54 protein-coding genes are annotated in these 55,522 nt (G+C 40.2%); 47 read left to right on the plus strand and 7 right to left on the minus strand.

Annotated elements, in window-relative coordinates:
• The 8 genes from G396_RS10715 to ndk all read left to right on the plus strand — a co-directional run.
• A partial coding sequence (locus tag G396_RS10715; protein ID WP_034908020.1) for a Rib/alpha-like domain-containing protein occupies positions 1 to 401 on the plus strand: 401 nt, incomplete at its 5' end.
• Positions 402 to 474: 73 nt separating this feature from the next.
• A complete protein-coding gene (locus tag G396_RS12180) occupies positions 475 to 711 on the plus strand; it encodes a TipAS antibiotic-recognition domain-containing protein (RefSeq protein ID WP_428829646.1) in 237 nt (78 codons plus the stop codon).
• A gap of 701 nt (positions 712 to 1,412) precedes the next feature.
• The gene (locus G396_RS11640) at positions 1,413 to 1,844 is read left to right on the plus strand and encodes a hypothetical protein (RefSeq protein ID WP_028125807.1); all 432 of its coding nucleotides are present in this window, start codon (positions 1,413 to 1,415) and stop codon (positions 1,842 to 1,844) included.
• Between the two features lie 131 nt (positions 1,845 to 1,975).
• A complete protein-coding gene (locus tag G396_RS0109200) occupies positions 1,976 to 2,776 on the plus strand; it encodes a DUF4097 family beta strand repeat-containing protein (RefSeq protein ID WP_028125808.1) in 801 nt (266 codons plus the stop codon).
• Positions 2,777 to 2,992: 216 nt separating this feature from the next.
• A complete protein-coding gene (locus G396_RS0109205) occupies positions 2,993 to 3,343 on the plus strand; it encodes a hypothetical protein (RefSeq protein WP_162139979.1) in 351 nt (116 codons plus the stop codon).
• Positions 3,344 to 3,384: 41 nt separating this feature from the next.
• Positions 3,385 to 4,107, plus strand: coding sequence for a hypothetical protein (locus tag G396_RS0109210; protein ID WP_345917265.1), 723 nt, complete (start codon positions 3,385 to 3,387; stop codon positions 4,105 to 4,107).
• A gap of 247 nt (positions 4,108 to 4,354) precedes the next feature.
• Positions 4,355 to 4,540: a hypothetical protein gene (locus G396_RS0109215; RefSeq protein WP_006418657.1), complete on the plus strand. Its 186-nt coding sequence runs from the start codon at positions 4,355 to 4,357 to the stop codon at positions 4,538 to 4,540.
• Positions 4,541 to 4,620: 80 nt separating this feature from the next.
• Complete coding sequence (ndk, locus tag G396_RS0109220) at positions 4,621 to 5,040, plus strand: nucleoside-diphosphate kinase (RefSeq protein WP_006418695.1); 420 nt, start codon at positions 4,621 to 4,623, stop codon at positions 5,038 to 5,040.
• A gap of 128 nt (positions 5,041 to 5,168) precedes the next feature.
• Here the strand turns inward: ndk and yaaA are convergent, their stop codons facing one another.
• Positions 5,169 to 5,894 (minus strand): peroxide stress protein YaaA, encoded by a 726-nt coding sequence (gene yaaA / locus G396_RS0109225; protein WP_028125811.1) that lies wholly within the window; start codon positions 5,892 to 5,894, stop codon positions 5,169 to 5,171.
• Positions 5,895 to 6,053: 159 nt separating this feature from the next.
• Here yaaA and G396_RS0109230 point away from each other — a divergent pair, with 159 nt between their 5' ends.
• The 4 genes from G396_RS0109230 (at position 6,054) to G396_RS0109245 (ending at position 10,375) form a co-directional block, all read left to right on the plus strand.
• Positions 6,054 to 6,539 (plus strand): acyl-CoA thioesterase, encoded by a 486-nt coding sequence (locus G396_RS0109230; RefSeq protein ID WP_028125812.1) that lies wholly within the window; start codon positions 6,054 to 6,056, stop codon positions 6,537 to 6,539.
• A gap of 23 nt (positions 6,540 to 6,562) precedes the next feature.
• Entirely contained in the window at positions 6,563 to 7,312 is a 750-nt protein-coding gene (locus tag G396_RS0109235; RefSeq protein WP_028125813.1) for a class I SAM-dependent methyltransferase, read from the plus strand.
• Positions 7,313 to 7,658: 346 nt separating this feature from the next.
• Complete coding sequence (locus G396_RS10720; RefSeq protein ID WP_051221276.1) at positions 7,659 to 8,243, plus strand: MgtC/SapB family protein; 585 nt, start codon at positions 7,659 to 7,661, stop codon at positions 8,241 to 8,243.
• 293 nt (positions 8,244 to 8,536) lie between these two features.
• Complete coding sequence (locus tag G396_RS0109245; protein ID WP_028125814.1) at positions 8,537 to 10,375, plus strand: heavy metal translocating P-type ATPase; 1,839 nt, start codon at positions 8,537 to 8,539, stop codon at positions 10,373 to 10,375.
• Positions 10,376 to 10,481: 106 nt separating this feature from the next.
• Here G396_RS0109245 and G396_RS0109250 read toward each other — a convergent pair whose 3' ends face one another.
• Positions 10,482 to 12,338, minus strand: a complete 1,857-nt coding sequence (locus G396_RS0109250) for a fructose-bisphosphatase class III (RefSeq protein WP_028125815.1) — start codon at positions 12,336 to 12,338, stop codon at positions 10,482 to 10,484.
• Between the two features lie 130 nt (positions 12,339 to 12,468).
• Between G396_RS0109250 and G396_RS0109255 the strand changes: the two genes are divergently transcribed.
• Both G396_RS0109255 and G396_RS10725 read left to right on the plus strand, forming a co-directional pair.
• Positions 12,469 to 12,906, plus strand: a complete 438-nt coding sequence (locus G396_RS0109255) for a hypothetical protein (RefSeq protein ID WP_006418688.1) — start codon at positions 12,469 to 12,471, stop codon at positions 12,904 to 12,906.
• 12 nt (positions 12,907 to 12,918) lie between these two features.
• On the plus strand, positions 12,919 to 13,857 hold the full coding sequence (locus tag G396_RS10725; protein ID WP_006418692.1) for a YitT family protein: 939 nt from the start codon (positions 12,919 to 12,921) through the stop codon (positions 13,855 to 13,857).
• 300 nt (positions 13,858 to 14,157) lie between these two features.
• Here the strand turns inward: G396_RS10725 and G396_RS0109265 are convergent, their stop codons facing one another.
• Positions 14,158 to 14,970, minus strand: coding sequence for a Cof-type HAD-IIB family hydrolase (locus G396_RS0109265; RefSeq protein WP_028125816.1), 813 nt, complete (start codon positions 14,968 to 14,970; stop codon positions 14,158 to 14,160).
• A 102-nt stretch (positions 14,971 to 15,072) separates the two neighbouring features.
• Here G396_RS0109265 and G396_RS10730 point away from each other — a divergent pair, with 102 nt between their 5' ends.
• From G396_RS10730 to G396_RS0109300, 7 genes are all read left to right on the plus strand, one after another.
• Positions 15,073 to 15,948, plus strand: coding sequence for an alpha/beta fold hydrolase (locus G396_RS10730; RefSeq protein WP_006418679.1), 876 nt, complete (start codon positions 15,073 to 15,075; stop codon positions 15,946 to 15,948).
• Between the two features lies 1 nt (position 15,949).
• Positions 15,950 to 16,351, plus strand: coding sequence for a hypothetical protein (locus G396_RS0109275; protein WP_006418670.1), 402 nt, complete (start codon positions 15,950 to 15,952; stop codon positions 16,349 to 16,351).
• 125 nt (positions 16,352 to 16,476) lie between these two features.
• Positions 16,477 to 19,086, plus strand: a complete 2,610-nt coding sequence (gene clpB / locus G396_RS0109280; protein WP_028125817.1) for an ATP-dependent chaperone ClpB — start codon at positions 16,477 to 16,479, stop codon at positions 19,084 to 19,086.
• A 165-nt stretch (positions 19,087 to 19,251) separates the two neighbouring features.
• Positions 19,252 to 20,385 carry an AI-2E family transporter gene (locus G396_RS0109285; protein ID WP_028125818.1) on the plus strand — a complete coding sequence of 378 codons (1,134 nt, stop codon included), beginning with the start codon at positions 19,252 to 19,254 and terminating at the stop codon, positions 20,383 to 20,385.
• Between the two features lie 31 nt (positions 20,386 to 20,416).
• Positions 20,417 to 21,022 (plus strand): NfeD family protein, encoded by a 606-nt coding sequence (locus G396_RS0109290; RefSeq protein ID WP_028125819.1) that lies wholly within the window; start codon positions 20,417 to 20,419, stop codon positions 21,020 to 21,022.
• Positions 21,012 to 22,013: a flotillin-like protein FloA gene (gene floA, locus G396_RS0109295; RefSeq protein WP_006418684.1), complete on the plus strand. Its 1,002-nt coding sequence runs from the start codon at positions 21,012 to 21,014 to the stop codon at positions 22,011 to 22,013. The genes G396_RS0109290 and floA overlap by 11 nt, the downstream gene beginning before the upstream one ends.
• Before the next feature lie 9 nt (positions 22,014 to 22,022).
• The gene (locus G396_RS0109300; protein ID WP_028125820.1) at positions 22,023 to 22,517 is read left to right on the plus strand and encodes a hypothetical protein; all 495 of its coding nucleotides are present in this window, start codon (positions 22,023 to 22,025) and stop codon (positions 22,515 to 22,517) included.
• 74 nt (positions 22,518 to 22,591) lie between these two features.
• On the opposite strand, the gene G396_RS0109305 is transcribed toward G396_RS0109300, so the two are convergent.
• Positions 22,592 to 23,788, minus strand: a complete 1,197-nt coding sequence (locus tag G396_RS0109305) for an Mbeg1-like protein (protein ID WP_028125821.1) — start codon at positions 23,786 to 23,788, stop codon at positions 22,592 to 22,594.
• A 190-nt stretch (positions 23,789 to 23,978) separates the two neighbouring features.
• Here G396_RS0109305 and rpsB point away from each other — a divergent pair, with 190 nt between their 5' ends.
• The 25 genes from rpsB (at position 23,979) to G396_RS0109430 (ending at position 51,918) form a co-directional block, all read left to right on the plus strand.
• Complete coding sequence (rpsB, locus tag G396_RS0109310; protein WP_006418637.1) at positions 23,979 to 24,749, plus strand: 30S ribosomal protein S2; 771 nt, start codon at positions 23,979 to 23,981, stop codon at positions 24,747 to 24,749.
• A 148-nt stretch (positions 24,750 to 24,897) separates the two neighbouring features.
• Positions 24,898 to 25,782: a translation elongation factor Ts gene (tsf, locus tag G396_RS0109315; protein ID WP_006418648.1), complete on the plus strand. Its 885-nt coding sequence runs from the start codon at positions 24,898 to 24,900 to the stop codon at positions 25,780 to 25,782.
• Positions 25,783 to 26,021: 239 nt separating this feature from the next.
• Entirely contained in the window at positions 26,022 to 26,750 is a 729-nt protein-coding gene (gene pyrH / locus G396_RS0109320) for a UMP kinase (protein ID WP_006418645.1), read from the plus strand.
• Between the two features lie 214 nt (positions 26,751 to 26,964).
• On the plus strand, positions 26,965 to 27,522 hold the full coding sequence (gene frr, locus G396_RS0109325) for a ribosome recycling factor (RefSeq protein ID WP_006418631.1): 558 nt from the start codon (positions 26,965 to 26,967) through the stop codon (positions 27,520 to 27,522).
• Between the two features lie 219 nt (positions 27,523 to 27,741).
• Positions 27,742 to 28,467 (plus strand): undecaprenyl pyrophosphate synthase, encoded by a 726-nt coding sequence (gene uppS, locus G396_RS0109330; protein ID WP_006418613.1) that lies wholly within the window; start codon positions 27,742 to 27,744, stop codon positions 28,465 to 28,467.
• Between the two features lie 18 nt (positions 28,468 to 28,485).
• Complete coding sequence (locus G396_RS0109335) at positions 28,486 to 29,283, plus strand: phosphatidate cytidylyltransferase (RefSeq protein WP_028125823.1); 798 nt, start codon at positions 28,486 to 28,488, stop codon at positions 29,281 to 29,283.
• A 100-nt stretch (positions 29,284 to 29,383) separates the two neighbouring features.
• Entirely contained in the window at positions 29,384 to 30,682 is a 1,299-nt protein-coding gene (rseP, locus tag G396_RS0109340) for an RIP metalloprotease RseP (protein WP_006418646.1), read from the plus strand.
• 82 nt (positions 30,683 to 30,764) lie between these two features.
• Positions 30,765 to 35,072, plus strand: a complete 4,308-nt coding sequence (locus G396_RS0109345) for a PolC-type DNA polymerase III (protein ID WP_028125824.1) — start codon at positions 30,765 to 30,767, stop codon at positions 35,070 to 35,072.
• A gap of 143 nt (positions 35,073 to 35,215) precedes the next feature.
• Positions 35,216 to 35,689: a ribosome maturation factor RimP gene (gene rimP / locus G396_RS0109350; RefSeq protein ID WP_006418632.1), complete on the plus strand. Its 474-nt coding sequence runs from the start codon at positions 35,216 to 35,218 to the stop codon at positions 35,687 to 35,689.
• 18 nt (positions 35,690 to 35,707) lie between these two features.
• On the plus strand, positions 35,708 to 36,955 hold the full coding sequence (gene nusA / locus G396_RS0109355) for a transcription termination factor NusA (protein ID WP_028125825.1): 1,248 nt from the start codon (positions 35,708 to 35,710) through the stop codon (positions 36,953 to 36,955).
• 22 nt (positions 36,956 to 36,977) lie between these two features.
• Positions 36,978 to 37,277, plus strand: coding sequence for an RNase P modulator RnpM (rnpM, locus tag G396_RS0109360; protein WP_028125826.1), 300 nt, complete (start codon positions 36,978 to 36,980; stop codon positions 37,275 to 37,277).
• Positions 37,274 to 37,594: a L7Ae/L30e/S12e/Gadd45 family ribosomal protein gene (locus tag G396_RS0109365; protein ID WP_006418627.1), complete on the plus strand. Its 321-nt coding sequence runs from the start codon at positions 37,274 to 37,276 to the stop codon at positions 37,592 to 37,594. Before rnpM ends, G396_RS0109365 begins: the two co-directional genes overlap by 4 nt.
• A 26-nt stretch (positions 37,595 to 37,620) precedes the next feature.
• Positions 37,621 to 39,966, plus strand: a complete 2,346-nt coding sequence (gene infB / locus G396_RS0109370; protein ID WP_028125827.1) for a translation initiation factor IF-2 — start codon at positions 37,621 to 37,623, stop codon at positions 39,964 to 39,966.
• Positions 39,967 to 39,985: 19 nt separating this feature from the next.
• Entirely contained in the window at positions 39,986 to 40,336 is a 351-nt protein-coding gene (rbfA, locus tag G396_RS0109375) for a 30S ribosome-binding factor RbfA (RefSeq protein ID WP_006418638.1), read from the plus strand.
• 741 nt (positions 40,337 to 41,077) lie between these two features.
• Entirely contained in the window at positions 41,078 to 41,995 is a 918-nt protein-coding gene (gene truB, locus G396_RS0109380; RefSeq protein WP_028125828.1) for a tRNA pseudouridine(55) synthase TruB, read from the plus strand.
• A gap of 24 nt (positions 41,996 to 42,019) precedes the next feature.
• Positions 42,020 to 43,009: a riboflavin biosynthesis protein RibF gene (ribF, locus tag G396_RS0109385; RefSeq protein ID WP_006418623.1), complete on the plus strand. Its 990-nt coding sequence runs from the start codon at positions 42,020 to 42,022 to the stop codon at positions 43,007 to 43,009.
• On the plus strand, positions 42,990 to 43,838 hold the full coding sequence (locus tag G396_RS0109390) for a YitT family protein (RefSeq protein WP_006418686.1): 849 nt from the start codon (positions 42,990 to 42,992) through the stop codon (positions 43,836 to 43,838). Before ribF ends, G396_RS0109390 begins: the two co-directional genes overlap by 20 nt.
• Positions 43,839 to 43,986: 148 nt before the next feature.
• Positions 43,987 to 45,003, plus strand: coding sequence for a heat-inducible transcriptional repressor HrcA (gene hrcA / locus G396_RS0109395; protein WP_028125829.1), 1,017 nt, complete (start codon positions 43,987 to 43,989; stop codon positions 45,001 to 45,003).
• Between the two features lie 16 nt (positions 45,004 to 45,019).
• Positions 45,020 to 45,643: a nucleotide exchange factor GrpE gene (gene grpE, locus G396_RS0109400; protein WP_006418694.1), complete on the plus strand. Its 624-nt coding sequence runs from the start codon at positions 45,020 to 45,022 to the stop codon at positions 45,641 to 45,643.
• 20 nt (positions 45,644 to 45,663) lie between these two features.
• A complete protein-coding gene (dnaK, locus tag G396_RS0109405) occupies positions 45,664 to 47,505 on the plus strand; it encodes a molecular chaperone DnaK (protein ID WP_006418707.1) in 1,842 nt (613 codons plus the stop codon).
• A 118-nt stretch (positions 47,506 to 47,623) separates the two neighbouring features.
• Entirely contained in the window at positions 47,624 to 48,772 is a 1,149-nt protein-coding gene (dnaJ, locus tag G396_RS0109410; protein ID WP_028125830.1) for a molecular chaperone DnaJ, read from the plus strand.
• Positions 48,773 to 49,017: 245 nt separating this feature from the next.
• On the plus strand, positions 49,018 to 49,938 hold the full coding sequence (locus tag G396_RS0109415) for a peptidase U32 family protein (RefSeq protein WP_028125831.1): 921 nt from the start codon (positions 49,018 to 49,020) through the stop codon (positions 49,936 to 49,938).
• Positions 49,939 to 49,947: 9 nt separating this feature from the next.
• On the plus strand, positions 49,948 to 51,237 hold the full coding sequence (locus tag G396_RS10735; RefSeq protein WP_034908028.1) for a peptidase U32 family protein: 1,290 nt from the start codon (positions 49,948 to 49,950) through the stop codon (positions 51,235 to 51,237).
• The gene (locus G396_RS0109425) at positions 51,234 to 51,533 is read left to right on the plus strand and encodes a hypothetical protein (RefSeq protein ID WP_028125832.1); all 300 of its coding nucleotides are present in this window, start codon (positions 51,234 to 51,236) and stop codon (positions 51,531 to 51,533) included. The genes G396_RS10735 and G396_RS0109425 overlap by 4 nt, the downstream gene beginning before the upstream one ends.
• A gap of 112 nt (positions 51,534 to 51,645) precedes the next feature.
• Complete coding sequence (locus G396_RS0109430; protein WP_028125833.1) at positions 51,646 to 51,918, plus strand: chorismate mutase; 273 nt, start codon at positions 51,646 to 51,648, stop codon at positions 51,916 to 51,918.
• Positions 51,919 to 51,991: 73 nt separating this feature from the next.
• On the opposite strand, the gene G396_RS0109435 is transcribed toward G396_RS0109430, so the two are convergent.
• Both G396_RS0109435 and G396_RS0109440 read right to left on the minus strand, forming a co-directional pair.
• Positions 51,992 to 52,966 carry an L-threonine 3-dehydrogenase gene (locus G396_RS0109435; protein ID WP_028125834.1) on the minus strand — a complete coding sequence of 325 codons (975 nt, stop codon included), beginning with the start codon at positions 52,964 to 52,966 and terminating at the stop codon, positions 51,992 to 51,994.
• A gap of 10 nt (positions 52,967 to 52,976) precedes the next feature.
• The gene (locus tag G396_RS0109440) at positions 52,977 to 54,164 is read right to left on the minus strand and encodes a glycine C-acetyltransferase (RefSeq protein WP_028125835.1); all 1,188 of its coding nucleotides are present in this window, start codon (positions 54,162 to 54,164) and stop codon (positions 52,977 to 52,979) included.
• A gap of 242 nt (positions 54,165 to 54,406) precedes the next feature.
• Between G396_RS0109440 and G396_RS0109445 the strand changes: the two genes are divergently transcribed.
• Positions 54,407 to 55,201, plus strand: coding sequence for a hypothetical protein (locus G396_RS0109445; protein WP_051221278.1), 795 nt, complete (start codon positions 54,407 to 54,409; stop codon positions 55,199 to 55,201).
• Here G396_RS0109445 and G396_RS12185 read toward each other — a convergent pair.
• Positions 55,181 to 55,522 (minus strand): transposase (locus G396_RS12185; protein ID WP_155857459.1); only part of this gene is annotated, 342 nt, incomplete at its 5' end. The two genes, G396_RS0109445 and G396_RS12185, sit on opposite strands and share 21 nt — an antisense overlap.

The raw sequence follows: 55,522 nt of genomic DNA on the forward strand, positions 1-55,522 counted from the left end.
TCAAAGATGTCACTCCAGAAGGCACAATCGATACAAATACCCCAGGAGATTACACAGGAAAAGTTGAAATAACTTATCCAGATGGATCAAGTGAAATCGTAGACGTACCAGTCACAGTTAAGGATACAACCCCAGGTGGGGAAGATCCAAAAGATCCAGAAACCCCAGGTGAGGAAGATCCAAAAGATCCAACTAAACCAGGTGCTGATCAACCAGGTTCAAATAACTCAACAGAAAACTCAAACACTTCAAACGCTGATTCAGCAACTCAAGCGGATAAAGCTGGTATGCTACCTGAAACAGGTGAAGAAATGTCAGCTCATATCTTTGGTGCTGCAGCACTTTCAATCCTATCAGGATTAGGACTAGTTGCTACTAAATGTCGCAAAGAAGAAGAGTAAGAGTAATTGAGCAAGTATTAACGAGTTATTCGGGATACACAAAAAAGCTAAGCAACATCGTTGCTTAGCTTTTTTGATTTTTCAATTTGAGGAAATTCGAATTATTAAGGCTCTATGTCAAGTGATGTTGGTAAATAGTAATAGTTGCACTTGTAAATATGCCTTTGATTGTAGCTTAGAGGTCTTTGATAAAATTGGACAAGGCTACGTGAAGGATAACCGCTTTAAAGAGAATATTGATCAATTCGATCAAGGAACCGCTCAATATGCTTGGGATGCGATGAGTGAATATTGTAGAGTGAATAAATAAGAATATGCCCCAGGTTAAGCCACCTGGGCTACTTTGATTTTTGTTAACATCACAAGGCTTTAGATATACATTTATTTAATGATTTGTGATATATTATCATTAAATTATGAGAAAAATCATTTGATCTTTTTAGGCGCAATTGTGATTGGATTAAACTGATTGATTCAAGCCTTTTACCAAGGGAGTGACTTGTTACAGTAACTTATTTATGAATGAAGTTATGATGTGTGCTTTGATTATTTGACATCCTATTATATGATTCTACATTGTATCGATCATAGAAAGTGAGGGCATTACATGTCGAAAAATAATACCCCCAGTTTGTATTATATAGGTTTCCTATTAATTTTCTTATTAGTTTTTTCACTCGTGTGTATCTACTTTCCCTTGGATGCTACCTTTCTTACGGGGAACTTATTCCATTTGTATATTTTAGGAATTAACCTTTTACTTTTATTTGACTACAAGTTGCCCAATAAAAAAGCCATCGGTAATGCTATGTTATTGACCTATTTAGTGGCTTTGACTGAAATAGATCGGCACCTGATTTGGGAATTCTATCGGTTTAATTGGTGGTCGCTTATGCCCATTTTATTAACCTTTCTGGCAAGTCTTAATTTTTTCCGTTTAAAAGAGGTTTATCCTGAGTCTGACCTCGTTTTTATTTCTCATGGAAAAATAAGGCTTGGTTAATCAGTGTATTGATTGGGATCCTCTGTGGTCTACTTGGAGCTGGGATAAACTTTATTATAAAAATCAATTATCTAGCCCCAACCCCTAATTGGTCCATCCATGCTTTGATACTTTCTTTAGATAGTGCAATTTTTGAAGAAATTGCGTTACGAACAAGTTTTTATACCTTAGCTCTCCATCTTTTTAAAGGAAATTTGACGAATAAATATGCCAATTACTTAACTTGGATTGGCATGATCTTACCTTTTGCAATCGTTAGGCAAACAAACGTGTTTATGAATGAGGGCCTGGTTGCAGGTGTGATTTCTAGCTTGATTCTTTCACTTGTTTTTTATTTCATTTTTGCCTTTCTCCAACGAAGACGAGATATTCTATCGGCTATGGTGGCCCATGGGCTTGTTTCTGCAATTTATTATATGTTTTCTCAGGTGAATTTCTAGGAGAATTATCAGTGGTTTTTGACAAATAGAATGTAAAAAAGTAACTATCCGACTTAGGTCTAATTAATAAATCAAGACAAGTTCATATAATAAAGACAGTTAAGCAGTACTCAAAGAAAGGTGGTAAAATCATGGGAGTCATCATAAAAACCTTGAAAGCGCTATTACTATTTATCCTTGCTGGTATTTGTATTTTCTATTTAACAGGAGGTCGCTTTGTTTTGGGATCGAATGTAAAAGAGATGGATACCCAAAACTTTGATAATTATAAAGATATCAAAGCGTTAGATATTGACTTGAATTTGAACGAAGTTATGATTGAGCCCAGTGATGAACCTATGATTGAAGTGGAGTATCCAGTGTATTCCAATCAAGCAGTGCAAATAAAGGTCAACCAAGAAGGCGATACCCTTCGAATAACAGATAGTGGTAAAAAATTTGCGCATGTAGACTTTCCCTTCTTCCATAACTCTCTCGCTCTAACTACGGTGCGAATCCCCAAGGATTATATCCTAGATCAAATGACCTTTAAACTGGATATGGGGTCACTATCTGTATCAGAGGTTAAATCTCGACAGACTCTTCTTGACCTTCAAATGGGGTCTTTAACTGCAGAGTATGCTAATTTAGGTGCTTTAACCGCAGACTTAAATATGGGATCAATTGCATTTGATGAGGTCGAACTTGCTGGAGATTCTGACTTAGATTTAGATATGGGAAGTTTCGATGGTTCGATGAAGGCTAGTAAGGGTACTGTTAAAATGAAAGTATCCATGGGATCAGTTGATCTTGAGATGTATGATGGTAATTATAAGTATTTAACTGATGCAGATATGGGAGATATCTCTGTCAATAACGATGGCAACTCTAGTCAAGAATATGATGCCGTGATTGATATTAAGGCCTCAATGGGTAACGTGGATATTCAATAATTAAATAATAGGGAGTCCAGACTAATGACAGTTTGGACTTTTTTTATATAAGTGGCTGCATTTATCCTTTGATTTGCAATCTTAAAATTTTGAAATGAAAAGTTAGATGATTATTTATAGCAAAATTAAACTGAGAGCAACTATAACAATTTTATTAGTTTATTATTATAATAGGAATTAGGTTGACTTTAGCTTCTTAAACTTTGTATTATTAATATGATTAATAAATTATTGGAAGATTTGTTGATGTATTATTTATTCTTGCTCTTAGCTATCCTAGCGCTGATCGGCTTCTTTGTCTTTCTCTTTCGTAAGATTAGACCTCTTTGGAAGAAATTATTGGGGCTTTTGGGCTCTTTAATTATGGTATTTGTGGCTTTGTTCTTTTTTGTATTTCCACCCTTTGGACAAATTGATTCTGGCGTGGCTGATGAGGTTGAGAGTCAGATAATTTATCTTAAGCATGAAACGGCCTATAAGGAATATGAAACGGAAAAAGGTCAGCGGGAAATTCCCGTACGAGTTTGGTGTCCTAAGAATAATTCAAAAAAAATTTACCAGTCTTAATTTTCTCCCATGGGTCTTTCGGGATTGACCAGTCTAATGAAATTCTTTTCCAACAATTAGCTGCTAAGGGTTATCTAGTCATGTCTTTATCTCATCCTTACCACAGCTTCTTTACGACCCTATCCGATGGCAAAATTATCAATGTGGATATGGCTTATATGCAAGAAGTTCTGGCTCAAAACCAAGGGCTAAATTATCAAGAATGCTTAGATAATTTTAGAAAATGGGTGGGTTTACAGGTAGAAGATATGGCATATCTAGTTGACCAGTTAGAAGATAATCAACTCGAATCAATGATTAATCAACCCATTGATAAGGATACAATTTTCTTAGCCGGACATTCCTTAGGTGGGGCGGCGGCTTTAGAAATTGGACGCCAAGAGCCTCAATTATTTAAGGGAATTGTATCGTTAGAAGCTCCTTTCTTTGGGGATATTATCAGTGCGGATGAAAATCAATTTAATTTCATTGAGGAAGAGTATCCCTTGCCAGTCTTGCAAATTTATTCCGATGCCCTTTGGGATAAACTACCAGAGCTAGGGGATAGTGAGTATCATACGAATGTGAAGTTACTCGACGCCAATCAGGATAAATTTATTAATTATCATGTAACGGATGTGGGCCACTTAGGTTTAACTGATCTAAGAGTTTCCTCACCATTCTTAACCAACTTAATTGATGGGAATATCAATAGCAAAGACTATGAGGATGTCTTAGATGAAATTAATAATCAAATCTTTAAGTTTTTAGAGGATAAAAGTTAAAAACATATTTATTAGCCCCCTAAAATTGAGTTTTTATTCAATTTTAAGGGGGCTATATTTTATTGAAGTTTTATAGTCAATGATTCATTTTGCATACTTCTTTATTTATATTAAACATTCAAAAAAACTTAATTCTTTGGTCGGATGTAAGCTGAAATTTATTAGATGATGGTTAAATTAGATAAAGTACTTAGGTGCGATTACACTATCAATCAGTAGTTTTCTATCAGGAGAAAATGCCCAACAAATGGCTGGTTGTGCCGATAAATTGTGGGCAGCATCCTGCTTTGTGTCTGCGATCGGCCTGGTAATATCCTTGATTATTTTACGATTTTATAAATTAAATAATCATGATGTCCAATTAATGGCATGGTGTAATGCTGGGGAAATTAGTCGTCAAGAAGCAGAATGTCAAATGATTAATCAATACTAAGAGTAATAAAAGCTATGATAACGCTTTATTCCATTGACATATTTATGCTACAATAAAATAAAAAATAGTGAGGGATGCTTATGCAAGAAACATTATTTATTGTGAAACCAGATGGAGTTAAGCGTGGACTTGTCGGTGAGGTATTACGGCGAATTGAACGACGAGGCTTTAAATTAACGCGGCTAGAAATGCGTCAGGCTGACAAAGCAATTTTAGCTCGCCATTATGAAGATTTACTAGAGAAGCCTTTTTACCATCAAATTGAAAGATATATGATGGAAGGGCCACTAGTCGTTGGAACTTTCTATGGTCCGGATGCGGTGAAAACTTGGCGCAAGACTATGGGGGTTACAAATCCCGCCGAAGCTGATATGGGAACTATTCGGGCAGATTTTGCCATGGGCCCTGATGAAAATGGAGATATGCGGAATGTGGTTCATGGTTCCGACTCAGTTGAATCCGCTGAACGTGAAATTAATATTTGGTTTGGTGAAGGATAAATTTATCCTTAGAAAATTAAAATAACCTTGCTAATATGGTCCCCCTAAGTGGAAGTTTTAGGTCCAACTTTAAGGGGGACTATTTAATATTATTCGGGTTATTTTTTATTTACTCTCATTGGCAAAAATCAATTGTCAGCCAGACGTTCAAAGACAAATAGGTCCGGTTTGGATAGGTCAGCCTTATAGTAGTAGCCGTCTTCGCTAAAGTCTTTAATTTTTGCTAGATCAACAATTTGATGCTGGGCGAGAAATTTAACCATGCGACCGCGTCCTTTTTTGGAAATGGTTGAGTGCTTTTTGACCTTACCCTCTTTTAATTCTTGAAATTCAAAATCAATCCACTGGTAATCTGTTTGCTTGAATAGGCTAGAAAACTCATCAGAGGCTAGGTTTAGGATAGTCTCTCCTTTTGTAAAAGTTTTATTATAGACCGGTTTCCAATAAGCCTTTAAACTTTTTTTACCTAGCTTTAGCGAAGTAGTGAAATCTAAACGGTAGGGCTTTATGGCCTGATTAGCGGGAACCGGGCCATAAAGGGCAGATAGGATGGTTAAATGGTCATCAAGATAGGTTAGGGCGGACTGATCCAAAGCGTCAAGGTCCATCCAGCGGTAGGCCAAACCATGGTACATATCGATAGCCTTATATGTTATGGTTTTATCAAAGGCCCGGATATAGGCTAAATTTTCAGTCAAAAGCGAATCATTGATTTTTAACGTCTTTTTTAATTCACTGGGACTTAAATTCTTTAAGTGAGTCACAATTTCTTGGCTTTCAGCACTTAGCTGCCAGTCTTGAGCAAGTGGGTGAACTAAGTTCATTTCTTTGGCAGGGGAGATGATAATTTGCATACAAGACCTCCTTAGGGTGTTTAACTTATTATACAGGAATATAACGGAATTTGATATTTTTCATAACATTCAACAAAAAATAAAACGCTCCCATTGCCTTAATGATAGGATAATGATAAAATTAATATATAAATTTTGATTAAAAAGGAGCTTAGAAAAATGACTGAACATGCCCATAAAATTGCCATTCAAGATACCTACGGTGAACGTTTCCAACATTGTTGGGGTTGTGGCCCTAAAAATCCAGACGGCTTACATCTCCATACCTATCCAAGCGAGGATGGTGAAACGACTATTTGCCAAATTAAATCTGATCCACAATATACCGGTGGTGTTCCAGCAAACCTATACGGTGGTATGATTGCTATGATTTTTGACTGTCATGGGACTGCATCAGCCGCATGGTTTAACCACCATCAAAAGGGCTTGGAATTAACAGAAGATACCGTGATTGGTCGTTATATCACAGCAAGACTCGAAGTGGACTTTAAGAAGCCTATCCCAATTGATGCCCTGATTACCGTTAGGGCACGGCCAGAAGAGATTGGTGAACGCAAGATAATCGTCAATATGGAAATGGAAGCCGAAGGAGTAATCCGTGCCAAAGCTCGAATGGTAGCCGTTGGCGTTAAGGATGATATGTAATAAAATTTGTTAGTGGTGGATTAATGAACACAAATGAGACATTTTATAAAGGTACCCAAGCTGCTTTGAAAGACTTCTACAGTCAAATGACCTTAGAAAACTATCAAGAACAAACAGATTTGATGATTAAAAGATTAGGAAATATCCCCTATACTTCCCTAGAATTGGGGGCTGGTGTAGGATTAGTAGCTATTGACTTAAATCTACGTGGAGCTACTGTAACGGCGCTCGATTTTGATGAGACGGTTCATCAAATTGCTCAAGTCAATCAAGAAAAGTATGGCAGTCAGGTAGAGTTTATCCAGGCTGATTTTTATCAATTTCAACCATCTAAAAAGTTTGATTTAGTGTATTATTTAGATGGTTTTGGCCTAGGCAGTGATGACGATCAATTGAAGCTCTTAAAACAGATTCATACTTGGTTGAAACCTGAGGGTAGAGCGTATATTGAGGTTTACCAGCCTGACTACTGGCGAAAAGCAGCGGGTCAGCAGATGGCTCTGGGTTCTGATTTTAAGCGAGTCTATGCTTTTGATGAGAAAGACCAGGCCATGGTAGATACTTGGACTCAAATATCAAGCAAGCAATCATTTGTCCAAAAATTAAGGTGTTACAAGCCGGACCGAATGAGCGCTTTGGCTAGTCAGGCAAATTTAAAGGTAGATGCAGTCTTTCCAAATGGTAAAATGGATTACAAGACCATGCAGTATTATTCAGAAGCCAATATTGATGAATGTATGTCCTATGCTTTAATTTTAAGTAAATCAATTTAATATATGATAATTATGGATTAAAAAATTTGATTAATTGTCCAATTAGAAGCAGGTTAGTAATGGAAAATTCACAATTTTCTATTATCTATCTGCTTTTTCCTTGCCTATATTAATAGCTTATTTCTGAAGAAATGATAAAATATAGCTATAGTTATTTAGTAACAAAGGTGAGCCAATTCAATGATTTATATTAATAATTAACTATTTAAGTGAGGAAAAGGAGGGAGATTATGAATTTTCAAGAATTAGTTGATTTAGATTTTCAAGCGCTTAATTTTATTACCATTTCAGTCAGAGTGCTTATGGCGATAGTCGTAGGTGCCATTCTTGGTTATGAACGGGAAAAGTGAACCGGTCAGCGGGTTTGCGGACCCATACCTTGGTTTGTTTGACGGCATGTACGGTGATGATGACCAATGTTTATGCTTATGATTTTTATGAAGCCTCGTCCGTGACCCGGATGGCAGCCCAGGTCATTTCTGGAATCGGTTTTTTAGGGGCGGGGACGATTTTGGTCACCCGAGGGAATCAAATTAGGGGCCTTACCACGGCTGCTTCACTTTGGTCGGCTGCTTGTATAGGTTTGACGATTGGTATTGGCTTCTATGAAGCGGCTATTGTTGTGACAATTGCTATCGTCATCATTTTGGTTTCTTTTAGTCCTATTAAAGACCGGATTCAAAGTCGGTCAGATTATATTGAAGCGCTTGTGGACTTATCAGGCGAGAATGCCCTCATGAATTTATTCAATTTCTGTCATAAAAAAGATATTCATATTTCCAGTCTCCACCCCCATGAATTACAGGGGCAGGCTAAGTCTTTATATTATTTATCGGCTAGTTTGAATGGGTCAGATAGAGCTAAGTTTTTGGAAGAATTTAAATCAGAAACCGGCATTGAAATTACTTTGATTAGTAGCCAAATGGAATAAAGTGTGTCCAAGCTAAGGTCGCAAGATAACGTGGCGGTCAAGGTTAATCTGTAGTAATTACTATTTAGAATCTTTACAATTAAGACTTGTATTTGAATAATAATTAACCTATAATACAAGTATAGAAAAACAACTTAATAAATGAACAAGCGGTGGAAACCCATGCAGCCGGATGATTGGCTAGTCGCCAATCATAGCAGTTCGCTCAAGAGCGCAATTGTGAGACGTATTACTATGTCTTATTTTTGCGATATTTTTTATTAAGGGTAAAAGATTATTTAGGAGGGATTACTATGGTAAAGTACTTTTTATCAACGCAATCTGGTCGTTTACTCGTCGCTGGAACACTTTTGTTTATTGTCGCTTATTTCTTGACCCAACCCCTACAAGCCTATGTCACATATCTTGCAATGATCTTTTTAGGTTATGAATCGACTCATCATGCTGTCATCGATACCTTTGAAAAAAGAAAACCGAATGTTGATTTATTGATGGTCCTAGCTGCGGTCGGAGCGGCTTTGATCCATTATGAAATGGAAGGGGCCATGTTACTCTTTATTTTTAACTTAGCCGAAAACTTAGAACACTATGCCAACCAAAAATCTACCAAGGAAATTAAAGCCTTGATGAATCAAGTGCCTCAAAAAGCTAAGAAAATCCAAGCTTCTGGTGAAGTTTTAGAGGTTGAAACGGAGAGCCTCCAAGTAGGCGACCGCGTTTTAGTCTCTAAAGGCGACCAAGTTCCGATTGATGGTTATGCAGACCAAGTGGTCCAAGTAAATGAAGCAGCCTTGACGGGTGAATCTGTGCCGGTAGCCAAGGAAGCGGGAGCTGAAGTTTTTGCCGGAACAGTCAATGAAGGAAATGCCTTTAATCTGGAAGTTTCTAAAGCGGCCGACCAGACCATCTTCTCTAATATTATCCGAATGGTTAAAACAGCTCAAGAACGTCCTTCCCGGGTCTCTAAACGTATTGATAAAATAGAACCTTATTATGTGACCGCCGTTTTATTATTAGTGCCACTTTTCATTTTTCTATTGATGCAATGGCAAGGCCTACCATTTAGAGAGGCCTTTTACCGGGGGATGGTCTTCCTAACGGTGGCCAGTCCATGTGCCTTGGTGGCTTCTGTGACGCCGGCGACCCTGTCTGCTATCTCTAATGGGGCTCGTCATGGCATTCTTTTCAAGGGGGGTGCTGCCCTAGAAGCTTTAGCTTCAATGTCTGTTTTATTAAGTGATAAGACTGGGACTTTAACGGTGGGGGACTTTGCCGTGGTAGATTCTCAAATGGCTGATCCTGCTTATTTAGCTCAAGTGATAACCATGGAACAAGAATCTAACCATCCGATTGCTAAAGCTTTAGTCACTTATTTGGACAAAATGGATATTCATCCTTTAAGTAAATCAGCTAAGGTTGAAGAAGTTGCGGGTAAAGGACTTAAAATGGGGGACCTAATGATTGGTAAACCGGCCAATTTTACCGAATTTGCTGACCCCCACAATTACCGCCAAGCTTATCAAGCCAACCATTCAGTCGTTTTAGTTACTGATAAGGATCAAATTGTCGGTTACTTTGCCTTATCTGACCAAATACGTCCCCAAGCTAAAGCAGCAGTGAATGACTTTAAAGCGGCCGGGGTGGATGTTCATTTGTTAACAGGCGACAATCTTCAAGTAGCTCAAGCTGTTGCTCATGAAGTTGGGATTGACCATGTTGAAGCTGGGATGATGCCGGAAGATAAATACAATCAAGTTCTTGATCTTCAAAAGACGCAAGCGATTGTAGGTATGATTGGGGATGGCATCAATGATGCGCCGGCCCTAGCTGCTGCAGATATTGGAATTGGTATGGGGGCCGGTTCAGCCGTTGCTTTAGAATCATCCGATGTGATAATTGCTAAGAACAACTTGCAAGAATTGCTCTATGCTTATCAAGTGAGTCACCATTTAAATCATATTATTAATCAAAATATGATTTTTGCGGTGGGGGTTATCATCTTTTTAATTAGCTTAAATCTATTTGGCGTTTTACCTCTACCTTTAGCGGTAGCTTGTCATGAAGGGTCAACGATTTTAGTCATTTTAAATGGCCTTCGCTTATTAGCAGGCAAACCTCAAGAAAAGAAATAGTAAAGTTAAAATAAAAAGTCCTCAAAGTAGGAGACTGGGTCAAAGGGTCCAGTTTCCATTACTTTGAGGATTTTTTAAATGGAGCAAGGTAAAAATCGAGTCCCGCTTATTTTTCTAAGAGGTCATTGATTTGTTGACTGAGTTGGTGGCCAATATCTGTTTGGCCCACCATTTTCCGGGTTGCCCGTTTAAAAACAATTTCTTGTTGTGGAAGTTCTTCTTGGAGATTTTTGATTGCGTTTGCCCGGCTTGTAAATGGGTGGTGAGCCACTAAATAAACTTCATTTGAGTTATCAATCAGGGTGTAGCCAGCTAAGCCAGTCTTTTTTTGGTAGGCCCGGGATAAGCCCCCATCGATAACTAAACACTTGCCATGGGCTTTAATTGGACGCTCACCTTTTAAGGCTTTAACGGGGGTATGACCATTAACAATGTAACCTGATTCATCTAAACCAAATTCTTGCAAGAGTTTAACACAGAAGTCTTCATGATTACGGAATTCATAATAAGGATTTTGAGGTTCTTTATGGGTAGTCTTATCTGGAATGAAGTATCGTTCAAAGGTTTTCATCGTTTTCTTGCCAAAAAGAGTTGACCCTTCACCACACCAGATATACCATACCAGATCGGTGGCATGATCGTCGGTAATTTCAGGGTGGTTATAAGCTTCATGAATGGCTTGATCATAGAAATCCATTAAAGATCGACCTCTATAGGATTTGCCTTGGAATGTCACTGGCATAAAATCGCCATTCGGTAGACAAGGCATGCAACCGTGGAAAAGTAGGTTCCCATTATTCAAAGTATAAAGTTGGCCCAGACTCATTAAGAAGTCAATATGTTTTTTGAACCGTTTAGAGTGTTGGAGTTGATTGGCAAGGTCCAAAATTAATAGTTCTTCACCTAGGGTTAATTCGTACGGTTTTTCTGGATCTACTAATTGGAAACACCCATTTTCAATGGGGTAGGTTTGACCATCAATTGTAATCTGACTATAGTCTTCATTCATAATATGTAATTGTTTGCGGTCATCCATCTTAAAGTCGGGACGGCGATCGATGATTTGACCTTCTAGTTTAAATTGGATGATTGAGATAGCCTGGTGCATTTTGGTAATCGATAGGAATTTATCGGGACGAATCGAATTTTTATCAATGCCTCTTGGATGGAAGGCGGGGTTATCTTCATAGTATTTATCCGCAAATTTAGCAAGACGCGATAAATCAATACCATAACCTTCTTCTAACAAACGAATATGACCATAGCGTAAGGAAATCCGTAAGGCGATAGCTAAAAGAGCGAGGGAACCGGAATAAGCTCCAATCCAGATGATATCATGGTTACCTAATTGTAAGTCCATGCTAGGCACTTCCATCAGGGCATCAATAATGGAATCTGGATGAGACCCCCGGTCGTAGATATCACCTAAGATATGCAGGTGATCTACTACAAATTGCTGAATAACCCGAGCTAGACTGACCGCAAAGTGGGAGGCTAGGTCCAAATCAATGATCGACTGGAAGATAGCGTCATAATAGGCTTGTTTATTTGAATCTTGGTCGTATTGATAAAGGAGTTCTTCCATAATGTAGGCATATTCTTCTGGTAAGGCTTTACGTACCTTGGACCGGGTATATTTACTTGAAACATGGCGGGTGACCTTAACCAGTCGGTTCAGTAAGACCTTCCATTGGTCTGAAGAATACGTTTTATTCTCAATAAATTCTTCGGGATAATAAATAGTAAAACAGAGAATATTTTGTTCTTTCTGGGTTAATTCTCCCGAGAATAATTCAGCTATTTTGATAGAAATGATACCCGAACATGATCGTTTAAGATGGTCAAAGGCTTCAAATTCACCATGAATATCAGAAATAAAGTGTTCTGTTGCTTTAGGTAAGGCTTGAATGGCTTTAAGGTTAATAATTTCTGTTAAATCAGCCGAAGTTTTACAACTTGTCATAGATAGGATCCAACTCCTTTTTATTTGTTTAAACAGATTATAACAGAAAAATTTTATTTGGGATATATTTTCTGTGACTTTAAGCCTGATATGTTATACTGACTTATATAAGCTGAAATGGAGTGATAGAATGTCTGTGATTAATGATAATTTTGTTCAACTTTTAAATAGTAAAAAGGTGCCACTTAAAAGCCAAGAAATTGAAAATGGACATATGTTACATCGTATGAATTTCCAAATTCAAAAAAATCGTGCCTCAGCCATTGAAGTAATTATTCAGGGTGGTCAAGATGACTATGCTGATGCCCAAGTAATCTATCGTAATATCTATAATATGAAAGATCGGGCGCAAGAAGGTCAAGCTTTAGAATTAATTAACCAGCTTAATGAAATGCGGACCGGTTATTATAATCTATTCTTAGCTGGCGATGGCGAAATCTTTTTAAGGACCTTGATGCGGGTGGGTCAAGATCCAGAACCTCTTTATCAAACCATGATTATGGGATCTGGCATTGCTCGAAACTTAGTTAAAGAATTTGAGACCAGCCTCGATGGCAAAAAAGCGTAGGTAGTTCTTGTGATGAATCGTCTACTAGTAAAATATCCAGCCTTAAATTATGTTTTTACGGTTCTTTTGATTTTATTTTCATCCCTTTGTTTTGGGGTGTCCTTGAATTTATTCTTAATTCCGGGTCATATTTATTCTGGTGGTTTAATTGGTTTCGCCCAGTTAGTAACCTATGCCTTGGAAAATCTCCTCCCCCAACCTATCATGGTGCAAACTGGTACAATTTACTTCTTAATGAATATTCCAGTTATCATCTTATCCTGGGTGCAATTAGGGCGTAAATTCACCCTCCTAACCCTAGTTGTGGTTGCCGTATCATCTTTAGCGTCAAATATAATCCCGATTACTCAAATTTCATCCGAACCCTTGTTGAATGCCATTGTCGGCGGGGTGATTGCCGGTGTGGGGATTGGACCCTTAATTCGTTATGGGATGTCCTCAGGTGGTCTAGATATTGTTTCAATGGTTATTCACCGTAAGACTGGGATGAATGTGGGCTCTTTGAACTTTATGATGAATATGATTATTATTGGCTTTTCAGCGGCCATTTATTCGCTAGAGTTAGCCCTATTTACTCTAATTTCTATGTTCGTTACTTCTTATATGATTAATATCATCCATACGAATGAAGAACGTTTAACTGTTTTTATCGTTACCAGTGAGGTTAATCCAGTGGTTCAGTCAATTTATGCCAATCTTCATCGGGGAATTACTATTTTGGATGCCTACGGGGGTTATTCTAATTCGACACGAAAGGTTTTAATGGTTGTGATTAACCGGTATGAACTCTTCGACTTAGAAATGGCCGTGGAAGAAGTCGATCCCAAGGCCTTCGTCAATATTATTAAATCAATCCGGGTTAATGGTCATTTCTTAACCCGGCAGCAACAAGAAAGAATGGATAAAATGAAAGCCGGTATGACAGACAGCCGGAAATTTTACGAATCCTAATTTATAACAATTCGGGGAGCGGGCAAAAAGCCCAGCTCCCTTCATTTTTTATTCGTGCTTTTTGATATATTTAGTTTTTGGGGTGGGAATAATCTAGAGTTTCTGGCAAAATCGGTGAACGCATGATCTCAAGTCCATCGCTGGATTCACCGAATACAATCCACCCATTCTAGCGAAAACCATAGAATATTCTTAACCTTCCGCTCAAATTTCCTTCATCTTTGAGACGATTTTTATAAGTCGATAATAAAAAAGCTTGGCCTACAATTAGCCAAGCTTTAATTATTTTCTATTAAATGATTATTTCAGATTAAAATATTCTTCCAAGAATAAGGCTAAGCCATCTTGGTCATTGGTATAATCGGTCACGGCATCTGCCACAGCTAAAACTTCTGGCACAGCATTCTTCATGGCTACCCCTAAACCGGCATATTGGAGCATTTCTAAATCATTATTTTCGTCTCCAAAAGCCAAGATATTTTGGAGAGGAATATGATAAAAATCGGCAATGGCTTGGACGCCGCGGTTCTTATAGATTCCTGCATGAATGACTTCTAGTAAAGGTAAAACTCCACCCCAAGTTCTAACGGAAACACTATCCCCATAATGAGCAATAATTCTGTCTTCAATGACCTTCATATTACTTTCAGCACAAAGAATAGTAAGGGCAGTCGGATTATCTAAAAGGGATTTACGGTTCAGGCTAGCAATAAGATTGGAATCCTTTGGGAAAAAGGGACTGTCTGGAATATTTAGGTTGGAAGAATAAAGTTGTTCTTTTCCTTCAGCCAAGATCATGTCAATTCCTAACTCATCCTGTTTGGTTAGCAAATCAAAGGCAATTTCTTTATCCAATTCATAATGATATCCGCCTAGCCAAGCTGGTCGACTAGGATAATGGCAATAAGCACCGTTAAAATTTACAATGGGATTATCTAAGCCGATTTGGCGGTATATATCACGACTATTCCGGTAAGGTCGACCGGTTACAATACAAACTAAATGACCTAATTGGTCCAATTTGCGTAGGGTTTCAATCGTTTTTTCACTTAATTGGGCTTGGTCGTTTAAGGTGGTGCCATCTAAATCGATGGCAATTAGGTGTTGTTGCATGCAGCTACCCCTTTCTACTACACTTTATTATAGCGAATTGTTGGACTTTGTAAAATTTTTTTACTATATTAAAGTAAATCTGTGAATAGGGAGAAGTCGACCATGTCAGTTGAAATTATTGAAAAAAAAGTTGCATCGATACCCCTCTTAGAGTTTGTTGCCCAAGAGGGGATAGACCAAGCGCGACCCTTAGTGGTCTTCTATCATGGTTGGACTTCCTGCCGTGAAGAGTGTGCGGCTGCTGGTTTTGAGTTAGCCAAACAAGGCTACCGGGTGCTAATACCAGATTGTCTTCATCATGGCCTGCGCCGTCAAGAAGACCTTCCCTTTGATAACCAAGAATTTATTGAAACCATTTTGGCGAATGTCAAAGAATTTCCGTTATTAGTCGCAGCCTACCGTGACCAGAACTTAATTAAGGATGACTATGTGGCGGTTGCAGGGATTTCAATGGGAGGGATTACTTCTTGTATGCTCCTTAGCCAAAATTTTGGAATAAAATCGGCTGCAGTCTTAATGGGTTCACCCCAACTCTTAAAATTAGCCCGTCATTTAATCCGGATGAATCAAGATGATAGTCAGTTGAATGCCGAAACCTTATTACACGACGAAAATAGACTCTTGAAAGCCTTGGGTCTTTACCAAGAATTTTTTGCCTTAGACTTGTCATTGCATAAAGACAATCTAAAAGATATGCCACTTTATTTCTGGCACGGCTGCAAGGATCATTTTGTTGAATATAATCTAACCGAGGAATTCATTAAAATGAATGTCAAAAAACCTTTTGCAAATTACTTATATTTTGACCCTCAAGTTGGCAAGGCCCATCAAGTAGACTATAAAGAAGTATATAAAGCAGCAATCTTTTTAGGTCAGGCTTACCTTTATAAAGATGATAAAAAAGAAATTTGGACCCACACGGTTGACTTAATTCGCCAACGTTATCAATTTATAGATTTTCAAAGTGAGGAGGGGTGAGGTGTCTCGCGCTCAATTACTAACCCATACCATTAATTTAAACCATCTGAGCCCGGCGCCAGTCGGACATTGCCAATTATTGTTACTTATCGAAGTAGCCCAAAGTCATATTGCGACGGATATTCGAACTGGCTTTCCCCAACTGATGTTAGCAGACCGTCGCCGACTCCTAGAGTATGTAGAGGATATCTATTTAACTCGTACGTCGCAGATAAAGATAGATTTATCCAGTCTCTTAAGCTTTATAGAAGAAATAAAACAAGAGTTACCTAGCTTTGTTAATCAGCTAGAAGGAATTAAATTACAATCCTTATCCTTTGATTTCTTCTTAGACTTATATGATGACCAGGCCTCTCAATTAACTGATGGAGAAAAGTTTGACCAAAACCATAAAAATATTTGACCTTTTTTGACTAAAGGTATATACTAAGAATTGTTAAAAGTTATAAATAAGCTTTTAGCAATTTTTTTAGAAGAAAAAGTTTGACTTTATTTGACCAATATCAAAGTTACGAGAAAGGTTGTGACATGATGATTGATAAAATGACTACGACCATGCAACAAGCCATTGGCGAAGCCCAACAAATTGCGATGCGTCGTCATCACCAAGAAATTGATTTACCGCATTTATGGTTGGTTTTCTTACAAGCAGACCATTTTGCGAAACACTTATATGATGAATTAAATATTGATACCGAAGCCTTTAAGCGTCTGGTTGAGAATGAAATTGATAAAATTGCGGAAGTTTCCGGATCCAATGTGAATTATGGCCAAGCCATTAGTCCACGGATGAATCAATTAATCGCGGATGCGGGTCAATTAGCTGAGGACAATGGGGATAAGTTTATTGCCACAGAAATGGTCCTCTTAGCTTTAATGAAACAAAAGCATAATCCGCTCACTGAGTTTTTGACCCAACAAGGCTTAAAGGAAGCTGACTTAAAGGCTAAGATTGATGAAATTAGAGGAGGCGATCACGTGACTCAACAAAATGCTGAAGAAACTTATGAAGCTTTGTCACAATATGCCGTAAATCTTAATGAAGCGGTTAAAAATAATAAAATGGACCCAATCATTGGGCGCGAGGAAGAAATTCGTGATGTCATCCGGATTTTAACCCGCAAAACCAAAAATAACCCAGTCCTCATCGGGGAACCTGGGGTGGGTAAAACGGCCATTGTTGAAGGTCTAGCCCAACGGATTGTCCGTAAGGATGTCCCTGATAACTTAAAAGATAAAGAGATTTACTCCCTAGATATGGGGGCCTTGATTGCCGGGGCTAAATACCGGGGTGAATTTGAAGAACGTTTGAAAGCAGTTCTTAAAGAAGTTCAAAAATCAGAAGGCCAAATCTTGCTCTTTATTGATGAAATCCATACCATTGTCGGGGCAGGTAAAACGGAAGGATCTATGGATGCGGGCAACTTATTAAAACCAATGCTTGCCCGGGGTGAACTCCACTGTATTGGGGCGACGACCTTGGATGAATATCGGCAAAACTTTGAAAAAGACAAAGCCTTGGAACGTCGTTTCCAAAAAGTTTTGGTTAAAGAACCCGATGTGGAAGCGACCATTACGATTTTGCGGGGCTTAAAAGAACGGTTTGAAATCCACCATGGGGTAAATATCCATGATGGGGCTCTAGTGGCAGCCGCAACTTTGTCTAATCGTTATATTACCGACCGGTTTTTACCTGATAAGGCTATTGACTTGGTTGATGAAGCTTGTGCCACTATCCGGATGGAATTAAATTCTGTACCTTTAGAAATGGACCAAGTTAATCGACGCTTGATGACCTTAGAAATTGAAGAAGCAGCCCTCAAAAAAGAAGAGGATGATGCTTCAAAACGGCGTTTGGAAATTCTTCAAGAAGAATTAGCTGACTTAAGAGAACAAGCCAATCAATTGAAGATGCGTTGGGAAACTGAAAAGGAATCCATCAATGCTCTCCGCAATAAACGTCAAGAATTAGACCAAGCTCGCCATGATTTAGAAGAAGCTGAATCAAATTACGATTTAGAAAAAGCAGCTCAACTCCGTCATGGTATGATTCCGCAATTGGAAAAAGAACTTAAAGCCTTAAATGAAGCAGAACAAGAAAGTGACCATAAGTTAACCCAAGAATCTGTGACTGATGAAGAAATTGCTAAAGTGATCGGTCGTTTGACGGGTATTCCGGTTTCTAAATTAGTCGAAGGTGAACGGACTAAGTTATTGAACTTAGATAAGGTGTTAGCTCAACGCGTGATTGGCCAAGACCAAGCCATCGAACGGGTCACTGAAGCTGTCTTACGGTCACGGGCTGGTATCCAGGATCCTTCTAAACCAATTGGTTCCTTCTTATTCTTAGGTCCAACTGGGGTCGGTAAAACTGAATTGGCTAAAGCCTTAGCCCAACAACTCTTTGACTCTGAAGACCATATGATTCGGATTGATATGTCCGAATACATGGAAAAACACACCGTGTCTCGTTTAGTCGGAGCCCCTCCAGGATACATTGGTCACGAAGAGGGGGGGCAATTAACTGAAGCGGTCCGTCGTAATCCATATACCATTGTTTTGTTAGATGAAATTGAAAAAGCCCATCCAGATGTCTTCAATATTCTCTTGCAAGTCTTGGATGATGGTCGTTTGACCGATTCAATGGGGCGGACAGTTGATTTCAAGAATACCGTCGTGATTATGACGTCTAATGTTGGGTCTCATCTCCTCTTAGAAGGGGTGGATGACCAAGGTCATATCGAAGACCAAACTACCCAACAAGTAAAACAAATCTTACGACAACAATTTAAGCCAGAATTCTTGAACCGGATTGACGACATTGTTATGTTCTCACCATTAACCCTGACTAATATGTCTAAGATTGTCTTGAAAATGGTGGCTTTACTCCAAAGCCGTCTTCAAGCACAAGATATTCACTTAGATTTGACTGACCAAGCAGTTGAATGGTTGGCGGATTCTGGTTACGATCCTTTGTATGGTGCACGGCCACTCCAACGCTTTATCACCAAACAGTTGGAAACGCCTTTGGCCAAAGAAATTATTGCTGGTAAAGTGATGCCGAACTCAACCATTCAGGTTGACTATGTGGATGATCACTTGACCTTTGACACCCAAGTCTTAAATCCGACCCTTTAATCGGTCTAATTGAATTAGCAGAGCTAAGCCTAGTTTTTTCTCTAAGAAAATCTAGAAGATGGGCTCTGCTTTTTTGTTTAAAGGGAAAAATAAATGAAAAATTGATGTTCTTGCTGGAGCTTATGATAACTTTGATGTTATAATATTTTTGAAGGGAGTTGCCTTATGAAAAAAGATGATCGGCTCGACCGACTATTAATTAAATATATTATTTTTATTGCTTTTATTATCTTAATTTTACTTAACCATCAAGTCATTCTTGCTTTTTTCCGTACTGCTTTGAATGTCCTCAAACCCATTTTTATTGGTGGGGTCCTGGCCTTTATTTTTAATATTATTATGAAGCAAATTGAGAAAATTTATTTTACAAAATCGGATGCAAAATGGGTTAAAAAGACCCGGCGTCCGGTCTCCTTACTCTTGGCGATTATTACCGTGCTGCTTGTTTTGGTTTTTGTCCTAAATCTGGTGATTCCGCAATTAGTGTCGGTCGTCTTAGAAATTGTCAATGCGATTCCTAAGTTGGTCGACCAAGTTCAACGTTTTATTGTCGACCATGAGGATTTCTTCCCACCCTTGGCTCAAGCCGCCGAAAACTTTGACATTCAAAATATTACGGGTCGTTTGGTAGAATTCTTAAATAATCTCTCACAAAATCTCATTGGTAGGACTGTAGCGACGATTACTACGACTTTAAGTGGAATCGTGAATGGAATCTTAGCTCTCATGTTAGCTATTTATATTCTCCTTTCTAAAGAGAAGTTGGCTGAACAATTTAACCGCTTAGGCCAAGCCTACCTACCAGCAATCTGGTGTCGTCGTCTCCATTATGTCTTAGACGTAGCCAACCGGTCTTTTACAGGTTTTATCGGAGGACAATTAATTGAAGCCCTCATTATTGGGTCGCTAGTATCAATTGGGATGATGATTTTCCGTTTTCCCTATCCAAGTATGATTGGAGCCTTAACGGGTGTGACAGCGGTGATTCCTGTTCTAGGTGCCTATATTTCTGGGGTAGTCGGTTTTCTCTTAATCTCAGTTCAGTCTCCTTTACAGGGCTTAGCCTTTCTGGTTTTCATTATAGTGTTACAACAAATCGAGGGTAATATTATTTATCCAAAAGTAGTTGGCGGTAAACTAGGTCTACCAGCCTTATGGATATTAGCGGCTGTCACAGTTGGCGGTGGTTTATTTGGAATTATGGGAATGCTTTTCGCCGTACCAATTACTTCTACCTTGTATACCTTGATTAAAAATGATGTGGCTTATCGTGAAGCGCAAATGCAACCGATAAAATAAATTGTCTAAAAGTACTTGAGAGGAGAGACCTATGTTATTTTTTTTCTTTCTCGGAATATTACTTGTGGTAACCGCAATTTTTATTCGCCCCTCATGGCTTTTTGGTATTTTATCCCTAGTTAGTTTTGCCGTATTTTTTGAAGTTTGGCAGAATGGCTGGAGTGATTATTTATTTTTTGTCGCTGGGATTTTTGTCCTTGTCTTAGAATTATTCACACCTACAGCCGGTCTCCTCGGCTTTGCAGGCTTAATTTTAGCTGGCTTTGGATTATACCAATCGATGTTGACCCTTGAATACTTTTTGACCCTAATGGTGCTTGCTTTAATCTTTGCTGGTTTTCTTACCTACGCTTACTTAAGGGGTGGTAAAGAACCAGTCATGGCGGGCAGCTTAGTTTTAAACCTGAGCTTGAACCAAAAATCTGGTTATTCCAGTCACGATGATTTAAGTAATTTGATAGGAGCTCGTGGTCGGGTTCTTAATGATCTTCGTCCCGTCGGGCGGGTAGATTTCTCTGGGGATTTTCGTCAGGCCATTAGTCAAGAAGATTTAATTCGCGCAGGCGAGTGGGTTCGAGTGGTCAAAGTTTCTGGTGCGCAGATTTATGTAAGGAAGGAAGTAGAAGATGGATATTAATATTGGGTTAGCTGTCGTTTTAGTCCTGATTTTATTTTTATTGATTTTATTTTTCCACTTTGTGCCTGTAGGCTTGTGGATTACCGCCTTTTTCTCTGGTGTAAAGATAGGAATTGGTGATTTGATTGGGATGCGGATCCGGCGTGTTTCACCAGCCATCATTGTTCAACCCTTGATTAAAGCCACCAAGGCAGGCTTGAGTCTAAATACCAACCAGTTAGAAGCTCATTACCTAGCCGGTGGGAACATTAACCAAGTTGTCGATTCATTAATTGCGGCGCAACGTGCAAATATTGACCTAGAATTTGAACAAGCAGCAGCCATTGATTTGGCAGGACGGAATGTTTTTGAGGCCGTTCAAGTATCGGTAAACCCTAAGGTGATTGAAACCCCAATTATTGCTGGGGTGGCTCGTAATGGGATCGAAGTAAAGGCCAAGGCTAAAGTAACGGTTCGTGCTAACATCGAACGATTAGTCGGTGGGGCAGGTGAAGAAACAATTATTGCCCGAGTTGGTGAAGGTATTGTTACCACGGTTGGTTCGGCCGAAACTCATTCGGTTGTTTTAGAAAATCCCGATTCAATTTCCCAAACTATCTTGCGTAAAGGGTTAGACTCTGGTACAGCCTTTGAAATCCTATCCATCGATATTGCGGATGTTGATGTCGGCCGGAATATTGGGGCTAAATTACAAGCAGACCAAGCGGTGGCTGATAAGAATGTAGCTCAAGCTAAAGCAGAAGAACGTCGGGCTTTTGCAGTGGCTGAAGAACAAGAAATGATTGCCGAAGTCCAACGGATGCGGGCTAGGGTCGTTGAAGCCGAATCTGAAGTGCCGCTTGCCTTAGCAGAGGCTTTCCGGGCAGGAAACTTAGGTGTGATGGATTATTATAACCTTAAGAATATTCAATCTGATACAAAGATGCGGGAAGCAATTGCTGAAAATGGAACGGATACTGATTCTGACAGTACCCAACAAATCCAAGAGTAGGTGAGAGGAATGCTTTTTGACAGATTTAAAGACTTGATCGATCAAGCAAATGTCCAGTTAGATGCTTTACAAGAGGAGTATAAACGTCAAGTGGCTGCGTCACGTTCACCCAAACATACGTTAAGACAAGAGTTAATTAATCTTAGTCAAAAAAAAGCCAAAACAAATCTAGTCCCTGCTTTAAATGATATTAAGGCAAAACATCGGGATCCACTTTTTAAAGAGGTTGATCAGTTATTAGATTTGGATTTAGCGGAATCCAAGGATTTAATGGCTCAAGTGGATGACCTCCTAGACCAAGACCTCAAGATAAAGGTGTCACAAAAGGTTCATAAGGCCAAGCGTGAGCTTAAGCAGTTGAAAAAAAAGCCTCAGCTGAGTGCAAAAGGTCCGGTTAAGCCGGTGACGGTTAAACGGAAAAAACAGGTTCCTAATATCCAACAGGCAGTCATTTGGTCTGAAATTTTAAATCCACCGCTTGCAAAGCGGTCTAAACGGTTTTAAGTGGATTAAATATAAAAAGCCAAATCAAACAGGAAAGGACTGAACGAAAAAAGTTCAGTCCTTTCCTGTTTGGCTTATTTTTGCAGAAAATTAAATTGGGCAAAGAACACTTCTAAATTAGATTTTGAGAAGTCCCAAGCTAGATTACTTTTCCAGGTTTGGTAGGAAGCAAGATTCCATTGGTGACTACTTTGGTGCCAAGCTTTGAGGAGTTGCCCCGTGATACCTTCTAATTTGCGGCGGGTTTCTGGGTCAGATTTACCAAAAACGCCTCTTAATTTATGGAGAAAATCACGGACAGACTTTTCTTTTTCCAGATCATTGAGGGTGGTATATTTCATTTGGTCGAGTAGTTGGAAGAGGTGTTCAACAAAAAAATCTAGATCTTCATTCGGAACTTGATCAACCCAAATTTTTAAGGCTTGGTCCATTATCTGACTTAACCGTGAATTTTTTGGACAAGGGATAAAGGCTTGGTCTTGAACCCGCCAAAGTTTACAATCGTGTTGGGAAAAACCTCGTTGATGACTTTTTATAATGGTGGGATGACAGTCATGAAAAAGCATATAACCAACTAAGGAGTCTTCTGGGACAATGCGTTTGATTTTTCGGCGTACCCGCTTATAAGCTTGGCTCTTTAAAATGATAGCTTGTAAACCGGGACTATCTAAACAATAAATGGATTGGATACGGTCTTGATAATATTGTTTGGAGAAGACCGCTGCAAAGAGGGCAAGATTGCCACCTTTTGAGTGACCAACTAAGATATATTTTCCATGACTGTGGCTTTGGGCAAAATTTTCAAAATAATCCCGGGCCGCCAGTTGCGCTGGGACAGTTTCCTGGTAGGCCATTTTTAAATCTTCTTTCCAACCAATCAGGGTATCGTCAGTGCCACGGTAGGAAATGAGACTTAAATCTTCTTTTAATTGGAAGGTCATGGCACAAAACTGCATTTCTCTGTCTGGGTCAATGACTTCGGTGAAATTTTGACAAATTATGTTGGCAAAGCGAGGGCTATTAGCTAGTGTATAAAACAGCTTGAGCCGGTCCGGCGTGGTTAAGAAAGGATTATCTACAATATGGACACTTTCGTTTAGATTGAAGGCATGGCAAAGATCGATTAGAGTCCAACGATCTTTTTGTTGGAAGTAGAGATTGAAGGGGAGATAGACTAATTCATTGAGTGCAACGATATCCAGGTCATTCAAGGGTCTTTGCCAGAAGGTATCTGTACCCCAGTCTTTGAGATAATGATTAATGATGTCCATAAGCAACTCCTTTAAGGTAATATAATAAATCGGGTGAAAGACTTGATATCTGGTTAGGACTATTGTACAATAAAAAGCGGTCTTATGGCCAATACACACGCTTATGGTTAAGTTCTAGGGTGCTTCTTACGGGAGTCTAGGTCTTTTATGCGATAAGCGGAGGAAAATAACCAAATGGAGGAATGAAAAAATGGCAGTAATTTCTATGAAACAATTGCTTGAAGCTGGTGTTCACTTTGGACATCAAACACGTCGTTGGAACCCTAAAATGAAAAAGTATATCTTTACTGAACGTAACGGTATCTATATCATTGACTTACAAAAAACAGTGAAGTTAGTGGATCAAGCTTATAACTTTATGCGTGACAACTCAGCTGATGGTGGTGTGGTACTTTTTGTTGGGACTAAGAAACAAGCTCAACAAGCTATCCAAGAAGCCGCTGAACGCTCAGGTCAATACTACATTAACCATCGTTGGTTAGGTGGTTTATTAACTAACTGGGAAACTATCCAACAATCAATTCGTCGTCTTAAATCAATCGAAAAGATGGAAGAAGATGGCACGTTTGATTTACTTCCTAAGAAAGAAGTGCTTCAATTACGTAAAGAATTAGCTCGTCTTGAACAAAACTTAGGTGGTATCAAAGATATGCCACGGATTCCAGATGTAATCTTTGTGGTTGACCCTCGTAAAGAACAAATTGCGGTTAAAGAAGCTCATACCTTAAATATCCCAGTGGTAGCTATGGTTGATACTAACTGTGATCCAGATGAAATCGATGCTGTTATCCCATCAAACGATGACGCAATCCGCGCAATCAAATTGATTGCTAACACTATGGCTGAAGCCGTAATCGAATCTAACCAAGGTCAAGCTGAAGAAAGTACTGAAGAAGAAGCTTCTGATAAAGAATTCTTCGACAACTTATTCGAAAAAGAAGAAACAGCAGATGCTGAATAATTAATTAATCAAACTATCTTAATACAGGGTTGATCACGGGTTCTGCCTACGCCTGTGTTAAGATAGCTTTTTTATTGTAAAAGAATGGTCACTGACTATTGTCTTTGTTATAATATGCTACAGAAGGATATAAGGAGGAAGTATTTTAATGTCAAAAATTTCTGCAAAACAAGTTAAAGAATTACGTGATATGACCGGTGTAGGTATGATGGATGCTAAGAATGCCTTAGTTGAAACTGATGGCGATATGGATGCAGCCGTAGATTTCCTACGGACTAAAGGTCTAGCTAAAGCTGCAAAGAAAGCTGACCGTATTGCAGCTGAAGGTTTAACTGCTACTTATGTTGACGGCAATACTGCTGCAATCGTTGAAGTTAACTCAGAAACAGACTTCGTATCTAAGAATGAAAAATTCCAAGACCTAGTAGCTACCATTGTTAAAGCAGTCGCTGAAAATAAACCTGCTGACATTGAAGCAGCTAAAGCAATTGAAATTGATGGTAAAACCATTGATACTATTGTGACTGAAGCTACGACAGTTATCGGTGAAAAATTAGACTTCCGTCGTTTCGCAGTTTTAACTAAAGAAGATGCTGATGTTTTTGGTGAATACGTTCATGCGGGTGGTTCAATTTCTGCTATCGTTAAAATCACTGGCGCTAGCAATGAAGCGGTTGCTAAAGATGTCGCAATGCACGTGGCTGCCATCAACCCTCGTTATGTAAATCCTGATCAAGTAGATGCTGAAGTATATGAACATGAAAAACAAGTTCAAACTGAAAAATCTTTAGCTGAAGGGAAACCAGCCAATATCGTTGAAAAAATGGTTCAAGGTCGGATGCATAAATTCTTAGCCGAAATCTCATTAACTGAACAAGATTTCATTAAAGAACCAGACTTATCTGTTTCTAAATATGTAACAGCTAATGGTGGCGGTCAAATTGATTCATTCGTTCGTTTCCAAGTGGGCGAAGGCATTGAAAAACGTCAAGACAACTTCGCAGATGAAGTTGCAGCTCAAATGAAAAAATAATTTTTAACTTTGGCCCCTACGGGGGCCTTTTTGGGAGCGGGCCAAAGTTGAAATTATCAGATTTTCAATTTGTCTGCCCGCCCCCGCACAGCCGATTAGGACGAAACAAGGGCAGAGCACCGAAGTTTCATCCAATCGGCTACTGCGTTTAAGTAGATGTTTTTATAAATAACTGTAGCAACCGATGCTTTTTGCACAGTCTTCTTTTATAAAAGCATGACCTTAAGAAAGGAAAACTTATGACAAACGAAGCGATTAAATATAAACGCATCGTCCTAAAATTGAGTGGCGAAGCCATTGCTGGAGAAAAAGGCTTTGGGATTGACCCTGCTACAATTAAGACGATGGTAGCTGAATTAAAAAAAGTATATGAATTAGGTACGGAAATTTGTATCGTTGTGGGTGGCGGTAATATCTGGCGGGGCAATATTGGCCAAGAAATGGGTATGGAACGCGCTCAAGCTGATTATATGGGTATGTTAGCGACTGTTATGAATGCCTTAGCCTTGCAAGATGTGCTTGAAAATGCAGGTGTGCCAACTCGAGTTCAAACTTCAATTGAAATGCGCCAAATTGCTGAACCTTATATTCGGCGTAAGGCAACCCGCCACTTAGAAAAAGGCCGGGTGGTTATTTTCGCAGGCGGAACAGGTAACCCATACTTCACGACTGATACCACAGCAGCTCTACGTGCTGCTGAAATTGATGCCGATGTAATTTTGATGGCTAAGAATAATGTGGATGGTGTTTACAATGCCGATCCTAATGTTGATGCAAACGCCACTAAATATGATAACTTGACTCACTTAGATGTAATTGCTAAAGGCTTAAAAGTTATGGATTCAACTGCATCCTCATTATCAATGGATAATGATATTCCTTTAATTGTCTTTAATCTCAATGAACCCGGTAATATTGTACGGGTCGTTAAAGGTGAAAATATTGGAACGATTGTCCGTGGCCACTAAGTATAAAACAGAATAGTATTTTAGAGTTGGGCCTTGGCTCAACTCTTTTTTTACAAGCTCAGCTGTTAAGTGAGACAAAAAGAATAGTTAGCCAGGAAATGAGATTCAATCAAAACAATTTGAAAAATTCGTCGGCGATTGCTAGAACATCATTTTGTCTTAACAGATTTTTTATGTTATAATTAATTGATAAATAAAGCAGGAGGATGTCATTATGGCAGATACAATTTTAAAAGAAACGAAAGACCGCATGGCCAAATCTGTCGAAGCTTTCTCACGAGAATTAGCTTCTATCCGTGCAGGTGTTGCCAATGCAAGTATCTTAGATCGGATTCAAGTCACTTATTATGGAGTACCAACACCATTAAATCAATTAGCTAGTATTACTGTGCCAGAAGCACGGATGCTTTTGGTGACACCTTATGATAAATCGTCAACCACCGAGATTGAAAAAGCCATTTTACAATCTGATGTAGGGATTAACCCGACCTCAGATGGAGATGTGATTCGCCTAGTTATCCCAGCCTTGACTAAAGAGCGACGGGAAGAATTGGTGAAAGTTGTCGGTAAAGAAAACGAAACTGCTAAAATCTCAATCCGTAATATTCGTCGTGATCAAATTGATGCGGCTAAAAAATTAGAAAAGAATAATGAATTAACTGAAGATGATGTGAAAGATTATGAAAAACAAATCCAAGCGATCACTGATGAAAAGGTTAAAGAATTAGATGCTTTAGCTAAGGCTAAAGAAGATGAAATTATGAATAATTAGGAATTTACTTCCTAAGAGACAAACAGGATACCATTCAGATTACGCTTATATTGAGCAGAAAGTCATGGTTTATCTTGTTTGTTTTTTAGTCTAATTAGATCTTTTGCTAATGGTTAGATGGCCCAGCTCATAGTCTTCTTTAAGAAAATGTAAAATGGCTAGAAAAAACAATATGCTTTAAGTATAATAGATTCTAAGTGTAGTAAGAAGGAGAGTCTTATGGATAATAAATTTAAAGCAATTCCCAACCATGTGGCCATTATCATGGATGGCAATGGGCGTTGGGCAAAGAAACGTTTGCTGCCGCGGGTTGCTGGCCACCATCAAGGAGCTCAGACGATTAAGAAAGTGGCGAAGCGTGCCAATCAATTAGGAATTAAGGTTCTTTCACTGTATGCTTTTTCAACTGAAAATTGGGGTCGTCCTGAAAAAGAAGTTAAGTTCTTAATGGATTTACCCAAGGAGTTTTTTAAAACCTATCTTCCTGAGTTGATGGAAGAGGGGGTTAAATTAGAAGTTATGGGTGATTTATCTACCTTGCCAAGTGCAACTAGAGAAATTATTGAAACTGCCTTAGACCAAACCAAGCATAATACGGGTTTGATCTTGAATTTTCTTATCAATTATGGCGGACGTCAAGAAATTACTAAAGCAATGCAAGCCATTGGTCAAGAAATTCAAGCTGGACGAATCCAAGCAGACCAGGTGGATGAAACTTATATAGAACAACACCTAATGTCAGCTAAATTAGGAGCTTATGCCCAACCAGATTTAATGATTCGGACGAGTGGTGAGGAACGGTTATCTAATTTTCTCTTATGGCAAGTGGCTTATAGCGAATTTTATTTCACCAATACTCTTTGGCCGGATTTTGATGCCGAGGCTTTAGATTTGGCAATTCAAGAATATGGTCAAAGGCAACGTCGTTATGGTAAAGTACTTTAAAAGATAAGGGGGAGTTATATGAAAGTCAGAGTTCGTTCAGCTTGGCTTGGCTTGGCTATTTTCTTACCCTTTATTATGTTAGGGCAGGGTTATTTTGCCTTTGCTATTGCTGTGATTGGTTTAGTATCACTTTATGAATTAGCCCGAATGGCTCAAATACAATACTTATCTTTGATTGGTGTAATATCTTCAATTGCATTACTTTCCATGCTTTTACCCCAATATTACACAAAGGTTTTACTAAGTCACCGATTAGACACTTCTTTATTTTTCTATTTATGTTGTTTGTTGTTGTTAGTCTTAACTGTCTTCAAACATCGCACCTTTAATTTTACTCAAGCGGCTATTTTGATATTAGGGGCACTTTACATTGGGTCTGGCTTCCGTTATTTAATCATTATACGTGATATGGGCCTAGCTACCTTAGCTTTCGTGTTTGTCGTGATTTGGTCAACGGATATTGGTGCATACTTAGTCGGGCGTAAATTTGGAAAACACTTATTAGCGCCTGAAATCTCACCCAAGAAAACCGTTGAGGGTATGGTGGGAGGAACTGCAACCTCTTTATTGGTGTCACTCTTATTTCTATGGATTTTCCCAGTAAACCATAGTCAAATGCAGTATATTCCTATTTTAATCATCCTGATTTCGATTTTTGGTCAATTAGGAGATTTAGTGGAATCAGCCTACAAACGTCATTATAATGTCAAAGATTCTGGTAAAATTCTACCAGGTCATGGAGGTTTTTTAGACCGGTTTGATTCAACCCTATTTGCATCAATTTTGATGATGGTGTGGATGAATTTAATGCACTAGTCTAGCTAACTTGGTTCAAAAACCAACTAGTGTAAAATATATTCTGTAATTAATTAAAGTCTGAGCGAAAATGGCTCAAGTGATTAGAAAGTGTGTGTCCATGAAAACACTATTAGTATTTTTATTAATCTTTTCAATTATTGTTGTAATCCATGAATTTGGCCATTTTTATTTTGCGCGACGGGCAGGAATTCGTGTCCGTGAGTTTTCAATTGGAATGGGTCCAAAATTATTTGCCCACCAAGGTAAAGACCATACAGCTTATACTATTCGGATGTTACCTTTAGGGGGCTATGTCCGGCTAGCGGGATTAAATGAAGAGGAAGACCTACAAGCGGGGATGGAAGTTTCCCTAGCTTTTAATGACCAAAATCAAGTGACTTTGATTAATAAGTCCAAAAAGAGTGGTCAAGATGAATTACCCGTCCGGATCAATGATTTTGACCTCTTGGATGACTTAACGATCGAAGCGATTCCGGTGGGCCAAGATGTAATGCAAACTTATTCCGTGTCTGACCAAGCCCTGCTCGTTGAAGAAGATGGCACCAAGATTCCTCTAGCTCCTCGGAGCATGCGTTATGAGTCTGCTTCAGTGTGGCATAAGTTTCTAACAAATATGGCGGGCCCTTTAAACAACTTTATTCTTTCAATTTTAATTTATACGCTTATTGCCTTTTTATTACCAGGTGTGCCAGTGGGGACTACCAGTGGAGAGAGTCAACCAGTTGTGGGTCAAGTATCACAGAATTCACCGGCAGCTGCGGCTGGCTTACAAGCAGATGATGAGATTAAGGCCATTAATGGCCAAACCATTGAGACTTGGGAGCAATTGACCCAAACTATTCAAGACAATGGTGCCAAAGAATTAAGCCTTACGGTTGAAAGGGCGGGTAAGGATGTCCAAGTCCAATTAACGCCTGAAAAGGCGGACAATGATGGGGGCGACCCAAACCGCTTAGTCATTGGGATTATGCAAAAGTCTAATGTAAGTTATGATTCTTCTTTAGGCGCCCGTTTAACCTATGGTTTTACCCAAACTTGGGCGGTTGTGACTGGGATTTTTGGAGTTCTAGGCTCTATGTTAGTCTCTGGTTTTAAGCTTGATAATTTTGGCGGACCAATTGCGATGGCGCAAATGACTAACCAGGTTGTCTCCTATGGTTTTACAACGATTTTATCATTTATGGCTTATATATCTGCCAACTTAGGCGTCTTTAATCTATTACCAATTCCAGCCTTGGATGGGGGCAAGATCCTCCTTAACCTAGTAGAGGCGGTCCGAGGTAAACCGCTAAGCCAATCAAAAGAAGGCATTATTACCCTGGTAGGGGTCTTTATCCTTTTTGTCTTTATGATTGCGGTCACTTGGAATGACATTCAACGCGCATTTTTTAATTAAGCTAAACAAATAATAAAGGGACAAGTGATCGATTCCCCGGGAATCTAATTTGTCCTTTTATACTGTACAAATGGAGGCAAACATGAGAGATAAGCGACATTTATTTGAAGTTTTATTACAACAGCTTCAAATTAAGGAAGAGAATATCTTACAACAACTAGAAGATGTAGAACTCGAACGGGTTGATGTGATTGCCAACCAAGGTGACTGGCATTTTTATTTGCGCAGTCCCCAAAGAGTTCATCCGGAAGTCTATCAAATATTTCACGCCCATATGTTAGATGCCTTCCAGGGTATCGCAAGTATTGAAATTCACTGGGCCTTTGCCCAAGATAACTTGGATGATGACTTACTCCAACACTATTGGTTTGCCGTCTATTCTGTCTTAGGTAGAGAAAAGCCAATAATTAAAGCAGCCCTTGCCCATGCCAACTTCTCTTATGAAGCGGGGGTCTTAGCGATTGCCTTACCCGGCCAAGCTCAATTAGAAACGGTGAAGGGTAAGTATGATGCCTTATTCAAACAGCGTCTCCACCAGGTCGCCATTGACAACTTAGAAATCAAGTATTTTGTCGATCAAGCTTTACAGAATCAACAAGTGGAGCATTTTATGGAGCTTCAGGAACAAGCGGAACAGGAATCTCTAGTCGCAGCGCTTGAGGCCCAAGAAAAACGGCAGGAACAGGTGGCCCAAGAAGAAGCGGCGGCCGACCGCCAAGATATTGGTCGGGATATTCCCAAGGATGCAGAAATTATCCCAATTATCGATTTGGAAAACCACCAATATCGGTCTGTCACTGAAGGTTATATCTTTAAGAAAGAGTTAATTAGCCTGCGGTCAGGTGCGACGCTATGTGTCATGATGATTACCGACTATACATCTTCTGTACAGGTTAAACTATTGTCAGGGAAACGGATTAAGGTAGAACAATTTGATCTCTATAATGTGGGCGATTGGGTCCGCCTGGAAGGGGATATGATCCCAGATAACTTCTCCTCCGAATTATACTTAAGACCGCGTTCCATTCGCCTAATTAAGAAGGCCAAACGTCAAGATAAGGCACCTGACGGACAAAAACGGGTCGAGTTGCATGCCCATACCCAAATGTCGACCTTAGATGCGACCAATTCAGCTAAGGATATTATTAAACAAGCGGCAGCCTGGGGCCATCCGGCAGTTGCTATTACTGACCATGCAACTGTCCAAGCTTTTCCAGAAGCCTATCATGCGGCCCAAGATAATAATATTAAAGTCATTTATGGGGTCGAAGCTTACTTGGTCAATGATGGTGAACCGGTAGCTTATAACCCGAAAGAAATCGCCTTAAAAGAAGCGACCTATGTAGTTTTTGACGTGGAAACGACAGGTTTATCCTCCGTCTACGACAAGATTATTGAGTTAGCGGCAGTTAAGATGAAAGAAGGTCAAGTAATCGATACCTTCGAGGCCTTTATCAATCCTAACCAACCCCTCTCCTCTTTTACGACGGAATTGACTGGGATTACCAATGCCATGGTCGAGGGTGCTCCCCAAGAAGATGTGGTCTTAAAAGATTTTTATGATTTTTCTCAAAATACAATCTTAGTAGCCCATAATGCTTCCTTTGATATCGGCTTCCTCAATAAGGGGTATGAACGAATAGGCATTGAAAATACCCCTATACCCGTGATTGATACCCTGGAATTATCGCGGATGGTTAATCCGCATTTGAAATCCCACCGCTTAAATACCCTGGCTAAACGCTATGGGGTTAATCTTGAACAACACCACCGGGCTGTTTATGATTCAGAGACTACCGGTTATTTGATGTATAAACTGCTTGATCAAGCGCTGGCTGATTTTGGGATGGAATATCATCACCAGTTAAATAATCAATTGGGGCAAGGGGATGCCTTTAAGCAAGCCCGCCCGATGCATGCCACCCTCTTAGTTAAGGAAAAAGATGGGCTTAAGGATTTATTCCGTTTGGTTTCAGAATCAAATATCCACTATTATCATCGGGTCCCTCGGGTGCCGCGGTCAATTTTGAATAAATACCGTCAGCACTTATTAGTAGGAACGGCATGTTCCGAAGGGGAAGTCTTTACTGCCATGATGCAGAAGGGATACGATGAAGCCAAGGAATTAGCCAAATACTATGACTTCATTGAAATCATGCCGAAGGGTGCCTATTTACCTCTTTTACATGATGAAAATATTCACTCGGAAAAAGAATTAGAAGAAATCATTGCTAATCTTTACCGGATGGGCAAGGAATTAAATAAACCGGTGGTTGCAACCGGTAATGTTCATTATTTAGATGAAAAAGATGCCATCTACCGGGAGGTTGTCCAACGTTCTTTAAAAATTAACCAGTCACGTGACTTGGTATTACCCCAAGTTCACTTCCGGACCACGGATGAAATGCTGGCTGAATTTGCTTTTTTAGACGAAGAGATTGCCTATGAAGTGGTAGTGACTAACTCACAAGCAATTGCTGATTCAATTGAAACAATCAAAGTAGTCAAAGACGAACTGTATGCTCCCCGGATTGAAGGGGCTGAGGATGAAATTACCCAGCTAACCTATCAACGGGCCCATGAATTGTACGGCCAAGACTTACCTGAAATTGTTGAAAAACGGATTGAAAAAGAATTAAATTCTATCATTAATAATGGCTTTGCGATTATGTACTTGATTGCTCAAAAATTGGTACATAAATCCAATCAAGATGGTTATCTGGTTGGCTCGCGTGGGTCAGTCGGGTCAAGTTTGGTCGCGACATTTACAGGGATTACTGAGGTCAACCCCTTAGCCCCCCATTATCATTGTCCTAATTGTCAGTATTCAGAATTTTATACCCAAGGAGAATATGGGTCTGGCTTTGACTTGCCGGATAAGGCATGTCCTAAGTGTGGTGCCCAATTGGCCAAAGACGGTCATGATATTCCCTTCGAGACTTTCCTCGGTTTCAATGGCGATAAGGTTCCCGATATCGATTTGAACTTCTCGGGTGATTACCAGGCACAAGCTCATGCTTATACCAAGGTCCTCTTTGGTGAAGATTATGTGTATAAGGCGGGTACGATTGGTACAGTTGCGGCCAAAACGGCTTTAGGTTATGTCCGGGGTTATATAGAATCAGTGGGCCACCAATTACCCCAAGCAGAAAAAGAACGCCTAGCTTATGGAATTGAAGGGGTGCGGCGGACGACCGGACAACACCCGGGCGGGATTATCGTAATTCCAGATTATATGGATGTCTATGACTTTACCCCAATTCAGTATCCGGCCGATGATTCTTCGGCTGACTGGCGGACCACCCATTTTGATTTCCACTCGATTGATGCCAATGTCTTGAAACTCGATATCCTCGGACACGATGATCCGACCGTTATTCGGATGCTCCAAGACTTATCGGGTATCGATCCAACCACCATTCCAACGGATGACGCCGATGTGATGAAGCTTTTCTCTGGGACTGAAATTTTAGGGGTCACTCCAGAACAAATCTATTCAGATACGGGGACTTTAGGGATTCCTGAATTTGGGACTAACTTTGTCCGAGGGATGGTTTCAGAAACTAAACCTAAGACGTTTGCCGAGTTACTACAAATTTCTGGTTTGTCTCACGGTACCGATGTTTGGTTAGGCAATGCCCAAGAATTGATTAAGAATAATGTCGTGCCTCTAGCTAAAGTAATTGGTTGTCGGGATGATATTATGGTGACCTTAATTCAATGGGGCATGGAGGAAGCCTTGGCCTTTAAGATTATGGAACATGTCCGAAAGGGCAAGGGCATTCCGGATGATTGGCAAGATAAAATGCGGGAGGCCAAGGTACCTGAGTGGTATATTGATTCCTGTCTTAAAATTAAGTATATGTTCCCTAAAGCCCATGCAGCGGCTTATGTACTAATGGCTTTACGGGTGGCTTATTTTAAGGTACACCATCCTCTGTATTATTATTGTGCCTATTTCTCTGTCCGGGCTAAAGATGTGGATATTGTTGCCATGTACCAAGGTAAGGAAATGGTCAAACGACGGATTAAAGAAATTAACGAAAAAGGCAATGACGCTTCAAATAAAGAAAAGGAATTAATTGTAGAATTATATATTGCCAACGAAATGCTAGAACGGGGTTATCATTTTAAAATGGTCGATTTGGAAAAATCACAAGCCCGTAATTATGTCATTGAAGGCGATAGTCTGATTCCACCTTTTAAAACGATTCCTGGTTTGGGAGCGTCAGTGGCCGACCAGATTGTGCAGGCCCGGAGCGAAGCTAGCTTTTTATCTAAAGAAGATTTAAGTAAACGGGGTAAGGTGTCTAAATCCTTAATCGATTATATGACCGAACAAGGGATTATTAATCACTTGCCAGACGAAGATCAATTGAGTCTTTTCTAGCTAGCTTATTTAACCTGCTGCGCAAGCGGCTTTGCTTGTCTTTTCTAATAAAGTATGGTATATTTATGATAGTAAATAGTGACTGAGAGGCAGTGAGCGGGTTACCGCTCGCTGTTTTATGTTTATAAGGTGAGAGGTGAAGAATGAGTACTGTTTTAGAAAAAGTAAGACCCATTATTGAAGAGACGGTTGCAGCCAATGATTGTCGGTTAGTTGATTTAGAATATCTTAAAGAAGGTCCTAATTGGTATCTTAGAGTATACGCCGATAAAGACGGCGGGATTGACTTAGATGACTGTGCTTTTATCAGTGAGAAGTTAAGTGAGGCGCTCGATTTAATCAAACCAGATCCTTTTCCTAAGTCTTATTATTTAGAAGTTTCTTCACCAGGAGCTGAACGTCCTTTGAAGACAGCGGCTGATATTGAGGCGGCAGTGGGCGAATATGTTCATTTTGACTATTATGTACCCCAATATGGTGAGAAATTCCATGAAGGCAACTTGCTAGCTGTGGAAGATACACTTTATCGTATTGAAGTCAAAGACAAGACCCGTCGCAAAGAACTTGAAATTGATAAGAAGGCGGTTGCTAAAGCGCGTCTAGCGATTGAATTTTAATAAGGTTAGGAGATAGAAATGAGTAAAGAATTAGTTCAAGCCATGCAGGTATTAGAAGAAGAAAAAGGTATCTCTGCAGATGTCATCAAAGATGCTTTAGAATCTGCCTTGGTTTTAGCTTATAAACGGAATTATGACCAATCCCAAAATGTGGAAGTGGTCTTTAATGCGGATAAGGGAACGATAAAGGTCTTCCAAGTGAAAAAAGTTGTGGAAGAAGTTAATGATCCTAATGAAGAAATCGCCCTCAGTGATGCGCTTGATATTCATAAAGCCTATGAATTAGATGACACCATCAAATTTGAAATTACCCCTAAAGATTTCGGACGGATTGCAACCCAAACAGCCAAGCATGTTATTTTGCAACGCTTACGGGAAGCAGAACGTAATATTGTTTATGATGAGTATATTCAATATGAAGATGAAATTTTGAATGGCACGGTAGAACGCCAAGACAATCGCTTTATCTATATAAACTTAGGCAAGATTGAAGCGGTCATGCCAGTGCGGGAACAAATTCCAACAGAAGAATTAACCATGGATCAACGGGTGAAAGTGTATGTTTCTAAAGTCGACAAAACCAATCGTGGGCCACAAATTATTGTATCGCGGGCACATGCTAACTTCTTACGTCGGCTCTTTGAAAACGAAGTGCCTGAAATTTTCAACGGGATTGTAGAAATCATGTCCATTGCTCGTGAAGCAGGTGACCGGTCTAAGGTGGCTGTACGGTCTCAAGATAGTCAAATCGATCCAATCGGTACCTGTGTCGGAGCAGGGGGAGAACGGGTTAATACAATTGTGGCCGAACTTAATGGGGAAAATATTGATATTGTTGAGTATGATGATGATCCCGCTCAATTTATCAAAAATGCAATGAGCCCTTCACAAGTCATTGATGTCGTCTTCAATGATCCTGAAAATCCTAACCACTGTATCGTGGTAGTGCCTGATTATCAATTATCCCTCGCTATCGGTAAAAAAGGCCAAAATGCCCGTTTAGCTGCCCGTTTAACTGGTTACAAGATTGATATTAAGTCAGAAAGTGATTTCCGAGTTTACCAAGAAGAAATGGCCAACCAAGACCTAACGAGTCAGGAAGTCGATATGATGGAAGGTCAAGAAGTCCTAGCCGCAGATGCTAGTATGGTAGAAGATCCAGTGACTGAATCACTCGAAGTCGTCGAAAATATGGAGGAAAATCCAGACTTCGAAGATATTATTGAAGATGAAGAAGCTACTGAGTCAGATGAAATTTTAGACTAAGCTAATTGAGGAGCGAAATGAAATGACCCAGACTAAGAAAACTAAAAAAATTCCCATGCGAAAATGTGTGGTTTCTGGTCAAATGTTTCCCAAAAAAGAATTGGTTCGGATTGTAAAAACACAAGACAATGAAGTCTTTATTGATCCAAGTGGTCGTAAAAATGGTCGCGGCGCTTATATTGCTTTAGTGCCTGAGTATGCAGAAAAAGCCCGAAAAGAGAAGACTTTTAATAAAGTGTTCGGCATTAATATTGCAGACGATTTCTATGACCAACTCTATGAATATGTAGACCATCAAAAGGCCAGACAGGAATTACTATGAAAGCAAGTGAAAAAGAATTAAATATGTTAGGCCTCTGCCAAAGAGCAGGCAAATTAGTGTCAGGAGACGAATTAGTAGAGAAAGCGCTGAAACAAGGCAAAGTTCATGTCCTAATTTGTGCCTCAGATGTCAGTGTTAAAACACTAGACCGCTATCAAAAGTATAGCCAGGCCTACCAAGTACCACTAAATACCCATTTTAATAAAATCCAATTGAGTCATGCTATCGGTAAAAGCCGCAGTCTTTGTGGTATTCAAGATAGAGGAATGGCTAAGAAATTTTTATCATATACTACTGGAAGTGAGGAAACTATATGATAATCGACTAATAGGAAGGTGATTATATGACGTCAATGCGTGTCTATGAATTCGCGAAACAACATAAACTAACAAGTAAGGCTGTCTTAGATTTAGCAAAGAAGAACGGGATTGAATTTGCTAGCCATATGTCTTCAGTTTCTGAGGAGAACCAAAAGAAATTACAGGACCTAGTTCAAGGAACAGCACCAAGCAAACCAGCACCAGAAAAAGCTAGTTCCAAAGCTAAAGCTACTCCAGTAGACAAGGCAAAATCAGAAAAACAGGGCTCTCAAGCTCAGCCAAAAGCTTCTTCTAAACCAGAACAAGCTAAAGCTAAGGCGGGTCAAGGATCAGTTAAAGCCAGTGCAAACAAAGAAGCGGCTAAGGATAATAAGACGCATCAAGTTAAAGATCATAAGCCGACAGCTGACCAATCTAAGTCCAATCAAGGTGATTTTCAAAAAAATAATTCAAATCAACGAAATAATAACCAACGAAATAATAATCAACGAAACAATAACCAGGATAACGGCTCTGGTCGGTCTAATCGTCGTCGTCGGGGAAATCGCCGTCGTGGTAACCAACAAAATAATCAAACTCCATCTAAAGGTCTTACTCAACGGAAACATAAAGATTTACCTGAAACTTTTGAATACTCAGAAGGGATCAATATTCAAGATATCGCTAAGGTATTTCACCGGGATGCCACTGAGATTATTAAGAAACTCATGATGTTAGGTGTTATGGCTAACCAAAACCAAGCCTTATCCAAAGATGTGATTGAATTAATCGCGATGGAATATGGGGTAGAACCGATTGAAAAAGTGGAAGTAGATAAGTCTGATTTGGAACTCTACTTTGAAGAAGAAATTCCAGAAGAAGCTAAAAAAATACGCCCACCTGTTGTTACGATCATGGGACACGTTGACCATGGTAAAACGACCTTACTTGACCAGTTACGTCATACCTCTGTAACGGCTGACGAAGCCGGCGGAATTACCCAACATATCGGAGCCTACCAAGTTGAGGTCGATGGTAATACGGTAACCTTTCTAGATACACCAGGACATGAGGCCTTCACCACCATGCGGGCGCGTGGTGCTGATGTGACCGATATTGCTATTATTGTTGTGGCGGCTGATGATGGGGTTATGCCTCAAACTGTCGAAGCCATTAACCATGCCAAAGCAGCCAATGTACCAATCATTATTGCAGTTAATAAGATTGATAAACCAACAGCCAATCCAGACCGAGTTAAACAAGAATTAACCGAATACGGTATTATTCCAGAAGATTGGGGCGGCGAAAATATCTTTGTTGAGATTTCCGCTAAGATGAACTTGAACTTAGATGAATTATTAGAAATGATTCTCTTAGTGGCAGAAGTCCAAGAATTAAAGGCAGACCCTAACCGGATGGCTATTGGATCTGTAATTGAAGCTCGTCTTGATAAGTCACAAGGCGCGACAGCTACCTTACTAGTTAAAGAAGGTACCCTTAAAGTCGGGGACCCTATTGTAGTGGGTAACACATACGGCCGCGTTCGTACCATGACCAATGACAAAAACCGTCGCATTAAGACAGCTGGTCCGGCGACTCCGGTCGAAATCACAGGTCTAAATGATGCCCCTCAAGCGGGTGACTTATTCGTTGTCTTTGAAGACGAAAAATCTGCCCGGGCAGCCGGTGAAGAAAGAGCCATGCGGGCCCAAGAAGCCCAACGGAATTCAACTAAGAAGGTCACTCTTGATAACTTATTTGAAAGCCTACAAGAAGGCGAATTGAAGTCTGTTAATGTAATTATTAAGGCGGACGTTCAAGGTTCTGTTGAAGCTCTTGCTGCTTCTTTACAAAAGATTGAAGTTGAAGGAGTTAAAGTTAATATTGTCCACAAGGCTGTCGGTGCGATTAACGAAAGTGATGTCACTTTAGCTAATGCTTCTGGTGCCATTGTGATTGGCTTCAATGTTCGTCCAACAGTTCAAGCGCGTCAATTAGCAGATCAAGAAGAAGTGGATATTCGTTCATATCGAGTTATTTACAATGTGATTGAAGAAATTGAAACCGCCATGAAGGGTATGTTAGACCCTGAATTCGTGGAAGAAGTAACGGGACAAGCTGTGGTACGTGAAACCTTTGTGGTTTCTAAACTTGGTACGATTGCTGGGGCATTTGTGACCGATGGCTACATCGAACGTTCTGGTCAAGTCCGCTTAATTCGCGATAATATTGTAATTTTTGAAGGCGATATTGCTAGCTTGAAACGGTATCAAGATGATGTCCGTGAAGTGAAAAAAGGCTTTGATTGTGGTTTGATGATTGAAAATTACAATGATATTAAAGTGGATGATGTGATTGAAGCCTTCCATATGGTCGAAGTAAAACGATAATAAAGGAGGACCCTCAGCTATGGCTAAATATCGGGTTGGACGTGTCCGTCAAGAAATATTACGGGAAGTCAATGAAATTCTCTTACGTGAAATCAAGGATCCACGGGTTGAAGGTGTGACGATTACTGATGTCGATTTGACCGGGGACCTACAACACGCTACTATCTATTATTCAACCTTATCTGACTTAGCAGGTCAGCGCCAAAAACAACAAGCTGGTCTTGAGGCTGTGACCGGTAAAGTCCGATCAGAATTGGGGAAACGTTTGAAGATTTATAAGACACCTGAAATTCGTTTTGAACGAGATGCATCAGTTGATTATGGTAATAAGATTGATTCCTTACTAAATCAACTTAAAAAAGATGAATAGTATATGCTTATAATAGGGGCAGGCCAGGAAAATCTTTGATTTTCGGCTTGCCTTTTTTGCTGGCTTTTGCTAGTTAAGGGAGTTGAGACTGGGGGGAACAAGCATAAATTCTTGACTTGGCTCTAAAGTAAAGAAAAATAAGCCGTAGATTCTTGAGTTCTTTTAAAGTAAAGAAAAATAAGCTGTGGATTCCTGAGTTCTCTCAAAGTAAAGAAAAATAAGCCGTAGATTCCTGAGTTCTTTTAAAGTAAAGAAAAATAAGCTGTGGATTCCTGAGTTCTTTCAAAGTAAAGAAAAATAAGCTGTGGATTCCTGAGTTCTCTCAAAGTAAAGAAAAATAAGCCGTAGATTCCTGAGTTCTTTTAAAGTAAAGAAAAATAAGCTGTGGATTCCTGAGTTCTTTCAAAGTAAAGAAAAATAAGCTGTGGATTCCAGACTTATCCCAAAGTAAAGAAAAATAAGCTGTGGATTCCTGACTTCTTTCAAAGTAAAGAAAAATAAACGGTGGATTCCAGACTTATCCCAAAGTAAAGAAAAATAAGCCGTAGATTCCTTACTTTGAGATTAAGTGAAGAATTTTTGCGCTGGCTCGATTAACTTATCTTGAAGCTTATATAAAAAGTGACCCCATTGCGACCGACACTTGGAAAAATCAACAAGTCTCAGATTCAGGGCAAGTGCCAATAGCCTTATTATTAGACATTTGATATAATAAGTGAGTATTTGCAGAGGAGGGTGCGTATGACTTACCATGGAATTCTTCCCATAAATAAACCTAAGGGTATGACCAGTCATGATGTGGTCTTTAAAGCCCGGAAACTACTAAAAATGAAAAAAATTGGCCATACTGGCACACTGGATCCCGATGTTGAGGGGGTCTTGGTCCTCTGTCTTGGCAAGGCAACTAAATTGGTCAACTATCTAATGGAGTCACCCAAGGCTTATCAAGGTGGCATCTTCTTAGGACAGGCGACCGAAACGGAAGATGCTTCTGGAGCAGTGATTGCCTCGCAACCGGTCTTAAATCCGCTGACCGACGCCCAAGTGGACCAGGCTATGGCTGCTATGACCGGAGAAATCCAACAGATTCCGCCTTATTATTCTGCGGTGAAAGTTAAGGGAAAACGACTTTATGAATATGCCCGCACGGGTCAAAGAGTAGAACGCCCGGTTCGCCAGGCTCAAATCTATGACTTCCAGCGTCAGGGCGCTACCCTTTATGACCCGCAGGACCAAAGTCAAAGTTGGAATTTCCAAGTAACCTGCTCAAAAGGAACTTATGTCCGAACCTTGGCAGTAGACTTAGGCAAGTCTCTGGGCTATCCTGCTCACATGACTTGGTTGCAAAGAACCATGGCAGCCGGATTTAGCTTAGACCAGACCTATAGTCTAGCTTGGTTGGATCAAGCCAGCCCTAGCCAAATTGAAGCCGCTATTTATTCTTTGGACCATGTGAAGAAGATTCTACCATGGCTAGCATTAAAGCCAGACCAGGTTTTCTCCATCCAGCATGGTCAAGTAGTCGACCAAGACTTTTTTGACCAAGACCTGAGTCAGGCTACCGCCCTCTATTACCAAAATCAGTTATTAGCGATCTATGGCCCTCATCCCGACAAGGCGGGCCGCTTGAAACCCTTTGCCATGTTTCCCGACCTGTAGATTTGCCTAGAAGAAAGGAATACTATGCAAGTTATTGAAATTACTCATCCTTATCATCCAACCGATATTGTTGACCAAGACATCGTCTTAGCCCTAGGCTTTTTTGATGGGGTTCATTTAGGCCACCAACATGTGATTAAAGTGGCTCAGGCCTATGCCCAAGCTCAAGACCTACCTTTAGCCGTGATGACCTTTGACCAACAGCCTAAGATTTTCTACTCTGAGTTAAAGGCCAGTGAGGTGGAATATGTTTCTAGCAACCAACGCCGGACTGAATTGTTTGCTGAATTAGGCGTAGACTATCTCTATATGGTCCACTATTCTCATGAATTTGGTAGTCAAAGTCCGCAAGCCTTTGTGGATGATTATATGGTGGGACTCCATGCAAAAATCGTGGTAGCTGGCTTTGATTACACTTATGGTCCCAGTCATCTGGCTAATATGCAGACCCTGCCTATGCATGCTAAAGGCCGTTTTAAAGTAGTAGAAGTTCCTGAATTACAAGTGCAAACCCATAAGGTAGGCAGTCGCTTTATTCTCGATTATTTAAAAGAAGGCCAGCTCGACCAGGCTAATTTAGAATTAGGCTATATTTATCAGACTCATGGTAAAGTGATCCATGGGGAAAAAAGAGGGCGGACCATTGGTTTTCCCACGGCAAATATTCAACATTTTGGCCAACAGGTTATCCCCAAGATTGGTGTCTATGTGGTGGCGATTAAGGTTGAAAATATTTGGCACCGAGCAATGGCTTCCATTGGTTATAATGTGACTTTTCCGGGTGACAGGGGTCTTTCAATAGAAGTTTATATTCTAGATTTTGCTCAAGATATCTATGGGCAAGAAGTGGATATTCGTTGGTACCATTATTTACGCGGTGAAATCAAATTTGATTCAGCTCAAGGTTTGATTGATCAGTTGAACCAGGATAGAGAAGATACGATTCTTTATTTCCAAGCCCATCCAGATTATCAAAGGGAGGATAGTCTAGCCCATGAAGAAACAATTGATTAATATTTTCTTAGTAACCCTAGGATCTTTTATTTATTCAGTCGCCATTTCTTCCGTCATTATTCCTAATAATTTAGGGGAAGGTGGCGTTACTGGGATTACAGTCATTCTCTATTATTTATTTTCTATCCCACCTTCTCTTACTAACTTATTGATTAATGCAGGAATTTTGATTTTAGGCTGGAAGCTTTTAGATCGTTTGACCATTTATTATACGATTTTATCCGTGGTCCTCTTGTCCTTCTTCTTACGCTATGTGAATCTAGGACAATTTATGCCAGGCAATAGTTTTGTGTCGGCCATGTTAACCGGAATATTAATTGGTGTGGGCCTAGGACTTGTGATTCTTGGTCATGGTACCACAGCCGGTTCGGATATTGTGGCCATGATCTTTAAAAAATACTTTGGCATTGCGGTGTCGTCAACGATTCTAATTTTCGACGTGATCGTAGTGGGCATCCTCTTTTTTATTATCGGATTGGAAAATGGGTTGATCACTTTAACAGCAATTTTTATCACGTCCTATATCCTCAATTATATTTTAGAAGGTTTGAATCCTAAGAAACAATTAATCATCATCTCCAACCATAATAGTGAGATTGCAAAAGCCATCCAAGATAAAATTGGACGGGGGATTACTGTTTTTCATGGCCATGGTTTCTACACACGACAAGACAAAGAGATTCTTTATGTAGTGATTAATCGGATGCAATTAGTTCCGACCCAACGGATAATTAACCGAATTGATCCCAGGGCCTTCGTTACTGTGTCCTCCATTCAACAAGTATATGGTGAAGGTTTTTCCTTAAGTATTGAACCTAAACAAGATTAAAAAAGTAAAATTAGCACTCTATACAAAAGAGTGCTAATTTTTTTAGTCTTTTTGAAGGTAAGTCCTTGACAGGGGCTAGGCTAGGGTGTATTATAATGACAGTTAGCACTTAGGTAATTAGAGTGCTAATGATAAAAGAGGTGATTTTATGTTAACGCCCAGGCAAAAGCAAATTTTGTCACTCATAATTAAATACTATGGGTTAGAAGAGGAGCCAATTGGTTCCAAAACATTACTAAATCGCTCAAAATTAAATGTTAGTCCGGCAACCGTCAGAAATGATATGTTAGCCCTAGAAAATGAAGGCTATTTATTAAAAGCCCATTCTTCTAGTGGTCGGATTCCTTCCAATGATGGTTATCGTTTCTATGTCAATCAATTGATGGCAATGAAAGAGGGTCATAAGGAAGACGGCAAGAGTCCCAATCCTTTCTCCCAATTAAGACGGGCTAGTAAGTATAATGACTTTGAAATGGCTAAGTTAGCCGCCGATATGTTGGTTTCTTTAGCAAACTATCCAGTCTTTGTTTTAGGCCAGGACTTAACGACCTATCATTTCGAGGAATTTAAATTATTTGCACTGGACGATGAACGAATGATGGCTGTTTTGATGACAGACCAGGGACGGTTAGACAATATCGTCTTTCATACTCCCTATAACTTGTCAAGTGATCAAATGGACCGGGTGGTCGATATCATGAATCAAGAACTAAAAGGACTTGATTTAGAAGATGTCTATCAACGGATGAAATTAACCATTCCCTTTGCTTTGCAGCGGGCCACTGGTTATCAATTGGATTTCTCTAGTCTGATTGAGAAAATTCGCACCAGTCTAAAACGTCATCACTTTAATGTTTCAGGACGCAATTTAATTTATGATTTTTTGAATCCTTTGATGGGAAAAGAATCCATCAAGGATTTAATGTCCCTAGTAGATGGTTCGAATCCAGTCTATCAAGAAATTGAAAATTATCCCCCTGGGATAAATGTTCTGTTTGGCTTTGAATATTCGCCATCAACCTTATCGAGTGTGTCAATGATTTCAACCACATACTTGACCAATCAACAGAAGATATCGATTGGCCTGATTGGACCTAATACGATGGGATACAATAAGATTATTCAATTATTCCAACAAATGACGGCCGCACTGTTTAATTATTAATTAAAGGAGGGATTCCATGACACAAGCAGAAGAAAATAAAGAAACTGTAAAAAATACTGAAGAAATAGAAGTAATAACACAGGCAGAAGAAACTGAAGCAAAACTTGACGCGGAGGCTCCTGGGGTAGAAACTCCAGAGGAAACTGATGCAGACCAAGCAAGTGATTCAGATCCTGTCGCTGATTTACAAGCTCAAGTCCAAGACTTAGAAAATGAAAAAGCTGGGTTAGAAGATAAGATTCTTCGACTTCAAGCAGAAATTGCCAATATGAAACGGATTAATGTCCGAGAACGGCAAGATGCCGCTAAGTTCAGATCACAGAACTTAGCCCAAGCACTCTTAGAAGGTATTGATAACCTGGAACGTGCCTTGGCTTTAGAAACTGAGTCAGAAGAAGGCCAACAAATTATTAAGGGTGTGGAAATCGCCCACAAACAGTTGTTGGAAGCTTTTGATAAAGAAAATATTCATGTGATTGACCCCTTGAATCAACCCTTTGACCCTAACTTCCACCAAGCAGTTTCAATGATGCCTGGACAAGAAGGACAGGAGAGTCAAACGGTCATTCAAGTTTTACAAAAAGGTTATGAATTAAACGAACGTGTATTACGTCCAGCCATGGTTATCGTAGCACAATAATAAAAAGGAGAGATTATATTATGGCAAAAATTATTGGTATTGACTTAGGTACAACAAACTCTGCAGTCGCTGTCCTTGAAGGTGGCGAAGCTAAAATTATTCCAAACCCAGAAGGTAACCGTACGACTCCTTCTGTTGTTGCATTCAAAAATGGTGAAATCCAAGTTGGTGAAGTAGCAAAACGTCAAGCAGTAACCAACATGGATACTGTTTCTTCCATTAAACGTTACATGGGTGAAGACCACAAGGTTGAAGCCAATGGTAAATCTTATACTCCTCAAGAAATCTCAGCCATGATTTTACAATATTTAAAATCTTATGCTGAAGATTATCTAGGTGACAAAGTCACTCAAGCGGTTATTACCGTACCTGCTTACTTCAATGACGCACAACGTCAAGCCACTAAAGATGCTGGTAAGATTGCTGGTTTAGAAGTTGAACGGATTGTCAACGAACCAACTGCCGCAGCTTTGGCTTATGGTCTTGATAAAACTGAACAAGAAGAAAAAATCTTAGTCTTTGACTTGGGTGGCGGTACCTTCGACGTATCTATCCTTGAATTAGGCGATGGAGTCTTCGATGTCCTTTCTACCGCTGGTGATAACCATCTAGGTGGGGACGACTTTGATAACAAGATTATTGATTACTTAGTGGCTGAGTTTAAGAAAGAAAACGGCATTGACTTATCAACTGATAAAATGGCTATGCAACGTTTGAAAGATGCCGCTGAAAAAGCTAAAAAAGACTTATCTGGTGTCACTCAAACTCAAATTTCCTTACCATTTATCACAGCTTCAAATGCTGGCCCATTACATATGGAAACTAGCTTGAGCCGCGCTAAATTCGATGAATTAACCGCTGATTTAGTTGATCGGACTAAGGCTCCTGTTCGCCAAGCCCTTAAAGATGCAGGTTTAGGCCAAAATGAAATTGACCAAGTTATCTTAGTCGGAGGTTCAACCCGTATCCCAGCTGTGGTTGAAGCCGTTCGTAAAGAAACTGGTAAAGAACCTAACAAATCAGTTAACCCAGATGAAGTAGTTGCCATGGGTGCTGCCATCCAAGGTGGGGTTATCTCTGGTGATGTGAAAGATATCGTCTTACTTGACGTGACTCCATTATCTTTAGGTATTGAAACGATGGGTGGTATCTTCACCAAATTAATCGATCGTAACACGACTATCCCAACCAGCAAGTCCCAAATCTTCTCAACTGCTGCGGATAATCAACCAGCTGTTGATGTTCACGTTTTACAAGGTGAACGTGAAATGGCAGCTGATAATAAGACCTTAGGTCGTTTCCAATTAACTGATATTCCTGCCGCACCACGTGGTATTCCTCAAATCGAAGTAACCTTCGATATCGATAAGAACGGTATTGTGAATGTATCTGCTAAAGACTTAGGTACCCAAAAAGAACAATCCATCACCATTAAATCTTCTACCGGTTTAAGTGATGAAGAAATTGATCGTATGGTTAAAGATGCTGAAGCCAATGCTGAATCTGACAAGGCTCGTCGTGAAGAAGCTGACTTAAGAAATGAAGTTGACCAATTAATCTTCACTACAACTAAGACCCTCTCTGAGTTAGAAGGTAAAGTTTCTGAAGATGAAGTCAAGAAAGCAGAAGAAGCCCGTGATGAATTGAAGGCTGCGGTTGAAGCCAATGACCTAGAACAAATGAAAGAAAAACGCGATAAATTATCTGAAGTTGTCCAAAATCTTTCTGTTAAGTTATATGAACAAGCAGCTGCTGCGCAACAAGCCGCCCAAGCAGATGGTGGTAACGCAGATGCAAGTGCCTCTGATTCTGATGACACAGTCGTTGATGCTGAGTTTGAAGAAATGGACGATAATAACTAATAATTTAGTTTAGCTCTTACCAAGGGTGGGACGACAAAGGTTTTTGCCTGGCAAAAGCTTGCTTGTCCCACTCTCTTTGGTAAAATAGACTAGAATTGTTAGAAAGAAGGAGGTCAATATGGCTGATAAACGTGATTATTATGAAGTCTTAGGCGTGTCCCGCGATGCGTCGGACGCAGAAATAAAAAAGGCCTACCGTAAACTATCCAAAAAATATCACCCTGATATTAATAAAGAAGCAGGCGCCGAAGAAAAATTTAAAGAAATTTCTGAAGCTTATGAAATCTTATCAGATAGTCAAAAACGGGCGGCTTATGACCAATATGGACATGCTTCAACCGATCCTAACTTTGGTGCCGGTGGCTTTGGTGGCTTCGGCGGCGGTGGTTTCTCTGGTGGATCCTTTACTGGTTTTGATGATATCTTTGAATCATTCTTTGGTGGGGGCGGTGCAAGCCGGAATCCAAATGCACCTCGCCGAGGTGAAGACTTGCAATACCGGGTGGACTTAACCTTTGAAGAAGCGATTGCTGGTAAAGAAACAACCATTACCTATAATCGGAATGAAGAATGTCATACATGTCATGGTGACGGGGCTAAACCAGGAACTCATGCTCAAACGTGTTCTAAGTGTCGCGGCCGCGGTACCATCCAAGTGGAACAAAATACTCCATTTGGCCGGGTCATGACTCAACGGGTCTGCGATGTCTGTGGTGGTACGGGTAAAGAAATTAAAGAAAAATGTCCAACCTGTCATGGATCTGGTATTGAAAGCCAACAACATACAGTTAAAATTACCGTACCTGCCGGTGTGGAAACTGACCAACAAATTCGCCTAACCGGTCAAGGGGAAGCGGGTAAAAATGGTGGCCCTTATGGTGACTTATATGTTATCTTCCGGGTCGCTGAAAGTAAAATCTTTAAACGTCAAGGCACAGAAGTCTATTTAGACTTACCAATCTCCTTTGCCCAAGCAGCCTTGGGGGATGAAATTGAAGTCCCTACGGTATCAGGCAAGGTTAAATTGAAAGTCCCTGCGGGTACCCAAACGGGAACCAGCTTCCGTCTAAGAGGTAAGGGGGCACCTTCGGTCCGTGGAAACCATGTTGGGGACCAACATGTGACCGTTAAGGTCATGACACCGAAGAAATTATCTGACCGAGAAAAACACTTATTTAAGGAATTAGCTAAAGAAGCAAACCAGTCGGTTAAGGTCCAAGATAAGGGCTTTTTCGATCGGATGAAAGATATATTTGATGACAAATAATTAGACTGTTAAAAAGTTTGGGTCCTAGCTAAAGGTAAAGGACCCAAGCTTTTTATTTTTAACTTGCCTTTGACAAATAGATTGTCTGTGATAGAATGAATGTGTAAAATTTCAAACAAACCCAGGTGCAAGGTGGGTTATGATTATTGTCTCAATAGTCAAGACGAGCACCTGCCTAATTGACTTTGAGTCAGTTAGGCTATTTTTTTGGATATTTATGTGAAACTATCAACATGAGGTGACCTATGACACAACTAATTGCGACGGTCGAGTCGCTCGACCAAGGAAAAAAATTACTAGAGGCTGGGGTGGATATCCTTTATTTTGGTCAAGATCAATTTGGTTTACGGCTGCCTTATTCTTTCAGCCGGGAAGACCAAGCGACTTTAACGGATATGGCCCATGCCGCCGGAAAAAAGGTATCGATTGCCGTCAATGCTATTTTCCATAATGAAGGGCTTGAAGCTGTACCAGACTATTTATTATTCCTCAAAGAAATCGGAGTCGATTCTATTTCGGTAGGCGACCCAGGGGTAATCCAAATTATGAAGGACCCCAAGTATCAACTGCCTTACCGTTATGATGCACAAGTGTTAGTGACTTCCAGTCGCCAGATCAATTTCTGGGCTGAACGCGGTGCGATTGAAGCAGTGGTAGCGCGGGAAGTGCCGCGGGCTTCCTTGGAGAAATTGGCACCCAAGGTCAAAATCCCCTTAGAATTTCTAGTTTATGGTGCAACTTGTATCCATCAGTCTCGCCGACCCCTCTTGCAGAATTACTTTAACTATATTAAAGAAAGCCAAGAAGTGATCAAAGACCGGGGCCTTTTTATCTCTGAACCCAAGAAACCAGACTCTCATTTTTCTATCTATGAGGATTACAATGGTACCCATATTTTTGCCAATAATGATGTGCTCTTAGCCCAACACTTGCAAGAATTAAAAGATATGCCGATTGGCGTCTGGAAGCTGGAAGGGCTTTTTGCCCCGGGCGATAACTTTGTGGCAGTGGCTGAACTTTTTGCCCAAGCCCGGGACAAGGTTGATGCGGGGGCTTGGACTCCTGAAGAGGGTCAAGTTTTAGAAAATGCTGTCCGAGCCTTACATCCACCCCAACGCGACTTAGACACTGGCTTCTACTTATACGATCCGGATTATGTCAAATAGGAGGTAACAATGAAACAATTAAAAAAACCTGAGGTTCTTGCACCTGCAGGTACCCTAGAAAAATTAAAAACTGCCGTCATTTATGGAGCCGATGCTGTCTTTATTGGTGGTGAAGCCTATGGTCTCCGGTCACGGGCGGGCAACTTCGGATATGATGAAATTGATGAAGGGGTGCAGTTTGCCCATGAACGAGGCGCCAAGGTTTATATCACCGCTAATATGGTAACCCATGAAGGAGATGAAGAAGGGGCCGATCGTTTCTTCCAAAAACTATATGAATTGGGTGTGGATGCGGTCATTGTCTCCGACCCAGCCTTAATCGCTATCTGTGCTGAAGCAGCACCTAACTTACCGATTCACTTATCAACCCAAGCTTCGGCCGCTAATTATGAAACGCTCAACTTCTGGGCAGAAGAAGGCTTGGAACGAGTTGTCTTAGCCCGGGAAGTATCCATGGCTGAAATTATGGAAATGCAACAGCATGTCGATGTAGAAATTGAAGCCTTTATTCACGGGGCTATGTGTATTTCTTATTCTGGTCGTTGTGTTCTCTCCAACCATATGGAACGGCGGGATGCTAACCGGGGCGGTTGTTGCCAATCTTGTCGTTGGAAATATGGCCTCTTTGATATGGATTTTGATGGTAACCGGAATTTTATTAGCCATGGCGAAAAAGACCCTGATTGGGAACCCTTCTCAATGTCTTCAGTGGATATGTCTATGATCCATCATATCCCTGACCTTATCGAAGCAGGTGTCGATAGCCTTAAGATTGAAGGTCGGATGAAGTCTATCCATTACGTTTCTACTGTGTGTAATGTTTACCGGGCCGCGGTTGATGCTTATTGTGCTGACCCAGAGCACTATGTCTTGAAACAAGAATGGGTCGATGAACTCTGGAAGGCGGCCCAACGAGAATTGGCTTCTGGCTTCTATTACGGTATTCCCAGTGAAAATGAACAACTCTTCGGTCAACGGCGCCGGATTCCTGGCTATGCCTTTGTCGGCCAAGTCCTAGGCTATGACCCTGAAACCCAAATGGCCACCATCCAACAACGGAATAATTTCAAGGTGGGAGATATCATTGAATTCTATGGCCCTGGCATGCGTCACTTTGAACAAGTTCTGAGTCAAATGTGGGATGAAGATGGCAATGAAATTGAGGTGGCGCGTCACGCCATGATGACTGTCCGCTTTAAGGTCAATCATCCCGTCCAAGTCAACGATATGATTCGGAAGGAAAAACCAGAAATCAAAGTCAAAACCCGGCCCCGGCAAAGGGTGGCCAGTCGTCTATGAGCCAGCAAGATAAGCTCTCAGTCAAAATAGCCCTTATTTTAGCGCTTTTAATTTATGGCTTGAGCCTGCTTTACCTGGCTAGCTTTCTTCACTTAAGTCAGGTCAATGGGGCTACTGTTATGGTGCTAGCGACCTTTGTGGCTTCGGTCCTTTTGTGGATTTTTGTGGCGACGGACTGGTCTTCCTTACTAGCCATCTTGGCCTTGGGTCTTATTCCCCAGGTGGGGTTGCTAAGGCAGCCAGTCTGTCTTTGGGCAGTACCACCTTTGCTTTTCTTTTCTTCACCTTTATTGTAACCTACGCCCTGAGTCAAATGACTTTACTGAAACGGTTTACTTGATCTTAGCCATCTTAGCAAGTACATTCATCTTTTATCCTTTAGCTCAATTATTATTTTAGGAGGTACTTATGTTAGAAGCAGAAAGACAAAGAATTGACCAGATTGACCAAGAAATTGTAGCGCTCTTTGAGGCTAGAATGGAAACGGTCTTGCAAGTCGCCCAGTATAAATTAGACCATGACTTACCAGTGCTCGATTCCAGTCGAGAACATTTGGTGATTGAAAAGGTTAGGGGCAAATTAAATAATCCCGAATTAGCTCCTTATCTGACAGAACTTTATCAGACTATGATGGCGCAGTCACGGGCTTATCAGAGTCAGTGGTTAGATCATCAGAAATAGAATAATAAAGTAAAAAGTCAGTCAAGCTGGGAATGTAATTCCTAGTTTGACTGGCTTTTCTTATTTTTATAAATTAATTCAATTGAAATTTATCAGATAGGTTAAAACGTTGGCTTAATTTGGCCAGCATGTCTTGGGTCATCTTATCCAAGTCATAGTGGGCCTCAAAGCCCCATTCGGTTTCAGCTGCCGAATAATCCAGCCTATTCGGCCAAGAATCTGCAATGGCTTGACGAACTGGGTCCACATCGTAATCCATGACAAAGTTAGGCAAGTACTTGCGGATGGATGCGGCAATTTCTTCCGGTTCAAAGCTCATGGCTGAGATATTAAAGGCGTTGCGGTGGCTTAATTGGTGTTCCGGTACTTCCATCAAGTCGACAATGGCTTGGAGGGCATCCGGCATATACATCATATCCATCTTGGTGCCTGGGGCAATGAAGGAAGTATAGGAACCATCGATGACTGCCTTGTAGTAAATATCCACAGCATAGTCAGTGGTGCCGCCCCCTGGTGGGGTTACATAAGAAATTAAACCTGGGAAGCGGACGCCTCGGGTATCCACACCAAAACGATGGTGGTAGTAATCACACAAGAGTTCGCCCGATACCTTGGTCACGCCATACATGGTAGTAGGCCGTTGTAAAGTATCTTGAGGCGTGTCATCTTTAGGTGTCGATGGACCAAAAGAACCAATCGAAGACGGGGTAAAGAACTGGAGCTTCAATTGACGGGCTACTTCTAAGGCATTGACCAGGCCGCCCATATTGAGGGACCAAGCTATTTGTGGTTTTTCCTCAGCCACTGCCGATAATAGGGCAGCTAAATGCATGACGGTATCCACTTGGAATTCTTGGGCCAAGCTTAAGAATTTGTCACCATCCATCACATCCAAGGTCCTAAAATTAGGATGTTGGCAAATAGGATTATTTTCAAGGTAACGTAAGTCAGTGGGAACGATATTTTCGGGCCCATAGTCTTGGCAGAGTTTATTCACTAATTCGGAACCAATTTGACCTAAGGCTCCGGTAACTAAGATACGTTCCATTGGGCACCTCCTAGATAATGCCTAGTTCACGGCCGACTTTTTCATAGGCATCCACAGCTTGATCAAGCATAGCTTGGGTATGAGCTGCGGTCGGCATATTCCGTAGCCGACCGGTTCCTAGGGGAACAGTTGGGAAGACGATGGATTTAGCGTAGACGCCTTCTTCGTAGAGTCGTTTGGTGAATTTTTGGGTAAGATTTTCATCACCCACAATCACAGGGGTAATTGGGGTTTCAGAATGGCCAGTATTAAAACCAAGAGCGGCTAATTTTTCTTTGAGGTAGGCTGCGTTTTGCCATAATTTCTCATTTAATTCAGTCGATTGGGTCATAATAGTAATGGCTTCTTTAGCGGCAGCCGCATCGGAAGGGGTTAAAGAAGTAGAAAATAAGAAAGGACGGGCCGCAACTTTGAGCCAGTCAATCAAGTCTTTGGAACCAGCCACATAACCACCGACCACGCCAATGGCTTTTGATAAGGTTCCGATTTGGAAGTCAATTTCTTTAGCCAAACCGAAGTGTTTAACTGTTCCAGCCCCTTGACCCATAACGCCAGACCCATGAGCATCATCCACATAGGTAATTAAGTCGAATTCTTTGGCAATTTCCACGATTTCAGGGAGTTTGGCTACGTCGCCATCCATGGAAAAGACACCATCGGTGATGTACATGATTTTATTATAAAGGCCAGATTCACTAGCTTCTTTAGCCTTGGCTCTGAGGTCAGCCATATCAGAGTGTTTTATCCGGATAATCTTAGCGCCAGATAAGCGGCAACCATCAATAATAGAAGCATGGTTTAATTCGTCTGAAAGGATGGCATCGTTTTTGTCCATCACGGCTGAGATGGCACCCATATTACAGTTGAAACCAGATTGGAAGGCAATCGCTGCTTCAGTACCTTTGAACTTGGCAATCGCTTCTTCAAGTTCTTGGTGGATCCGTTGAGTCCCGTTGATGGTCCGGACTGCACCCGCGCCCACGCCGTATTGGTCCGCAGCAGTTTGACTGGCTTTGATAAGCCGGTCATCGGTTGCTAGGCCTAAATAGTTGTTAGAAGACAGGTTCACTAATTCCTGGCCTTTAATTTGAATCATGGGACCATTGGCTCCGTCTAGGATTTGGATTTCGTTATAAAGCCCACGGTCTTTTTTATCTTGCAGGGATTTTGCGAGATAATCTTTCAATAATTTACTCATGAATGAGCCTCCTTTATTTACAAGTCACTCTTATTATACGTTTCCTTGGATACCCTTACAACCGATGACCAATTAGAAATCGCCGAATTTTCATAAAATTTTCATGAGAAGTATTTATTTACTTGATAAAGTAAGCTTGATTATAGGTAATTGACTGGGTCAGACTTGAGGCGGAGTTCAAGTAGTCCTTATTTTGTTAAGATATTAATGTCCATTATTGTATGTATTAAGGGAGGAAAAGAATGGAAATAATTGAAAAATATAAAAAGTTTATTATTTTAGCTATTTGTTTAGGACTGGCATGGTTTTCTTTTGCGGTGGTGTCCCAGTCAGAAAAGGTAAATGAAATTAACCAAACGGCTGTAACGGCTTTGGATGAGAAAAAGGATACTGTCTTGACCCTAACCGCTTTGTCAGGTACAACGTCAACAACAATCACTTTGTTACCTGGAGATGTGGGCGGTCCTTTAGCTGAGAATATTGCGGATATTGCCGACTACTTATTGATTGTTTTTGGTGGGATTTGGGTGCAAAAGTATCTCTTGTCGATTACGGGTAATTTAGCTTTTAGGTGGCTGATGCCAATTGCTTTGACGCTTTTAGGTGTGAGTCAATTTATCAACCGTGAATCGGTTAAACAAGTGGCCCTTAAAGTCTTAATCATGGCCGGCTTAGTCTTTGCAATTATTCCAGGATCAATTTATTTGACTGATCAAATTGAGGCTTCTTATGATACCACGATTCAACAAAGTATCGACTCAGCACAGTCTGCCACTAACCAGGCTCAAGCTAATGAAGATAAAAATATTTTTGAAAAAATTACAAGTGCATCGACCGATTTATTAAAACAATTTGAGGATGCACTTGGTAACATGGTTGATTCAGTGGCGGTCTTGATTGTCTCAACCTGTGTGATTCCAATTTTAGTCTTTTTCTTCTTTATCTGGGCTACCAACCAGATTTTTAAATTAAATATTTCCCTACCAGCCTTGCGGGTAAGACATGGCTTTAAAGGTTTAGCAACGCGATTCAAGTAAAAATATAATCAAGTAAAGAAAAGAGGCTGGGCAAAAAGTCTCAAAAATAACCGACAAACATTTCAAAAAGATGAGATGTTTCTCGGTTTTTATTAATTTTAATAAAATATAAGAAAAGAAAAGAGGTCCCCTTCCTTTTCTTCTTATCATTTCTGCTAATCTGGTTAAATTCATTGCCATTAACAGGATTCCAATATCATTTGAAACCCCAATTTTTCCTCTTACATGAACTCTTCGTACACCAAAATTGCGCTTCATTTGACCAAAAACAGGCTCAACTTCTATTTTACGTTGAGCATATAGTTGGCAACCTGAATCGCT

The sequence above is a fragment of the Eremococcus coleocola DSM 15696 genome (assembly GCF_000428865.1).
GTDB classification, from domain to species: Bacteria; Bacillota; Bacilli; order Lactobacillales; family Aerococcaceae; genus Eremococcus; species Eremococcus coleocola.

Coding starts and splice junctions, on each gene's coding strand:
- tsf (WP_006418648.1), top strand. CDS start 24,898: ATGTCAAAAATTTCTGCAAAACAAGTTAAAGAATTACGTGATATGACC.
- G396_RS10725 (WP_006418692.1), top strand. CDS start 12,919: ATGAATCGTCTACTAGTAAAATATCCAGCCTTAAATTATGTTTTTACG.
- G396_RS0109300 (WP_028125820.1), top strand. CDS start 22,023: ATGCTTTTTGACAGATTTAAAGACTTGATCGATCAAGCAAATGTCCAG.
- G396_RS0109255 (WP_006418688.1), top strand. CDS start 12,469: ATGTCTGTGATTAATGATAATTTTGTTCAACTTTTAAATAGTAAAAAG.
- G396_RS0109290 (WP_028125819.1), top strand. CDS start 20,417: ATGTTATTTTTTTTCTTTCTCGGAATATTACTTGTGGTAACCGCAATT.
- rpsB (WP_006418637.1), top strand. CDS start 23,979: ATGGCAGTAATTTCTATGAAACAATTGCTTGAAGCTGGTGTTCACTTT.
- G396_RS0109445 (WP_051221278.1), top strand. CDS start 54,407: ATGGAAATAATTGAAAAATATAAAAAGTTTATTATTTTAGCTATTTGT.
- frr (WP_006418631.1), top strand. CDS start 26,965: ATGGCAGATACAATTTTAAAAGAAACGAAAGACCGCATGGCCAAATCT.
- G396_RS0109430 (WP_028125833.1), top strand. CDS start 51,646: ATGTTAGAAGCAGAAAGACAAAGAATTGACCAGATTGACCAAGAAATT.
- yaaA (WP_028125811.1), bottom strand. CDS start 5,894: ATGCAAATTATCATCTCCCCTGCCAAAGAAATGAACTTAGTTCACCCA.
- G396_RS0109425 (WP_028125832.1), top strand. CDS start 51,234: ATGAGCCAGCAAGATAAGCTCTCAGTCAAAATAGCCCTTATTTTAGCG.
- G396_RS10730 (WP_006418679.1), top strand. CDS start 15,073: ATGTCAGTTGAAATTATTGAAAAAAAAGTTGCATCGATACCCCTCTTA.
- clpB (WP_028125817.1), top strand. CDS start 16,477: ATGATGATTGATAAAATGACTACGACCATGCAACAAGCCATTGGCGAA.
- nusA (WP_028125825.1), top strand. CDS start 35,708: ATGAGTAAAGAATTAGTTCAAGCCATGCAGGTATTAGAAGAAGAAAAA.
- G396_RS0109390 (WP_006418686.1), top strand. CDS start 42,990: ATGAAGAAACAATTGATTAATATTTTCTTAGTAACCCTAGGATCTTTT.
- G396_RS0109335 (WP_028125823.1), top strand. CDS start 28,486: ATGAAAGTCAGAGTTCGTTCAGCTTGGCTTGGCTTGGCTATTTTCTTA.
- G396_RS0109265 (WP_028125816.1), bottom strand. CDS start 14,970: ATGCAACAACACCTAATTGCCATCGATTTAGATGGCACCACCTTAAAC.
- rbfA (WP_006418638.1), top strand. CDS start 39,986: ATGGCTAAATATCGGGTTGGACGTGTCCGTCAAGAAATATTACGGGAA.
- hrcA (WP_028125829.1), top strand. CDS start 43,987: ATGTTAACGCCCAGGCAAAAGCAAATTTTGTCACTCATAATTAAATAC.
- G396_RS0109205 (WP_162139979.1), top strand. CDS start 2,993: ATGATTAATAAATTATTGGAAGATTTGTTGATGTATTATTTATTCTTG.
- G396_RS0109215 (WP_006418657.1), top strand. CDS start 4,355: ATGGCTGGTTGTGCCGATAAATTGTGGGCAGCATCCTGCTTTGTGTCT.
- G396_RS0109440 (WP_028125835.1), bottom strand. CDS start 54,164: ATGAGTAAATTATTGAAAGATTATCTCGCAAAATCCCTGCAAGATAAA.
- grpE (WP_006418694.1), top strand. CDS start 45,020: ATGACACAAGCAGAAGAAAATAAAGAAACTGTAAAAAATACTGAAGAA.
- G396_RS0109250 (WP_028125815.1), bottom strand. CDS start 12,338: ATGACAAGTTGTAAAACTTCGGCTGATTTAACAGAAATTATTAACCTT.
- G396_RS0109230 (WP_028125812.1), top strand. CDS start 6,054: ATGACTGAACATGCCCATAAAATTGCCATTCAAGATACCTACGGTGAA.
- G396_RS0109200 (WP_028125808.1), top strand. CDS start 1,976: ATGGGAGTCATCATAAAAACCTTGAAAGCGCTATTACTATTTATCCTT.
- uppS (WP_006418613.1), top strand. CDS start 27,742: ATGGATAATAAATTTAAAGCAATTCCCAACCATGTGGCCATTATCATG.
- G396_RS0109435 (WP_028125834.1), bottom strand. CDS start 52,966: ATGGAACGTATCTTAGTTACCGGAGCCTTAGGTCAAATTGGTTCCGAA.
- G396_RS0109365 (WP_006418627.1), top strand. CDS start 37,274: ATGAAAGCAAGTGAAAAAGAATTAAATATGTTAGGCCTCTGCCAAAGA.
- rseP (WP_006418646.1), top strand. CDS start 29,384: ATGAAAACACTATTAGTATTTTTATTAATCTTTTCAATTATTGTTGTA.
- G396_RS0109285 (WP_028125818.1), top strand. CDS start 19,252: ATGAAAAAAGATGATCGGCTCGACCGACTATTAATTAAATATATTATT.
- infB (WP_028125827.1), top strand. CDS start 37,621: ATGACGTCAATGCGTGTCTATGAATTCGCGAAACAACATAAACTAACA.
- G396_RS10735 (WP_034908028.1), top strand. CDS start 49,948: ATGAAACAATTAAAAAAACCTGAGGTTCTTGCACCTGCAGGTACCCTA.
- ndk (WP_006418695.1), top strand. CDS start 4,621: ATGCAAGAAACATTATTTATTGTGAAACCAGATGGAGTTAAGCGTGGA.
- dnaJ (WP_028125830.1), top strand. CDS start 47,624: ATGGCTGATAAACGTGATTATTATGAAGTCTTAGGCGTGTCCCGCGAT.
- G396_RS0109345 (WP_028125824.1), top strand. CDS start 30,765: ATGAGAGATAAGCGACATTTATTTGAAGTTTTATTACAACAGCTTCAA.
- G396_RS0109245 (WP_028125814.1), top strand. CDS start 8,537: ATGGTAAAGTACTTTTTATCAACGCAATCTGGTCGTTTACTCGTCGCT.
- G396_RS0109305 (WP_028125821.1), bottom strand. CDS start 23,788: ATGGACATCATTAATCATTATCTCAAAGACTGGGGTACAGATACCTTC.
- pyrH (WP_006418645.1), top strand. CDS start 26,022: ATGACAAACGAAGCGATTAAATATAAACGCATCGTCCTAAAATTGAGT.
- truB (WP_028125828.1), top strand. CDS start 41,078: ATGACTTACCATGGAATTCTTCCCATAAATAAACCTAAGGGTATGACC.
- dnaK (WP_006418707.1), top strand. CDS start 45,664: ATGGCAAAAATTATTGGTATTGACTTAGGTACAACAAACTCTGCAGTC.
- G396_RS0109235 (WP_028125813.1), top strand. CDS start 6,563: ATGAACACAAATGAGACATTTTATAAAGGTACCCAAGCTGCTTTGAAA.
- rimP (WP_006418632.1), top strand. CDS start 35,216: ATGAGTACTGTTTTAGAAAAAGTAAGACCCATTATTGAAGAGACGGTT.
- rnpM (WP_028125826.1), top strand. CDS start 36,978: ATGACCCAGACTAAGAAAACTAAAAAAATTCCCATGCGAAAATGTGTG.
- floA (WP_006418684.1), top strand. CDS start 21,012: ATGGATATTAATATTGGGTTAGCTGTCGTTTTAGTCCTGATTTTATTT.
- ribF (WP_006418623.1), top strand. CDS start 42,020: ATGCAAGTTATTGAAATTACTCATCCTTATCATCCAACCGATATTGTT.
- G396_RS0109415 (WP_028125831.1), top strand. CDS start 49,018: ATGACACAACTAATTGCGACGGTCGAGTCGCTCGACCAAGGAAAAAAA.